The 48980-nt window shown below is 36.7% G+C and carries 40 protein-coding genes (1 of these 40 running past the window's edge); 25 read left to right on the top strand and 15 right to left on the bottom strand.

The genetic code is table 11. From position 1 onward, the window contains the following. On the top strand, nucleotides 1–645 hold the 3' portion of the coding sequence (locus tag BM141_RS02665; RefSeq protein ID WP_091539564.1) for a cytochrome-c peroxidase. The gene continues 369 nt to the left of window position 1, outside the view; 645 of the gene's 1014 nt are visible here — the last part of the coding sequence; its start codon lies beyond the left edge, outside the window; its stop codon occupies nucleotides 643–645. 95 nt (nucleotides 646–740) lie between these two features. Here the strand turns inward: BM141_RS02665 and BM141_RS02670 are convergent, their stop codons facing one another. Beyond that, nucleotides 741–1115 (bottom strand): GxxExxY protein, encoded by a 375-nt coding sequence (locus tag BM141_RS02670; protein WP_091539567.1) that lies wholly within the window; start codon nucleotides 1113–1115, stop codon nucleotides 741–743. Between the two features lie 110 nt (nucleotides 1116–1225). On the opposite strand from BM141_RS02670, the gene BM141_RS02675 reads away from it, so the two are divergent. Further along, nucleotides 1226–2134, top strand: a complete 909-nt coding sequence (locus BM141_RS02675) for a hypothetical protein (RefSeq protein ID WP_143090772.1) — start codon at nucleotides 1226–1228, stop codon at nucleotides 2132–2134. A gap of 21 nt (nucleotides 2135–2155) precedes the next feature. On the opposite strand, the gene BM141_RS02680 is transcribed toward BM141_RS02675, so the two are convergent. Continuing rightward, nucleotides 2156–4084 carry a M61 family metallopeptidase gene (locus BM141_RS02680; protein WP_091539573.1) on the bottom strand — a complete coding sequence of 643 codons (1929 nt, stop codon included), beginning with the start codon at nucleotides 4082–4084 and terminating at the stop codon, nucleotides 2156–2158. A gap of 246 nt (nucleotides 4085–4330) precedes the next feature. Between BM141_RS02680 and BM141_RS02685 the strand changes: the two genes are divergently transcribed. Then, on the top strand, nucleotides 4331–5740 hold the full coding sequence (locus tag BM141_RS02685) for a two-component regulator propeller domain-containing protein (protein ID WP_177217241.1): 1410 nt from the start codon (nucleotides 4331–4333) through the stop codon (nucleotides 5738–5740). A 29-nt stretch (nucleotides 5741–5769) separates the two neighbouring features. Here the strand turns inward: BM141_RS02685 and BM141_RS02690 are convergent, their stop codons facing one another. Beyond that, on the bottom strand, nucleotides 5770–6495 hold the full coding sequence (locus BM141_RS02690; RefSeq protein ID WP_091539581.1) for a 3'-5' exonuclease: 726 nt from the start codon (nucleotides 6493–6495) through the stop codon (nucleotides 5770–5772). A 229-nt stretch (nucleotides 6496–6724) separates the two neighbouring features. Here BM141_RS02690 and BM141_RS02695 point away from each other — a divergent pair, with 229 nt between their 5' ends. Further along, nucleotides 6725–7123, top strand: coding sequence for an Hsp20/alpha crystallin family protein (locus BM141_RS02695; protein WP_091539585.1), 399 nt, complete (start codon nucleotides 6725–6727; stop codon nucleotides 7121–7123). Nucleotides 7124–7416: 293 nt separating this feature from the next. Continuing rightward, nucleotides 7417–7896, top strand: a complete 480-nt coding sequence (locus BM141_RS02700; protein ID WP_091539587.1) for a QcrA and Rieske domain-containing protein — start codon at nucleotides 7417–7419, stop codon at nucleotides 7894–7896. Here the strand turns inward: BM141_RS02700 and BM141_RS02705 are convergent. Together BM141_RS02705 and BM141_RS02710 are read right to left on the bottom strand one after the other, a co-directional pair. Continuing rightward, nucleotides 7893–8795, bottom strand: coding sequence for a patatin-like phospholipase family protein (locus BM141_RS02705; RefSeq protein WP_091539590.1), 903 nt, complete (start codon nucleotides 8793–8795; stop codon nucleotides 7893–7895). The two genes, BM141_RS02700 and BM141_RS02705, sit on opposite strands and share 4 nt — an antisense overlap. A gap of 166 nt (nucleotides 8796–8961) precedes the next feature. After that, entirely contained in the window at nucleotides 8962–9390 is a 429-nt protein-coding gene (locus BM141_RS02710) for an Hsp20/alpha crystallin family protein (RefSeq protein ID WP_091539593.1), read from the bottom strand. Nucleotides 9391–9721: 331 nt separating this feature from the next. Here BM141_RS02710 and BM141_RS02715 point away from each other — a divergent pair, with 331 nt between their 5' ends. From BM141_RS02715 to BM141_RS02730, 4 genes are all read left to right on the top strand, one after another. Further along, nucleotides 9722–10723, top strand: coding sequence for a hypothetical protein (locus BM141_RS02715; RefSeq protein ID WP_091539597.1), 1002 nt, complete (start codon nucleotides 9722–9724; stop codon nucleotides 10721–10723). A 75-nt stretch (nucleotides 10724–10798) separates the two neighbouring features. After that, the gene (gene mltG / locus BM141_RS02720; protein ID WP_091539600.1) at nucleotides 10799–11836 is read left to right on the top strand and encodes an endolytic transglycosylase MltG; all 1038 of its coding nucleotides are present in this window, start codon (nucleotides 10799–10801) and stop codon (nucleotides 11834–11836) included. 8 nt (nucleotides 11837–11844) lie between these two features. Next, the gene (locus tag BM141_RS02725) at nucleotides 11845–12681 is read left to right on the top strand and encodes a DUF6671 family protein (protein ID WP_091539604.1); all 837 of its coding nucleotides are present in this window, start codon (nucleotides 11845–11847) and stop codon (nucleotides 12679–12681) included. 79 nt (nucleotides 12682–12760) lie between these two features. Continuing rightward, entirely contained in the window at nucleotides 12761–14077 is a 1317-nt protein-coding gene (locus BM141_RS02730) for a DASH family cryptochrome (protein WP_221407618.1), read from the top strand. 20 nt (nucleotides 14078–14097) lie between these two features. Here the strand turns inward: BM141_RS02730 and BM141_RS02735 are convergent, their stop codons facing one another. Then, nucleotides 14098–14991, bottom strand: a complete 894-nt coding sequence (locus BM141_RS02735; protein ID WP_091539609.1) for an AAA family ATPase — start codon at nucleotides 14989–14991, stop codon at nucleotides 14098–14100. A gap of 122 nt (nucleotides 14992–15113) precedes the next feature. Between BM141_RS02735 and BM141_RS02740 the strand changes: the two genes are divergently transcribed. Beyond that, on the top strand, nucleotides 15114–15437 hold the full coding sequence (locus BM141_RS02740) for a tetratricopeptide repeat protein (RefSeq protein ID WP_091539613.1): 324 nt from the start codon (nucleotides 15114–15116) through the stop codon (nucleotides 15435–15437). Nucleotides 15438–15527: 90 nt separating this feature from the next. After that, entirely contained in the window at nucleotides 15528–16628 is a 1101-nt protein-coding gene (locus BM141_RS02745; RefSeq protein WP_091539616.1) for a J domain-containing protein, read from the top strand. A 1-nt stretch (nucleotide 16629) separates the two neighbouring features. Here BM141_RS02745 and tilS read toward each other — a convergent pair whose 3' ends face one another. Together tilS and BM141_RS02755 are read right to left on the bottom strand one after the other, a co-directional pair. Next, nucleotides 16630–17973, bottom strand: coding sequence for a tRNA lysidine(34) synthetase TilS (gene tilS / locus BM141_RS02750; protein ID WP_091539620.1), 1344 nt, complete (start codon nucleotides 17971–17973; stop codon nucleotides 16630–16632). A gap of 12 nt (nucleotides 17974–17985) precedes the next feature. Beyond that, nucleotides 17986–20616 (bottom strand): leucine-rich repeat domain-containing protein, encoded by a 2631-nt coding sequence (locus tag BM141_RS02755; protein WP_143090773.1) that lies wholly within the window; start codon nucleotides 20614–20616, stop codon nucleotides 17986–17988. Nucleotides 20617–20889: 273 nt separating this feature from the next. On the opposite strand from BM141_RS02755, the gene BM141_RS02760 reads away from it, so the two are divergent. From BM141_RS02760 to BM141_RS02775, 4 genes are all read left to right on the top strand, one after another. Beyond that, nucleotides 20890–25647, top strand: coding sequence for a translocation/assembly module TamB domain-containing protein (locus tag BM141_RS02760; RefSeq protein ID WP_091539628.1), 4758 nt, complete (start codon nucleotides 20890–20892; stop codon nucleotides 25645–25647). 14 nt (nucleotides 25648–25661) lie between these two features. Then, nucleotides 25662–26996: a sensor histidine kinase gene (locus tag BM141_RS02765; RefSeq protein WP_091539631.1), complete on the top strand. Its 1335-nt coding sequence runs from the start codon at nucleotides 25662–25664 to the stop codon at nucleotides 26994–26996. Between the two features lie 78 nt (nucleotides 26997–27074). After that, nucleotides 27075–30227 (top strand): PAS domain S-box protein, encoded by a 3153-nt coding sequence (locus BM141_RS02770; RefSeq protein ID WP_177217243.1) that lies wholly within the window; start codon nucleotides 27075–27077, stop codon nucleotides 30225–30227. 49 nt (nucleotides 30228–30276) lie between these two features. Further along, on the top strand, nucleotides 30277–31527 hold the full coding sequence (locus BM141_RS02775; RefSeq protein ID WP_143090774.1) for an MATE family efflux transporter: 1251 nt from the start codon (nucleotides 30277–30279) through the stop codon (nucleotides 31525–31527). A gap of 6 nt (nucleotides 31528–31533) precedes the next feature. Here BM141_RS02775 and rimM read toward each other — a convergent pair whose 3' ends face one another. From rimM to BM141_RS02800, 5 genes are all read right to left on the bottom strand, one after another. Beyond that, the gene (rimM, locus tag BM141_RS02780; RefSeq protein WP_091539640.1) at nucleotides 31534–32061 is read right to left on the bottom strand and encodes a ribosome maturation factor RimM; all 528 of its coding nucleotides are present in this window, start codon (nucleotides 32059–32061) and stop codon (nucleotides 31534–31536) included. A 105-nt stretch (nucleotides 32062–32166) separates the two neighbouring features. After that, a complete protein-coding gene (locus tag BM141_RS02785; protein WP_091539711.1) occupies nucleotides 32167–32910 on the bottom strand; it encodes a PDDEXK family nuclease in 744 nt (247 codons plus the stop codon). Then, nucleotides 32897–33649: a DNA-methyltransferase gene (locus BM141_RS02790; RefSeq protein ID WP_221407619.1), complete on the bottom strand. Its 753-nt coding sequence runs from the start codon at nucleotides 33647–33649 to the stop codon at nucleotides 32897–32899. The genes BM141_RS02785 and BM141_RS02790 overlap by 14 nt, the downstream gene beginning before the upstream one ends. Nucleotides 33650–33837: 188 nt before the next feature. Further along, nucleotides 33838–34350 (bottom strand): 30S ribosomal protein S16, encoded by a 513-nt coding sequence (locus tag BM141_RS02795; protein WP_317039426.1) that lies wholly within the window; start codon nucleotides 34348–34350, stop codon nucleotides 33838–33840. Between the two features lie 174 nt (nucleotides 34351–34524). Further along, on the bottom strand, nucleotides 34525–35454 hold the full coding sequence (locus BM141_RS02800) for a hypothetical protein (protein ID WP_143090775.1): 930 nt from the start codon (nucleotides 35452–35454) through the stop codon (nucleotides 34525–34527). Nucleotides 35455–35818: 364 nt separating this feature from the next. Between BM141_RS02800 and BM141_RS02805 the strand changes: the two genes are divergently transcribed. The 3 genes from BM141_RS02805 to BM141_RS02815 all read left to right on the top strand — a co-directional run bounded on the left by BM141_RS02805 (nucleotide 35819) and on the right by BM141_RS02815 (nucleotide 38390). Then, entirely contained in the window at nucleotides 35819–36310 is a 492-nt protein-coding gene (locus BM141_RS02805; RefSeq protein WP_091539649.1) for a hypothetical protein, read from the top strand. 105 nt (nucleotides 36311–36415) lie between these two features. Then, nucleotides 36416–38065: a DUF2610 domain-containing protein gene (locus BM141_RS02810; protein ID WP_091539652.1), complete on the top strand. Its 1650-nt coding sequence runs from the start codon at nucleotides 36416–36418 to the stop codon at nucleotides 38063–38065. Between the two features lie 76 nt (nucleotides 38066–38141). Beyond that, complete coding sequence (locus tag BM141_RS02815; RefSeq protein WP_091539656.1) at nucleotides 38142–38390, top strand: response regulator transcription factor; 249 nt, start codon at nucleotides 38142–38144, stop codon at nucleotides 38388–38390. A gap of 43 nt (nucleotides 38391–38433) precedes the next feature. Here the strand turns inward: BM141_RS02815 and BM141_RS02820 are convergent, their stop codons facing one another. Next, nucleotides 38434–39324 carry a hypothetical protein gene (locus tag BM141_RS02820; protein WP_091539659.1) on the bottom strand — a complete coding sequence of 297 codons (891 nt, stop codon included), beginning with the start codon at nucleotides 39322–39324 and terminating at the stop codon, nucleotides 38434–38436. A 631-nt stretch (nucleotides 39325–39955) separates the two neighbouring features. Between BM141_RS02820 and BM141_RS02825 the strand changes: the two genes are divergently transcribed. The 7 genes from BM141_RS02825 (at nucleotide 39956) to BM141_RS02855 (ending at nucleotide 48716) form a co-directional block, all read left to right on the top strand. Further along, the gene (locus tag BM141_RS02825) at nucleotides 39956–40210 is read left to right on the top strand and encodes a response regulator transcription factor (RefSeq protein WP_091539662.1); all 255 of its coding nucleotides are present in this window, start codon (nucleotides 39956–39958) and stop codon (nucleotides 40208–40210) included. A 262-nt stretch (nucleotides 40211–40472) separates the two neighbouring features. Beyond that, a complete protein-coding gene (locus BM141_RS02830) occupies nucleotides 40473–40847 on the top strand; it encodes a hypothetical protein (RefSeq protein WP_091539666.1) in 375 nt (124 codons plus the stop codon). 211 nt (nucleotides 40848–41058) lie between these two features. Continuing rightward, nucleotides 41059–41316: a hypothetical protein gene (locus BM141_RS02835; RefSeq protein WP_091539669.1), complete on the top strand. Its 258-nt coding sequence runs from the start codon at nucleotides 41059–41061 to the stop codon at nucleotides 41314–41316. Nucleotides 41317–41418: 102 nt separating this feature from the next. Further along, nucleotides 41419–42246, top strand: a complete 828-nt coding sequence (locus BM141_RS02840) for a hypothetical protein (protein WP_143090776.1) — start codon at nucleotides 41419–41421, stop codon at nucleotides 42244–42246. Nucleotides 42247–42280: 34 nt separating this feature from the next. After that, entirely contained in the window at nucleotides 42281–46198 is a 3918-nt protein-coding gene (locus tag BM141_RS02845) for a CHAT domain-containing protein (RefSeq protein ID WP_091539674.1), read from the top strand. A 51-nt stretch (nucleotides 46199–46249) separates the two neighbouring features. Next, nucleotides 46250–47788 (top strand): hypothetical protein, encoded by a 1539-nt coding sequence (locus BM141_RS02850; RefSeq protein ID WP_091539677.1) that lies wholly within the window; start codon nucleotides 46250–46252, stop codon nucleotides 47786–47788. A gap of 214 nt (nucleotides 47789–48002) precedes the next feature. Next, the gene (locus BM141_RS02855; protein ID WP_091539680.1) at nucleotides 48003–48716 is read left to right on the top strand and encodes a delta-60 repeat domain-containing protein; all 714 of its coding nucleotides are present in this window, start codon (nucleotides 48003–48005) and stop codon (nucleotides 48714–48716) included. Here BM141_RS02855 and BM141_RS02860 read toward each other — a convergent pair. Next, nucleotides 48666–48980 (bottom strand): transposase (locus BM141_RS02860; RefSeq protein WP_177217245.1); only part of this gene is annotated, 315 nt, incomplete at its 5' end. The two genes, BM141_RS02855 and BM141_RS02860, sit on opposite strands and share 51 nt — an antisense overlap.

Genomic DNA, 48980 nt, shown 5'->3' on the forward strand with positions numbered 1-48980 from the left:
GATTTATTTGCCGTTTCGCCTATTGAGGCACACAACGAAATGGACGAAACTTTGCCTAATGTATTGAATAAATTGCGTAATCATGCTAAATACCCAAGTATGTTTGAAAAGGCTTTTGGAACAAAGGAAATTAGTACAGAAAGATTTTTAAAGGCTCTTTCCCAATTCCAATTGATGTGTATTTCTGCCAATTCTAATTACGATAAATATGTTCGTAATGAAGGAGTTATGCTAAGCACTGAGGAATTAACAGGCTTGCAACTTTTCAAACAAAAGTGTGCTACTTGCCATTCAGGAGAGTTATTTTCCGATTTTTCTTATCGCAATAATGGGTTGCCTGTCGGAAATCCAGAAGATACAGGGAGAGAACGTATTACGCTCAACGAGCAAGATAAGTACAAGTTTCGCGTGCCAAGTCTTCGCAATGTAGAGGCTACTCGTCCTTATATGCACGATGGGCGGTTCAGGAGTTTGGAAGCGGTGCTTGACCATTATGAAAAAGGAATCGTACAAAGTCCAACGTTGGATAGCCAACTAAAAAATGGGATAGCACTTAGTACAGATGAAAAACAAAAAATCATTGCTTTTTTGAAAACCTTGACAGATGAGGAGTTTATGAATAACAGGTTACTTTCTGAATTTTAAGCCACGAATGTTTGCCACGAATTACACGAATTAGCACTAATTAATTCGTGAAAACTCGTGTAATTCGTGGTAGAATCAAGTCATACGATTTGTGGCTACAAAACAACTCGCTTGCTTTCAAAACTGTCATTGCTAAAATTGGCGATAATACCAAGTTTGCATTTGGAAACGGCTAAGTAGTTGATAACTTGTTTATAATGTTCATCAAGAATTCCTTTTTGGCATTTGGCTTCTGAGATGATTTTATCAAATACAATAAAATCAGCAATATACGTGCGTGCTAATACAATGCTTTTATAAGAAATCTTATACTCTTTTTCTCTTTCAAAGGGAATGTTTCTTAGTTTAAATTCATGCTCTAAGGCATCTTTATACACAATTTCTAAAAAGCCTCGCCCCAAAATGCTATGAACTTCCATGCAAGCACCTATGATTTGATAAGATTCATCTTTGTAGATTAGGTCGGTCATAATTGTGAAAGGTTAAATGTGTATTACTAACTCCTGCCACGAATTACACGAATTAGCACTAATTAATTCGTGAAAGCTCGTGTAATTCGTGGCTACAAAACAACAATAATATGAAAAAATACTTTGTTCTTTTCTTAGTTCTTTTAATAAAATCAAATGTATTGGCTTGCGATATATGTGGCTGTGGGGCAGGAAGTTATTATATTGGATTGATGCCTCAGTTTCACAAAAACTTTATAGGGGTGCGTTATCGCTATTCTGTTTTTGATTCGCACTTAGGGCGTTCTTCGCAGAACAGTGTTTTCGCCACACAAGAGGTTTTCCGTACTACTGAGTTTTGGGCAAGATTTTATCCGCATCAAAAAGTACAAATCTTAGCTTTTCTGCCTTATCAGTTCAACACACAATTAGAGAAAGGCATATCCAAAAATTTACAAGGCATAGGCGATGGAATGATGATAGCTAACTATAATGTTTTCAATACTTTATATGATACTACTATCTTTAAACATAGTTTCTGGCTCGGTGGTGGGATAAAATTTGCTACAGGAAAATATCAGTATGATGTATCGAATCATCAGCAAGTAGCCAATCCTAATTTCCAGTTAGGCACAGGAAGTTATGATTTTTTACTAACGGCAAACTATACCATTCGCTACCGCAAGTTTGGAATCAATGCAGATGTTTCTTATAAAATCAATACGCAAAATAGTCAGTATTACCGTTTTGGGAATCGTCTAAGTGCTAATCTTCAGCTATTTTATATTCGCAATATAGGAAATGTTGGCTTGATGCCCAATGCGGGTTTTTACTTTGAAAGCTCTGCAAGTGATACAAGAAATAAATACTATGTGGAAAATACGGGAGGGAATTTAATAGCAACTGCTGCGGGGGTAGATATTTTCTTTAAAAGTATCTCCGCAGGGCTAAACTACCAAATTCCCACTATACAAAACTTAGCCGATGGGCAAATCAAGGCTCAGAATAGGACTTTCATACATTTGACTTTGTTGTTTTAAATCTAAGTGGGGAGAATATGGTTAAATCCCCACCTTTAACCAAGCATTTCGTAGTTTGACCTGCTCTGGCGTTGCTTTTTCGTCTATTGCCAAAGGGAAATATACTTTATCCTCGACCATGACCATCGTGCCTTTAACCTTTTTCTCTTTGCGTTTGCCATTTTCCTCTCTGACAATGACAATGGTAACTTTGTCGCCTTCTTTGTTGGTCTTTTTTACCTCCTCAAAAACATCGCGGTAGTTTTGTTGAGTAACTTTTGTTTTATTGATAGCTACTAAAAAATCGCCTTTTTGGAAGCCACTTTTTTCGTTGATTTCGTTGATGTCCTCTATAACAAAATGCCCTGTACTTTCATCAAAAGAGAGTTGCAAGCCTAAGGAAAGGCGTTTTTGGGTTTCCGTAACATCGTAGCGAAGCCCAACGGATTTAAAAATTTCTTTAAAAGGAAGTGGTTTTTCCCCTTCAACGTAATCAGCAAAAAATTTCCTTAACTCAGGGAATTTGGTAATTTCCACTATTTTATCGAATAACTCCTCGTCATCAAAAGGCTTATCTTTGCCATACTGCTTTGAGAGGTCTATTATCAAATCTTGCAAGCCGTATTTGCCATTGGAAAACTGCCTAAGTTTGATGTCCAAACACATACCTATCAATGCACCTTTGGCATAGACATTCTGGTACTGAGATTTATGCTCGTGCAGACAGCCCTTGCTCATGACCGTAAAAGGCAGACGGTCTTGGTATCCTTTCGCCTCATTGATTTTCCCTAAAATCACATTGAAATAATCCTGCTCGCTCATCAAACCATGCTTTACCTGCACATGACCCGCAAAATACTCTATACAGCCCTCATACAGCCATAAGTGCTTGGACATCTGCGGATTAATGAAATCAAAATCATGGATTTCTTTGGAATGAATACTGAGCGGAGTAACGATATGGAAAAACTCATGAGCAGCTACATCTTTAATCATTTGTGCCAAATCTTCTGGCTCTATTTCTGGTAAAAAATAAACAGAAGAATAGGAGTGTTCCAAAGCTCCATACGCGCCCGAGCGCGTAAAGCCCCTGAAAAGATAGATGATAAAAGCATAGCGATTTACGGGTAACTTACCTCCTAAGTAATCTTTTTGAGCCATGAGGATAGGTTTGATTTGCTCTGCTACAAACTTGGAAGTGAGCTTCTTAGAGGGTGAGTAAACGGAAATCAGAATATCTGCCCCTCCTACTTGCATGACTGTTGTGTCGGGTTGGCTATACATGATAGGGGCATCGGCTAACTGCACATAGTCTCCCATGAGAAATTTGTCAGAAGTGGCAGTAGTGCTAACTGCTTGCATAGAAGTTGCTCCAAAAAATCCTTCAGGTTTGGTAATATTTACCTCATAATCATTGAATTTCATACCTTCTATGTAGCCAAAGAAGCCGTAGGTATTTATCATGAAGTTCGTTTTTTCTTCTATATTCGTTCCCGCAGGCTCAAAAACTACATTTTTTTTGTTGGAATCATAAGAGTCCTCTACCCAATAAGTAATCTTGTATAAGTTTTTGGCATCATTAATCTTCCAACGATTTTCGTCTAATACACTTACAGTAAGCTGTTCCCCTTGGGCATTATAAGCCTTGAAGTCAGAGAGAAAGCGACCAAAGTCATAAATGCTGTATGTACCGGGAACTATCTTTGGCATACAATAAACTACTTCATTTTCAGTAATTTTAGGAGCTATCAACTCTACCATGAGTTTGTCATCTTGTACTTTGGTCAAATCCAAAGAAAACTGATAGTTCTCTGTTTGAGGGATAGCAGGAGATGGAGGTACAACTTCTTGTTGAACAGGCTTTCCTCCTTTTACTTTTTTCTCTTGCGTTTTTTTCTGGGCAAAAGTCAAAGGAAGTTGAGATACAGAGATGAACAAAATAAGAATAAAAGAGAACCACAATTTTTTCATTGCTTATCAGATATTTAAAGGTTAAAGTGTTACAGTAAAATACGCAACTTGGTGAAATACGAGTGAAGTACGGTGATATATTTTTTAAAATAACATTAACTTAACTGCAAAATTAAGACAAAAACAGCATTTTATCTTAAAATTCTCGTAACTTTTCTGCATCATACTTTACTGAAATGTGGAATGATTTTCGTATTTTTATCTATGAAAAATATAAACGGTATAAGTAATTTGATGAAAACTACCATGAAACCAATAAAACCTAATGCCCTATTTTTAGGCGTACTTTCTTTTTATGTTTCTATTTATCAAGTATTTGCACAAAATATTTTGATAAAAAATTTACCTTTGGACAGCATACAAGTCGTCAATGCGATTATTACAGATGCAGAAAATACAGTGTGGCTTGGAACGGCAAAAGGTTTGGTAAGTATAAATAGAAATAGTGAAGTAAAAGTTCATAAAGTAGTCGTAGATACTTTTAGAAGCAGTCCTATTAGTTGTATTTTTATGGATAGCGAGCAGAACAAGTGGATTGGAACTTATACAGGGCAGGTTTTCAAAATCAATTTTCAAGGTATAACAAGCCGTTATGATTTTTCAAAATTTGGCAATCATCTCATTACCAATATTTTATTGGACAAAAATAATAATCTTTGGCTGAGTACAGCGGGTAACGGTATCTATACGATGAACCCTACAGGCGATATGCTAAATTTTAATTCCCAAAATTCTCCCTTGCCCAACGACCAAGTATTTGCTTTGCATTTGGACAATCAAGGTGTAGCGTGGATAGGAACAGGGAAAGGGCTGATAAAACTTTCAGGCATCAATCGCTGGGACAGAGAAAAGAAGATAGAAGGCGAAATCAGTGCCTTGGCGGAGTACAATGGCGACCTATGGGTGGGCGTGATTGGCTTGCAAGAAACAGAACTTTGGAAATACGAAAGCTATCGCAAATGGGTAAAAATAGAACTGCCAAATTTCATGAGATACACCCGCTTTATGAAATTTGCCTTTGATAAAAACGGAAAATTGTGGGTCGCTACCTCGCAAGTAGCCAATTTTGACAACGGAATATGGAATCTGTATGGAGAGGAGCAGGGGCTTACGTCCAAATCAGTAACTTGCCTGCAATTTGACCAAGAAAATCATTTGTGGATTGGTTCTGATGGCAAAGGGGCTTTTACCACTGCTCCAATCCAAATCCCTGAGAAAAAAGAAGAAAAGCTACCTTTTGTATTCATAGAAGAGAAACCTTACATAGACGAGGAGGGTTTAGTGCCTGACAAGGTAGATGAGTCTATCCTGAACAAACCCATCACTTTGAAAATCCAATTCCAGCAAAGTCGCTCTGAGCTTTTACCTACTTCTATCATAGAATTAGAAAAATTAGTAGAGATTTTGAATAAAAATCCTAATTGGCTCGTAGAAATTTCAGGGCATACTGACAATGTAGGGAATCCTAAACTCAATCTGGAACTCTCCGAGCAGAGAGCGGCAGTAGTAAGAGATTATATTATGCAAAGAGGTGTAGCCATGAGCCGCATTACTACTCTGGGTTTTGGAGGTACAAGACCCATTGCCAGCAATAGTAACTCTAAAGACAGAGAAAAAAATAGGCGAGTAGAAATAGTTTTGAGGAAGAGAATGTGATAAGAGCATATAACTCTGCCTCTTTTTATTTATGATACTTCTATGATATTTTTCTGCTTGACTATGGGCAAATTTTGCAGACAAAGATAAAGTTGGGCAGTAGTAATTACATCATTACGGCAATAGGAGGCAATGCGTTCCAAATTTTTATCTTTATAGTAAATACTTGAAACCATGCTCCCGTCTATGGCATCATGGTAAGGAGGCAAACCAAAAAGATGTGCTAATAAGCGTAAGGAAGAGTAGTTTTTTCTATCGCCAAACTTCCACATCTCCATAGTATCCAAGTGAGGATTGTCCCAAGGTTTGTTTCGTAAATGTTGGAAAATAGCAGGCAGACCCAAGCCATGAATCAACATTCGCCTGCATAAAAATGGGTAATCAAACTCTTTGCCGTTGTGTGCTACTAAGCGTTTTCTTTTGCTTAACCTTTTTTCTAAAAGGTCTTTGAACTCTTGTAAAAGTTTTTTTTCATCATCGTTACTAATAGACTTTACTCGCAAACCTAATTCACTTTGTTCGTTCAAGTAAAAAAAGCCAAGTCCAATGCTGACTATTTGACAAAACTCGGCGTGAAGCGCGGCATACTTTTCAAATGCCTCAGCAGGTACTTCGTCTTGCTCTTGGTATATTTTTGCTCTCTTTTCCCAGAAATTTTGCATAGGATTGGGCAAATCTTGATAAGAAGAAGCACAGCTAACTGTTTCAATATCAATAAAAAGTAAATATTTGAGTTCTTGATGATAGATTTTCATGTTCAAAATGATTCAAGCATAAAATTAGTGTTTTTCTTCTTAAAATATATGTATTGAACTATCTTCTTTTTATCATGTCATAATGTCTGATTGCTTCCTTGCTTTTTATTCGAACAATTGACATATTGACATAGTTTATTACTTGGCTTTTTATTTGATGAAGTGCATAGTAAGATTATAATGAAATCGTAACAAATATTTTTCCTATCATATATAAACACTTGTCATTATGAGCGTTACCAATGAATTGACCAAGCAGTTAGCACATTTAGCCAATGTGAACAGTGTCATAGGGGGAGGGATTAGCTCTATGAACGAAAGAATTAGGGAATTGAAAGACGGAGTATTGTTGGAGGTATCTATGCCAAGCGTAAGTCCAGATGCTTACAGGGTACGTATCAAAGATAATATATTGATGGTAATAATGAGCTTGAGTGTAATAGAAAATATTGATAGTGAGGAGGAGAGGGTATTCTCACCTTCTTTGATTCGTGCTTTTCCGATACCTCATTTTATAGATGTGGACAACATTCAAGCACAGTACAACTACGAAGAGGGAAAGTTGCAAGTATTTGCACCATATAATAACCTTCGCAACTATGCCAAAGATGTAGATATTAGGTTTTAGGTAAGCTATTGCTTCGAAAAAAAAGCCGTTTAAAGAACCTGTAAGATTTGAAGAGTCTTACAGGTTTTTATTTTTTATACCCAAGCAAAATTAGTTTACAAACTTATTTGAGTGAAAAAGTATTATCAATCTTTTACATCTGACAAGTTTGCGAAATTTGTCAGGTGTGAATATAAAAATGATTTTTGGGGTTGTCTTTTGGGGCTTTTATCTAAACTATAAAACTCTTTATACGTACTATTAGTTATGATTTTGGAGCTTTATATTCACTAAAACCTAACCATTCCTAATTTATGACACGATTAGAATTTTTGAAAAGTCTTGATTTAAGCGGTGCCGCTTTGTTCTCAGTATTAGCCACTTGTACTTTAGAAAGCTGCTCCTCTAAGGGGAGTGATACGCCTACTCCTAACAATCCCAGTGGAGGCTCGAGTACGGCAGGTTTTACGGGGACAGCAACAGGCAACAACATAGATTTTACTATCGATTTGACTAACTCCGCCAACTCCTCTCTTGCGAGCGTAGGAGGAGCAAGAGTCTTTGGTGATGTAATTGTGGCTCGTACAGGGGCAAATACGTTTGTGGCTGTTTCTAAGGCGTGTACGCATCAGGGAACTACCGTAGAATATAGACACGCACAAGGGCATTTCTTCTGCCCTAATCACGGCTCGATTTTTGGCTTGAATGGAAGCGTTATACGCGACCCCGCTACCCAACCACTTAAAGCCTTTAGTACGACCCTTAATGGGAACAATCTAAGAGTTTTCGCTTAGTTTGATACTTCTTTTGATGCCCACTGCTCAAGGGCGGTGTGCATCATACGTCTGCCGTATTCTATCATTTCAGTAGCTTTATAAAATTCAAAAGTACCACAAGCCTGACGAGAGATATTTACAAGTATGTCGGGCTTGTGTTGCTCTAAGGTAAATTCGGCTACTCTATCCTGCATCATATCAAAAGATTTATTAAGCAGTTCAAAAAAGCCTAATGTCTTTTTAGGTGATTCTGATTTAGGAAGTAGGCTAAGCCACTTTTCCATAAAAGAGCTAATTTTCATGCGATAATTATTTTCCTCTTCTATATTTTTTTCTCTGTTCTTTATCTCTTTGTAGTAAGGAATGTTAGCATTAAGATTGACCACTACCAGTATATCCTGTTCTGTTCGTTTGACACGGCCTATTGGTATAGGATTGACTACTCCACCATCTACCAATATCTGATTTTCTTTGACAAAAGGCTTTAAAATCGTAGGAATAGCTACGGAGGCACGCATAGCATCAAAAAGGCTTCCACTTTCAAATACTACTTCGCAGTTATTGGTAACATCAGAGGCTACTGCGGTGAAGTGTATAGGCAGACTTTCTATGGCTACATCAGGAATAAACTTTTGAAGCTCTGCAAATACACGCTCCCCTTTGACAAATCCTTGTGAGCTAAAAGTAAAATCAAAGAGATTAAACACGTCTAACTTGTCTAAATTGCACATCCATTTCTTGTACGCCTCCAAGTGCCCAGCAGCATAAATCCCTCCTATAACTGCCCCAATAGAAGTACCTGAAATTGCTTGAATTTCAAACCCTTGTGATTCTAATGCTTCTATTGCTCCGATATGTGCTAAGCCTCGCGCACCGCCACTGGAAAGAACTAACGAAACTTTGTTTGTCTGTTTCATAGGATTTGCTTATTGATTCCTTGTCAATAATAAGAATTTATGATAGAATCATAAAATATTTGCTTCACAACAAAAGCCACAAGCACCAAAGGCACTTGTGGCTAACACTTTTAAACTAAACCTAAAAAACCATCGTCAATTAATCTATTTACTACTTAATGCTTGCTTAGTCTATGTTGATGTTTTTACCCGTTTTAGGCTGAGCAATTTTAGGTAAAACTACGTACAAGATTCCATCGCTATATCTGGCTGAGATATTATCGGTATCTACCTTATCAGACAGGGTAAAAGTGCGTTTGAAATTACCAAAACCAAACTCTTTGCGAGCATATTTCTTTGCATTTTCTTGCGTTTTCACTTGTGTCCAAATCGTCAATTTGTCATTCTTTACCTCGATGTTAAAGTCCTCTTTTTGCAAGCCCGGTGCGGCTACCTCCAGCGTAAAATCGCTTTCATTATCTACAATGTTTACTGCGGGATGACCAAATTGCATTACTTCTTGCAATTTCTCCTGCCAGTCTGTACCACAGGCATCAGCCCATACTCTGAAAAAAGGTGCGTAACCGTAGTTACCTTTGCGTGTGCCAAATCTCATAGTTTTATCGTTTTTGTGATGATGAAATAATTTTTAGTTTTTGGGATTCGTGTATCTTCTTTATTTGGCAATTTTACTTACACTTTAGAGCAGTTACACCAAGCCTCAAACCTTACCCTTCCTCATTCAATAAACAAACCAAAGTAAAATTTAGGAAAAATAATGACAAAATGTCTTATTTTTATTAAAATAGTAGATTAAGATAATGACAATTTGACATTTTTTAAAATTTATTAAGAAGAAGTTAATGGTAATTCGATAAATTAGATTGAATTTTTGGCATAGTTATTACGCTAAATAATTTGTTTGGCACTTAAAATCCTTAAAAATAATGAGAAAACCACATTTCATCTTTTCATTGATAGTTGCTTTTGCCTTGTTTTTATTTACTTTATCTTTTCCCATAACTCTATCGTTTGCCCAATCCAATGTAGAAAAATTTAAAAACCTTGCTGTGGGGAAGCATTGGGGAATGCGTTACTTTATTGAGAAATACCCTGTGAAAAATGAAAAAGAAAGCAGAAAAATTTTGGCTGAGGGGAAAAAAATCATACCATTAGACGGAAAACCTTTTGTCATAGATACTTTGATTAGAGTGTATGATTGCTTGCAAGAATACTTGCAGTTGAGGGCTAACAATACTTTTGCTTCCACCAATGTAGAAGAAGGCGGGACTTGGGCGACCGAAGGAACAGATAGAATTATTTTTCGCAAGAGAAATGGTGCAAAATATATTAGTGCCAATATTAGCTTTGTCAGCGAAGATAGCTTGGTTTTGATTGATGAGGAGAACCCTAATGATGTTTTTATCCAAATTTTTAAAGTCTGCAAGGATAATGATAGCACCTTTATAGACTCGCGAGAGGTCTATAAAGTATGGAATATTTGGGGGATAATAGGAGGCTACCAACGCTGGGAACAGAATGGACTCATAGAGTTAGGGCTTACCCGTTGGAAGCAATTTGAATGGAACAGAGTAATTTATGCTTTTTCTGCCAATGTAGAAATAGACCCTATCAACTCCATGCACGGTGCTTCGGTCAATCTGTGGACAGAGGACAAATTTTTTGCTTATGGCATTGCCGCTACCGCACACAGCGATTTCAAAGATTTTTTTGTAGGTATCAAGCCTATGGCAGGTTTTAGTTTCAATCGCCTTTTTAGCAACTCTGGCTATACTGTTCATGCCTTGTACGGTTATAATTTCAACTTAGGCGAAAAGTCGTCTGACTTTGTGAATAGGCACTCTATTACCGTCAGATTGAACGTTCCTTTCTTTAGGTCTTTCAAAAATGTTATTAGAAAACCTGACCAAGAAAACGATTATAATTAGAATTGTTTTTTATAATTTTGTGCCAATGTGCCAAGAATAAAAATCTTGGTAAATCGGGTAAATACCTAAAGCACAATGAACAAAAGATATAAAATCCTCGTAGGGATATTCATAGGTTTGGCAGTGTTGCTTATCACTGCCGTTTTTTATGCTTTCCAATTATTTTTTACTGCCAATGTTCTTGTCGACAAATCCGATAAGGCTGTACTTATTCCTGAAAATACCTCTTTCAAAGAGTTGTTGCAAATCATGGAAAAAGACACTATGCTTACGGATAAAATTTCCTTTGCTTTTGTGGCTAAACTTTTGGATTATCAGGGAAATATAAAAAGTGGGCGATATTTGCTTCGCAAAAATATGAGTAACTTGCAAGCAGTCAGGAAGTTGCGTTCTGGAGCGCAGGATCCTGTCAAAGTTACTTTTAACAATGCACGTCTTAAAAGCGATTTGGCGGGAAAAATCTGTAAGAACCTTGCCCTTGACTCCGCAGCGTTTTTGAAACTGTTGAATACCCCAAGTTTCACAGCTAAGTATGGCTTTGATACCACGACGATTATGTGCTTGTTTTTGCCCAATACGTATGAGTTCTACTGGACAGTTTCCGTAGAAAAACTCATGGACAACATCAAAAAAGAATATGATAAGTTTTGGACAAAAGAAAGACTGGAAAAAGCCGATAAGATTGGGCTTACACCTTTGCAAGTCAGTATTTTAGCCTCTATAGTAGAGTCAGAAACCAAGAAAAAAGACGAAGCCAAAAGAATTGCAGGTGTATATATGAATCGCCTGAATCAGAACGACTTGCTGAGGGCTGACCCTACTGTAATTTATGCGATTGGAGATTTTAGCAAGCGCAGGGTACTGCTCCGAGATTTGCAGTTTGACTCTCCTTACAATACCTACAAATACTCAGGTCTGCCTCCGGGTCCTATTTATCAGCCCTCTATTCATTCCATAGATGCCGTATTGAACTACGAAAGGCATAAGTATATGTTTTTCTGTGCCAAAGAAGACTTTTCTGGCTATCATGCCTTTGCAGTTACTTTTGAGGAGCATAAAAAGAACAGCAAAAAATTCCAAGATGCTTTGGACAGGTTAGGGATTAAAAATTAAATTTTGGTATGCACCCTTTGCAACATCAGCAAGCCCTCATTGCCACTATGCACCAAAAGGAAAAAATCATTGCTCCGCTTTTGGAAAAGGCTTTTGATTTGCGATGCTTTACTTTGCAAAACTTTGATACTGACCAATTTGGAACTTTTAGTGGGGAGATTGACCGTCCTGCCAGCCAGTTGGAAACCTTGCGAATGAAATGCTTACACGGTTTGGCACAAGCTATTGAAAATGTGCATATTGGGCTTGCAAGCGAAGGAGCTTTTGGCTCGCACCCGCTCATGCCTTTCGTCCCTGCCAATATAGAAATGGTCATGCTCATAGACACGCAAAACCAATTGGAAATAGTAGGGCAAGCCATAAGTACAGAAACAAATTTTGCCCATGCAAATCTTGCTTCTTGGGAAGAAGTAGAAAAATTTGCCTTGCAAGCAGGTTTCCCCACCCACGCCCTCATTATTAAGTCGTCTCAACAAATTTTTAAAGGAATTGATGAAAAAATAATTTTACAAGACATTGCTGATGAAGTATTAAAGAAAGAAAAAAGCCTTTACATAGAAACAGACATGAGAGCAATGCACAACCCTACTCGTCGGAAAGTCATTGCTCAGGCTACAGAAGACTTGATAAAAAAACTAAACTCTCCTTGTCCTCAGTGCGGAACGCTTGGATTTTACCAAACAGAAGTTCGCTTAGGTTTGCCCTGTGCCTATTGTAGCTTACCTACTCAAAAAATATTAGCAAGCATCTGGCAATGCGGTAAATGTAGTTTTGTTCAAGAGCATCTCTATCCCGAAGGCATACAAGAAGCCGAGCCAATGTATTGTAGTTTTTGTAATCCTTGAAAATTTTGAAAATTTCACTTTTCCTTTCTAACAAAAAAACAAACACTCTGTTTAAAAAGTAAACAAACGCAAAATCAGAGTGGAAAAAATTATTGTTTGGTTCAGAAATGACCTTAGACTACACGACAATGAGATGCTTTACAAGGCTTTGCAAAAGTCATCTCAGTTAATACCTTTGTATTGCTTTGACCCAAGACAGTTTGAAATGACTGAGTTGGGTTTTCCAAAAACAGGTAGTTTTAGAGCAAAATTCTTGATAGAATCTGTAACAGATTTAAAGTACAATTTACAAAAAATAGGTAGTAATCTGCTTATCCGTATCGGCAGACCCGAGCAAGTGATTCCAGAGTTACAGAAATTGACGGGAGCAAAAGCGGTCTATGCGAGCAAGGAAGTTACAAGCGAGGAGATAAACATAGAAAATAAATTAGAAGAACAACTTTTTAAGGTCGGTTGTAAGTTAAACCTCTATTGGCAATCAAGCCTTTATCACTTAGACGATTTGCCTTTCCCTATCAAAATGCTTCCTGATGTCTATACAGAATTTAGAAAGGAGGTAGAGAAAGTAGTAAAGATTCGCAAGCAGTTTCCTACTCCTGAGCGAATGACTTTTATAGACTTGGAGATAGAATTGGGCAAATTGCCAACTCTATGTGAATTAGGATTGGAGGAAGCGGTACAAGATGAAAGAAGCGTGCTAATTTTCAAAGGAGGAGAAAGTAGCGGCAAAAAGCGTTTAAAAGAATATTTTTGGGAAAAAGACTTGCTCAAAGTTTACAAAGAAACAAGAAATGGGCTAATTGGGGCAGATTATTCCTCGAAGTTCTCTGCTTGGCTGGCTTTGGGTTGTTTATCGCCCCGTTATATCTATGATGAGGTCAAGAAATACGAGCAGGAAAGAGTTAAGAACGACTCTACTTATTGGCTGATTTTTGAGCTGATATGGAGAGATTATTTCCGCTTTGTTGCCAAAAAATATGGCAATCGCATCTTTCAATATGGAGGGATTCGCAATCAAAACTTGCCTTTGAAAGAGGATAAGCGGCTTTTTGAAAAGTGGAAAGAAGGCAAAACAGGACTGACATTCATAGATGCCAACATGAGAGAGCTAAAAAATACAGGTTTCATGTCCAATAGAGGCAGGCAAAACGTAGCCAGCTATTTGGTAAAAGACCTCAAAGTGAACTGGCAGTGGGGAGCAAGCTGGTTTGAATCTCAACTGATTGATTATGATGTATGTAGCAACTGGGGAAATTGGAACTATGTAGCGGGTATCGGCAACGACCCAAGAGAGAACCGCTACTTCAATATTAGCAGTCAAGCCCAAAAATACGACCCCAAAGGCGAATACGTGAAACTTTGGCTGGAGGAGAATCCTAATTTGGTGCTTTTGTAGGAAGTTTATTTTTAAACTTCCTACACATCTATTTTAGAAATTACCCCCATTTTTTCAAAGAGTTCAGAAAGAGAAAGTTGTGTTTGGCGAATATCTTGCCAATCTTTAAGAATGACCCCTAAGGTTTCCTCTACAATAGACTTCTCTAAGTGGTCTATATGCAAGGAGGACAAAGCCATTGCCCAGTCCAAGGTTTCTGCTATGCCCGGTACTTTTTCTAATTTTTGCTTCCTAACTTCCTGCATAAATACGCAAATTTGTGTTCCCAACTGAGTATCTATCTGAGGGACTTTACTTTTGACTATGGCTAATTCTTTGTCAAAACTTGGATAGTCTATCCACAAATACAGGCAACGGCGACGCAGGGCTTCCGATAACTCTCTGACTCTGTTGCTGGTAACTATCACGTAAGGAATATGAGAGGCTTTGATAGTACCTAATTCGGGAATAGTAATCTGCCACTCTGCCAGTACTTCCAAGAGGAAGCTTTCAAATTCCTCATCTGCCCTATCTATTTCATCTATGAGCAAAACAGGACTTTTCTCTTGAGTAATTGCCTTCAAAAGAGGACGTTTGAGTAAAAAATTATCACTAAAGATTACTTTTTCTTTCTCCTCGATAGATTTATTTTCCTGTTCCTCTAATTTGAGATAAAGCAGCTGACGCTGATAATTCCACTCATACAAGGCATGAGTAGCATCTAAACCCTCATAACATTGTAAGCGAATAAGTTGAGTATCAAGAGCTTTTGCCATGACCTTAGCAATCTCGGTTTTGCCTACACCTGCCGGACCTTCTATGAGTAAGGGTTTGCCTAATTCCATAGAAAGAAAAATAGACATAGCAGTACTTTTTTCGCTGATATAACCTTGGCTTTCTAATATTTGCTGAACTTGCTCAAATTTATTTTGCATATAGTTAGGACAATAAAACGTAGAACATGGAGGTAGCCAAATTATCAAAAATTTGTTTATATTTTATCTTTGTTCGTGTAATTTTATGACAAAGTATCTTACATAATTGTTTAAAATTGGCAATGAATAACCAACGTATCGAGCAACTTTTGGAATGGCTTGAAAGCGAGCCTAACGATGTGTTTACCTTGTATGCCTTGGCAATGGAACACAAAGAACAGATGCCTGACAAAGCGGCGGCATATTTGGAAAAATTACGACAAATACAACCTTCTTACACAGCTACTTACTATCACTTAGCAGAAATTTATCAGAAATTAGGCAACAGAGAGCAAGCAGGCGAAGTGTACCAAATTGGGATGAATATTTGCAAAGAGCAGAAAGCCCAACATGCCTTAGCTGAGTTGCAAAATGCGTATCAAAATTTTTTATATGAAGAAGGTTAAAATTTCAAAAAGTGTAATATATTTATTTTGTGAAATTAACTAACTTATGTTAATTTTAGTATAAATAAAATTAATAGTACCTCATCTCTCTTGGAAAATTATTATCATATACTCGGTCTGCCTAATTATGCCTCAGAGGAGGAGATAAAACGTGCTTTCAAGAAGTTAGCTCTGCTCTATCACCCTGACCGAAATCCGAATAATATAGAGGCAGAGGAAAAATTCAAGTTGGTCAATCAAGCCTACCAAGTGCTTTCCAACCCTCTACAAAAACGCAGGTACGATGAGATTTTGTTATATGATAATTATAGATATGCTTTTTCTTTCAAACAACCTGAAAGACAACAAGAACCACCGCAAAGGCAATATAAGCCTCCGCGTACTGCTTACCAAACTTGGCGTATGGAAAGGGGAAAGCAAGAGAAGCAAGCCATTATCATTTCTATTGCTGTAGTAGTGTATTTTTTTGTTGTCGTTACCGCCTTTTTTCAGTTGTATGCTCGTTTGCAATACCTCTGGGCGGTAGAAGCCTATGAAAACAAGCAATATGAACAAGCATTACATCACTTGCGAGCCTGCACAGGGGCAGACCATAGCTACGCAAGAGCCTATTTCTTAAAAGGCGTTATTTACATGGAACACAAAGATTACAACGGAGAAGCCGTAGCTAACTTTACACTTGCTATCAAAAATACCTACGAAGTTCCTACAGAATACTATTACAAAAGAGCCTTAGCCTATACCAATTTGAGAGAAGAAAGTCTGGCAGAAGAAGATTTTAAAACTGTTTTAAAAGAAAAACCTCAATATGATAGCCTCATTACCAAGATGTTAGCCGATGCCTACTACGAAAGATTCCGCAGATACGACAAAGCTATACAAATGTATAAAAAGTATTTGAAATACGAGCCACATCATCAACAGACTTTCTACAACTTAGGCTTTATCTACAAAGAAAAAGAGCAGTACAAAGATGCTATCAATTACTTTTCTAAGTTTCTCGACTATCAAAAAGACAATGTAGAGGTTCGCTATGAACGCGCGCTGTGCTATCTCTACGACCAACAGTTAGTTAATAGCTGTGCTGACTGGCAGATAGTCAAGCAGTTAAACCCTGATTTTCAAGACCCAAGTTTAGATTTCTTTTGTAGTCGGGTAGATAGTACGGCAGTGCAACGAGAATCAAATTAAGTTAGCTTTGTTGCTTTATCATGTATCTGACTTCTAAAACTGTTTGAGTTTTTTCTGTAATCTTGAACCTATCGTCTATTCTATGCCCAATTACCCATGCTATCTGTTTATCTGAAAGCAGCAGAAGCACTTGATTTTTAAGATTCAAGGGGATTTTTAGGTCGTTCAAAAAATCAGTGAGTTTCTTCTTTTTACCTTTCATGCCCAAAGGACAAAACTCATCGCCGTGCTCAAAATTTCTCACAGTTAAGTTTTCGCTTAATTTGTCAAAATCCAAGTAAGCGATATTAGCATCAGTAGAAAATTGGAAATCAGGACTTTTGGAGAAAATGTAAAGTTCCAAAGTGAAATTGTGATGGGTAACGATTGGGCTTTTTTTCTCGAATTTTATAGCCTCATTTTTTGCTTGTATAGGAGCAAGGACTAAGTGCTTTCTATCTTTTACTAAGGTGTGCGTATGAGAGGTAAATAACTTGCCTGCTTCACTATCTAAAGTATTGATAATCTGTTTTATTTGACTGTAATTGAATCCAAAATCTTTGAGAATCTCATACAGCTTTATCTGATTTTCACTTTCTTTTCTAATAACTTCGATATCAAGATAGCAGATAGCATTTATCTCGTTCAAAACCCTGTTTTTGAACTCATTAACCACATTTTTGAAAATATTTTCTACTGCATGGATTTTTTCTGTATTTTCTTGGAAAGTATTTTCCAACTTAGGATTGAGTTGCTTTAAAATAGGAATGATATGATGTCGAATCAGATTTCTGCTGTATTTATCGCTTTCATTGGAACTATCCTCTCGCCAAACAAGCTGATTTGCACTTGCATATTGCAATATTTCTTCCTTGCTCACGCACAAGAGCGGTCTGACAATATTGCCATTCTTAGGCAGAATCCCATGCAAACCCGCAATGCCTGTGCCTTTGGCAAGATTGTAAATGACCGTTTCAATGTTGTCGTTTTGGTGATGAGCAGTAACAAGTAGGGGAATTTGCTGAGAAAGCAATATTTCATCAAACCAAGCATAGCGTAACTGCCTTGCCGCAACTTGGATAGAAAGTTTATTTTTGCTTGCAAACTCTTGTGTATCAAACTTTTTTACAAAAAGAGGAAGTTGGTACTCACGGGCTAAATTGGCTACAAAGGTTTCGTCTTCGTCAGATTCCTTACCACGGAGTTGAAAGTTGCAGTGGGCTATGGAAAGAGAATAAGATTGAAAACGATGTAAAATATCTACCAAAACTACAGAATCTACTCCTCCACTTACGGCAAGGAGTAGATTCTGTAGTTCCTCAAATAATTGATTTTGAGCAATATATTTTCTTACTGTATCAAGCAAAGGCTCAAATTTTTAATAAAAAATTAGTTCTACCTCTGGTCTTTTTTCTTGGAAAGATTTTGCTCTACTTTTCCAAACTTTGGTGTTATAGCATTTTACTACTTTTAGGTTAGGTAAACCTTCCAAGTGTTTCAAATTACTTACCCTTGTGCTAAAAAACTCCACTATTTTAAGATTTGTCAAGCCTTTTAGTGATTCTAAATCATCTACTTGTGTTCCAGAAAATCTCAATTCCTCTAAATTTACTAACTTTTGGAGAGAAGTAAGTTGCTTGACAGGTGTATTTTCCATGTTGATATATTTGAGTGAAATCATATCAGTCAAAGGAGCAATATCGCTAATTGGATTCTTGGAAAAATCTAATCTTTCTAATTTTTTCAAAGACATCAAAGGATAGATATTAGAAACAAGCGTATTATTAAAATACAATTCTTTTAGCCTTCGCAACTGCCTAATAGGCTCTAAATCTCTGATGCTGGTGTTGTTGTCCATTTTCAAAACCTCCAAAGTTGCTATTTGGTGCGTCTGTTCGCGGGTAGGTGGATTATCTACTTTTACGTGTTGCCCAAAAACAGTTTTCCAAGTATCTGGAAGATTTTGCCACCACAATCGCAAAGTTTCTGTCTGATGAATCACTAAGCATGAAGGTACTTGCTGGTTAAAAGCATCTACCTGGTCGTAGCTAAGCGTATTTTTATCAGCATATAATAGCTTCAAAGAATGTAATTTACCTAAACCTTCTAAACTTGTTACGGCGGCACTTTCTACATTTAATCTTTCTAAGTTAGTTAAGTTTTCTAAGGCTCGCAAGTTACTTACTTTGGTATTGTTGCACTCCAATACTTGTAAATCAATCAAATCTTTTAGCGGACTCAAATCGCTAACATTGGTATTCCCACAATACAACTTTTTCAAGTTGGTCAGCTCTTTTAAAGGTTCTAAGGTGTTGATTAATTGATTATTAGCTATATTTATTTCTGTTAGATTGGCTATTTGTTGGAGTTGGTCTTTGGTAGGTTGTCCTGAGAATTTGACATATTTATTAAAAATGAGTTTCCATTCACCGTTCATGCTATTCCACCAATTACTGAGCATTTCGGAGTCGTAGATAACTAAAACTTTAGCATTGCTTGTGTTGAATTTGCGTGCAATTTCTTTGGTAATCCCTGTTTTGTCGCAATAGATTTTTTCCAAAGAAGTCAAGCTACTCAAAGGAGATAAATCATTGATTCTACTATTGTTATTAAAAGTAATGAATTTTAACTTCTTTAAGCTTTGCAGCCCATTAAGCCTACTTACTTGTGTATTGGAAAAATCTAAACGCTCTAATTGGCTAAGGGTAGCCAAAGCACTTAAATCAGCGACGGGCGTATTAGAAATGTCTAAAAATACTAAGTTTTGAAGGTTAGCCAAAGGAGATAAGTCTTTGATTCTTGTATTTTCACAGCGTAGTTCCCTCAAAGAAGCAATGCCCGAGATAGGCGAAAGGTCACTGACGGGCGTATTGGAAATATACAACTTTTCTATTTTTTGCAAACTTCTAAGTGGCTCTAAATCTGAAATTTGTGAGTTATTACAATATATTTCTCTTACATTCAGAGAATACTTAAGTGCTTCTAAGCTATTGGCTTGGGTATTGCTACAATTTAAAATTTCCAAGTTTGACAAATTGCGCAAAGGCAATAAGTTACTTACAGAAGTATTGGAAAGATTGACCTCTTTGAGGTTAGTTAGGCGATTAAGCGGTTCTATATCATTGATTTGCTTATTAGTACTTAAATCAATTCTTTCCAAAGCAGTAATATTTTTGATATGAGCCAAAGATACCGTATCGGGCAGGTTTACATAACTTCCAAAAATGCCCTTCCAATCAGGAGAAAGGTTTGTCCACCATGCTTTTAGTTCCTCTGTTTCATCGACTTTGTTAGTATAAATACTTGCGATTTTGAGTTCTCTTTGTGCTTGGTTGAGGTTTATTTCTACATAACGTACCTGATTGTTCACCAAAGAGTCCCCATCTACGGTTTTTCCTCTAAGGTTTCTGTTCATAGTAACTTTAAAAATTACTTGATTTTCAGGAGTTAAAAAATAACTTACATCTTGTACATCAAACTTGAACACTACACCATCGAAAAAGAAATCAATGTCTTTTAAGTAAGCCTGTACCTCTTTGAAAATGATAGCATCACGCTTTTTGTCTAAGTCATCTTCTATACTTACTTGGCTGTCTTTGAATACTTTAGCATAACTTTGGGTAATGACTGTTTCCTTTTCTTCTGCCTCGCTGTCCGAAGCACCTACTAAATTGAAGGAATACTCTAAAAAAGACATCATTTCTTTGGCTTCCTTCTTGAACTGCTCTATGTCTGCTGCGGAAATAGGAGAATCAGGAGGTGTGGTAGTAGTTGTATTGGTTTGATTAGCAGGCTTATTGGTAGTATTGGTAGCAGGTTTAGTTTGGCTTGTATTGGTTTTAGCAGGCGTAGTATTCGTCTTGGCAGGGGTAGTCGTTTTAGCAGGCGTTTTTGTTTGGGTAGTTGTTTTCTTTTGCTGGGCAAGTAAATTTCCCATAAAAAAGAAAAATAATAAGGTAAAAATAGTACTTATTTGCAAGATTTTAAAATTCAAGAATTTGATTTTCATGGCTTTATCTATTTTGTGGAACGAATTATTCTCCAATGTTGATGTCAAAATTAGCAAAAAGTAAATCAAAATTGTTGGAACAGGGTCTGATTCAGTAAAAAATAAAAACTCTGCCAAATTGTTTAAGAGGGTACATTCTTTCCAAAAATAATCGTTAATTTACCCTAAAAGACATATATTTACTTGTTTTTTAGTCTTATTTTTGTACTTTGAAAAACCTAATAGCCCCTAACTAAAAACTCTAAACCAGGACAACAAACGACTTAAAGTTTAGTGAAGCCAGAAGAAGAAATAAAAAAAATAGTTCACCAAGTAGAAGAAACGGCAGAAAAAGCCATAGAAACTACCATAGAAACAGTAAAGAAAGTAGAAAGTTCTTTTGTTAAGTGGCTTAAACGACTTGGCAAAATCAAGGCTACTATCTTGTTATTATTTCTTTCTATTTTGGGCTTACTCCAACTTTCGGTCGTACAGACATATTTAGCAAGCAAAGCCACTAACTACCTCTCCGAACTAACAGGTTTTGAAACCTCTATCCAAAAAGTGTCTATTCAGTGGCTTGACAAGGCAGTACTGAAGAATGTCCTCATCAAAGACCGCTTGCAAAATATCATGATTGAGGTTGATGCCTTAGAAGTGAACTATAGCCTGCTTGGACTGTTCCAACGCAAAGACATCATCTTAGACCAAGTGGGTTTAGTAGGAGCGAAGGTCAATCTCATCAATAATGCCCAAGATTCTTCGCTCAATATTCAAGAGTGGATAGACACTGCTTTTGGCAAGGGCGACCCCAATGACACTACTATTAGCGATGCAAAGTTCATTATTAGGGAGGCTTACCTTCAGAATACACATTTTAGCTATCAAGACATTCGCAATGATTCTTTGGGTAAAACAGAGTTTGACTACTTTCATTTTCAATTAGATAGCATAGATGCAGAAATAGAAAACTTAGTAGCAAAAAATGACACTATCGAACTTCAAATCAATACGCTTTCTGCCATTAACCCAGTCATAGATTTTCCGATTAAGGAATTAAGAACTTTTTTTAGGTTTTGCCACAAAAGCATGAGTTTCAAGAAACTATACGCTCACTTAGGCAATAGCATTTTGAGAGATTCTTTAGTTTTCCGATACCAAGACCCTGCTGATTTTGCAGATTTTAATAATAAGATTTTCATTCACGCCAAACTCAAAGAAAGCCGCCTTACCTTCGAAGACCTTGCTTACTTTGCCCCAGACCTACGGCAATGGAAAGAAAAACTAATCCTGAGCGGAAACCTGAATGGGACTGTAAGTAAACTGAAAATCAAAAATTTAGACCTGAAATTTGGACAAAATAGTCGTTTGCAAGGCGATATAGCTATGAGTGGTCTGCCCAACATAGAGGAAACTTTTATTGACTACGATTTTGATAATTCCCAAATCAATCTCCCTGATTTACAGCAGTACCTCAATCCAGACCAATACAGCCGAGTGTCAAAGTTTGGCTTAGTGAAGTTCAGTAGCGAGTTGCAAGGCTTTTACTACGATTTTGTAACGCATGGAGATTTCAATACCAACTTGGGCAGGCTCGAGGCAGACAATATTCATTTGAGTCTTGGAGAAAATACGAATACTTACGAAGGCGATTTAGTTACTCAAGACTTCAATTTGGGAGAGCTACTCCTTATTCCTGACATTATCCAAAAAATAGATTTGAAAGGAAAAATCAAAGGAAAAGGATTTACACCTTCTACCGCAGAGGTAGATTTAGATGCACATATTAAAAAATTTGGAATTTACGGCTACACCTATCAACATATAGACATAGATGCCAAGTTGAGCAAAAGCCTTTTTGAAGGAAAATTAGCGGTCAATGATTCCAATTTCATCTTTAATGCTGATGCAGATATAGACCTGAAAGACAGTACGATACAGCTACAAGGAAGGATAGAAAAAGCCCTGCTCGACCAAATAGGGCTTGCCACCCAACCTACTTCGCTCAAAACCAACATCGTAATTAACGTGAAAGGCTTAGACCTCGATAACTTAGACGGCACCGCTAACGTCAATCACTTGGATTTGGTGCTAAATGGAAAAAGACTCGACTTGGATTATTTTCTCTTGGTCGACAAACTGATTAGCAAAAATAGGCGAAGAATTACTTTAGCCTCGACCATCATGAATTTTGCTGCAGATGGGGATTTCAATTTAGGTACAAGTATAGGGCATCTAACTTCTTTGATAGAAGAATATTTACTTCATTTTGAAAGAAATAGCGATAAAACACTTCAATACTATGCTAAAAAATACGGTGTAGATTTAACCCCTCCAAAGAAAAAAAATGGAGCGAATGGCAAGAATGGCAATGGAACTTATGCCATTCCTCCTTTCCCTAATTTGCAAGTTAGCCCTTATCAGATTGATTATGAACTTAGTCTGAAAAATCTTGCGCCTGTGTTTGACTTTTTGCAAATAGATGCCAAAGTTGCCCAAAATACCAAACTTAGTGGTGTATTTAAGTACGGCAATGAAAGCCAAATCACACTCAAAGGCAATATAGATACGCTTTTTTACGGCAATTTTGAAACTTACTTCAATCGGTTAAACTTTAATTTGTCTAAAAATCAAGACAGTACAGGAGTAAAAGGTGAACTAAACTTATTCTCTCGCAAGGAGTTTATTTTAAACGAAAAAAATGAGGTAGTTTTAGACATAGATAGTCTGAAAGTTAATGCTCAACTTGCTGATTTTCAGCTTAAATACAATGCCTATGCTAAGCAGTCTGAAACTACCAACTCGGTAGATGTAAAAGGGAGTGTATATTTTTTACAAAATCAAGCCTACTTGATTGATATAGAACCTTCTCAGTTTAACTTGGTCAAGGAACTTTGGCAGAATCCTGAGGACAGCGAAATCCTGATTCAAGGTAGGGAAATCAATTTTAAAAATATTATTCTAAGCAATGGACAAGATTATGTTTCCATTAACGGAGATATTTCCGAAGATGCCAACAAGAAACTTTCAGTAGATATAAAAAACTTAGATTTGAACCTGTTTAATGAAATAGTTGGATTTAAGTTAGGTGGAGAACTGAGCGGTTTTGTGCGTATGCAAGGACTGTACGATACTGAAAAATTAAAAATAGAGAATGAACTCAAAATCAAAGATATAAGCATAGATAACTTTTTAATAGGGGACATCATCAATACAGGGGTTTGGGACAATTCAAAAAAATCCATGCTCATCAATGCCAGCATAGAAAGGGAGCAAAGAAAAACGCTCATTTGCAACGGAACTTATACGCCAGAAAACAAAGAAAACCCCTTAGATTTGAAGGCAGAATTAGCAGAAATAGAGTTCCGCATCTTAGAGCCTTTCCTTGCCGATATTGCCTCTGGCTTTGAGGGAACGGCAAGTGGCGAACTGCACATTACAGGCTCGCCTGCCACCCCAATCGTAGAGGGAAGTGCTTTTATCCGCAGAGGTAAGTTCAAAATCAATTACTTAGGAGCAACTTATACTTTTAGCGACAGGGTATATTTGGAAAAAGATAGAATTGCTTTCAAAAGATTTAGGATTAGGGACGACCAAAGAAATTTAGGCTTGTTAGAAGGAAGTATTTTTCATAAAGGTTTCCAAGATTTTTCCTTAGACTTAAAAGGCAGTTTCAAGAATTTTAAACTTTTAGATACCAAGCCGACCGACGAGTCGCTTTACTACGGCACAGCCATAGGTTCAGGTAAGCTAAGCATTTGGGGCGTAGGCTCGAGTCTGAATATTGGTGTAGATGTAAAAAGCGAAAAAGGAACGAAAATGTACTTGGCATTTGACGGCTACTCTACCGTAGAGCAAAAAGACTTCATCAACTATGTGGAGTTTAGCCCGAAGCGCATCAAAGATACAACCTTACAGTTTATCAAGCCCTCGCACCCCAAAATTAATCTTTCTCATTTATTGATTGACTTGGCGGTAGAAATTACTCCAGAGGCTTATGTAGAGATTATCTTAGACAGGAAAACAGGGGACATCATCAGAGGAAATGCACGCGGAAAGGTAAGCATGGAATACGACTCCAAAGCTGATTTTCAGATGTTTGGCAATGTAGAAATTGTACAAGGGGCTTACAACTTTACCTTCCAAAACTTATTCAATAAGGAATTTGGTATTGCGGCTGGGAGTGTCATCAATTGGAACGGCGACCCGCTCAAAGGCACTATGAACATCAAGGCAACTTACTTGCAAAGAGCCTCACTTGCGCCTATTCTCCCGCTTGACAACAATAGCAACGAAAGCCCCGAAGTAAAACGCCGTTACCCTGTGCAAGTAGATTTGATACTCAAAGGAGAACTTTTTAGCCCTGAAATCAAGTTTGACATCAACTTTTTTGACTACCCCAATACCATAGTAGCAGGCGGGCAGTCTATTTCTTTGGCAAACAATATTGCTGCATTTAAAACACGCATCGCCAACGACGAGGCAGAACTCAACCGCCAAGTGTTTAGCCTCATTTTGCTAAAAAGGCTTTCTGCTCCCAATGCTTTCGAGGGGCTTGGACAGTCAGCCGCAGGAAGCGTCAGCGAGCTTCTGACCAATCAGCTCAGCTATTGGATGTCCCAAGTAGATGAGAACTTAGAAGTCGACATAGACCTCAACGGCTTAGATGCCAATGCGTTAAATACTTTCCAACTCAGACTTTCTTATAGTTTCCTCAACGGCAGGGTGCGAGTTACCAGAGATGGGAGCTTTACCAATATGCAAAATCAAGCTAATGCAAGTAGTGTGATAGGTGATTGGACGATAGAATACTTGGTTACAAGGGACGGAAAACTGCGAGCAAAAATGTACCGCCGTAACTTCTCCAATGTTTTTGATGCTACCTTAGGGACAACTTCCGCTACTACGGGGGCAAGTATTGTGTATGTCAAATCCTTTAATAAGTTTTGGGATTTCTTTGGCAATATTTTTAGTAAAAGGAAAAATAAAAAGCCAAGAGGTAATAAAAAGAATCCTACAGAAGAAAATAAAATTTCCGAAAAAAACGATTAACAAAAAAATAGTAGATGCTAAAAAGTTTATTGAGTCTTGGAATCAGCCCCTTAATTCCCGTTACAGAACAGCGGAAGATAAGACTGTTAAATTTTCTGTGCATTTTACTTGTCTTAGTGCAGCCATTTGCTATTCTTTCCTATGCAGTTCAAGGAAATATCATAGGAGAAACTACCTCTATCATAGATATTTTTGGAGGCATGATTACCTTGTATATGCAAAGCAAGCAAAGGTTTCGTGCTGCACGCTTATTGATTTTTACCTATTATCCTCTTTCCTTATTTTTTCAGATTACCATACTTCAAGCCCCTGAAATACAGCTATTTTGGAGTACAGCCTTAATAGGAATTTTTTTGCTTTTTGATGAGGTCTTTCTGCGAAAATTATTTTTTATCTACATAGGCTTATTAGCCATGATGTCGTATTACTACCTCAACTATGACTTTCAATCTCCCTTTACTTGGGAAAAATTTGCCTCGAGTACCGTTAATATCTTTGTTGTTTTAGTTGCCCTTTTAATGGCAACTTATCAGATGTTAAGTTTTTTTGAGAAAAATACTATGTATTTCCAAAGACTTATAGAGGAAAAAAACCAAGAAATACTCCAACAAAATGAGGAAATACTCCAACAGTCAGAATATCTGAACGAAATGAATCGTTTGAAAGACAGACTTTTTTCTATCATTGCCCATGACCTTCGCAATCCCGTTGCCGCACTGCGAAATACCATAGATATTTTAGACCCGCAAATTCTTAGTTCTGAGGAATTAGAATTTGTCAAAGCAGAACTAAGTCAGCAATTTAATAGTATGGATTTTACACTCAATAATCTATTGGCTTGGGCAAGAGGGCAAATAAGAGGGGAAACTATCCACCCAGAGGCGATAGATATACGAGCAATAGTAGAGAGCAGTGTCAAACATTCTCTTTCTGCCTCTGGAGCAAAAAATATTGTCATTATCAATGAAATACAAGAGCATGTACAAATTTATGCAGACCTCAATCACTTTCGTTTTATACTAAGAAATTTGCTAAATAATGCCATCAAGTTTTCTGAAAAGGAAGGTCTTATTACCATTTTTGCTATTGAAAATGAGCATTTCATCACTATTGCTGTCAAAGATAAAGGTATAGGCATTAGCCCAGAGAAGCAAAAACAATTATTTAGTATTCATTCCAACTTTAGTACAGAAGGCACGCAAGGCGAAAAAGGAACAGGCTTAGGACTAATTCTTTGCAAAGAGTTTGTAGAAAAGAATGGAGGGAAAATTTGGGTAGAAAGCGAGGTAGGCAAAGGGAGTACGTTTTATTTTACCTTGCCCACGGTTAGTAAAGAGAAAAATACATAGTTCAAATAATTGAGTACTCAAAAATTTCACAATCTAACAAATCCTTGCTAAATTGAGTTTTGGAAAATGAAATGTACTATGGAAGAGGCTAATAGCAAGGAACTTACTGCACTTAAGCAGCAGTTAGACGAAGAGAGAAGCAGAAGACTTAGGGCAGAGCAAAATTTGTATTATACCAATCTCATGCTCAATCTGTCTTGTTGTCCTATGATGACAATAGACCGCAATCAACGCATTACTTACACCAACAATGCTTTCCTTAAACTCTTTGGAGGTAATCGCACTCACTATGTAGGCAAGACTTTTAAGGAGGCTATCCGATGGGAAAGTGCAGAGGACATAGATACCATTATAGAAAGCATCTATGCGGAAAACGGTCGTAAAGTGCATCTCAAATGCTTGAACGCAGAGCAAGAAAGGCTATTAGTACAGTTAGATGCTCAGGTATTGCTTTCGCCCAAAGGCACACCTTTCCAATTAGTTATCAATTTTATAGACAAAAGTAAAGACCTCCAACCCTCTGATAGTCAATGGTTAGAGCTTATCCTCAAAGAGAGTGAAGCGCGCTTTGAGAAGGTTTTTTACCAAAGTCCTATGGGCATAGTCATCGTAGAGCAAGCCAATCCTTCCAAAGTTCGCTATGTCAATCAAACTTTTTGCAATTGGACAGGCTATACCCAAGAAGATTTTTTGGGAGAAAAACAAGTGATGCGTTATGTGAAGTTGAGTAAGGAATTAGAAAAGATAAGCGAAGCAGACTTCCCTTTGAAAAAGCAAGTCAGCAGATACAAGCATTTGTTTGATGCTTTTTTTATTCGCAAAAATGGAAGTTTACTTTACACAGACCTTAAAATCAATGAGCTGGAATACGATGGGACTGCATACCAAGTACAGTATTTTCTCAATGTAAACGAAAGAATCAAAGCGGCAGATATCATTACGCAATGCCAGAACTTGTTGAAAACTACCCAAGAAGATGCAAAAATAGGTAGCATAGATGTTGATTTTTCCAATAATCAAATGTCTTGGTCTGAGCAGACTTTTTATATTTTTGAAATTCCCTTGCACAATAAAATCACTCATTCTAAAATTTTCTTTGAACGCATTTACTCAGAAGATGTAGAGAGAGTACGAAGCGAAATAGACAAGGCAATAGCCCAAAAAACAGATTTGGATTTGACTTATCGCATTCTGACCCCTGAGCAGGAAATCAAATATATAAGATTCAATGCTAAACTTGTGCATAATATCGAAAATCAATCACTTAGATTTGAAGGTACGGTTCAGGATTTGACAGAAAAAATCAAATTAGAGCATGAGATTAAATTATTAAAGGAAAGTGTACTCATCACTAAGCAAAGTGAAAATATTAACAAAGAGTTAGAAAATAAGGCAGAATACCAGCAAATATTATTGCAGAATATTTCTGATGCCATTATTTACTTGGACAAGAATTGGGAAGTGCAGGATTGGAACGAGGGAGCAACGGATATTTATGGATGGGAGAAAAGTGAAGTGCTTGGGAAGCAAGTTGATAAACTATTCGCTACTAATTACTTAGGGAATTATACCCCCGAGATAGTTGTAAGAGACTTGCTCAGAAATGGGAAGTGGAAAGGGCAAGTCAAGCAAAAGACACGCTTTGGCAAAGAAATTACCGTTCAGGCATTTTATAGGGTAATTTTGAATGCTGAAAATGAAATTATTGGTTTTGTGCTTTGCAATAAGAATATGACAGAGTTTCTGCAAGTCCAAGAGCAAGCTCACAAGTGGGAACTGACTTTACAACTCATTTTTGACAATATACCCGGTTGGATTATCTTACAAGATAAAAACCTGAATATCATGGGTTGTAATAAAAATTTTGTCAATGCTATGGGCGAGCAGAATCAGTCTGAATTGATTGGGAAAGGATATAACGACCTGCCTGTTTCCGCAGAATTTGCCCAGCAGTCTTACCAAAGTTCTTTGACGGTATTAAAAGAAAATAAGCCGCTTTATCACATTACAGAACCACTAATCAGTAAAAATGGGAAAACTTATTGGTTAGACACCACCAAAGTTCCGCTTAGAGATACTAATGGCGAGCTGATGGGCGTATTGGTTACTGCCGAAGATGTTACAAGCAAGCGCGCTATAGAAGAGCAACTCAAAGAAAAACAAGCAAACCTCACTTCTATCATTGAGAATACTGATGATTTGATTTGGTATGTGGACAAAGACCACATTTTTAAGGCATTCAATACGGTAATGTACGAAAAAATTAAAGGAGCTTTTGGTATTAAAATTCAGTACGGAAAAAATGCAATGGAGATTTTGCCCGAGGAGTACAAGGTGCAATGGAGGCAGATTCACGAATATGTGATGAAGGGAAAAAAATTGGTCATAGAGAGGAAAATAGACTTGCCTCAAAACAAAGAAATGTGGATAGAATTTTCCTGTAATCCTGTAATCAATGACAATGAAGTTACAGGGGCTTGCTACATAGCTCGCGATATTACAGAAAGAAAAGAAAATGAAAAACTCTTGATGGAGAATCAGTTACAACAAGAAAAAATACGCTCTTTGGCGATTATTCAAGGACAAGAGGACGAAAGACGCAGGGTTGCTATGGAACTGCACGATGGCGTAGGGCAAATCCTTACCGCTTTGCAAATGCAAGTAAATTATTTGAAAATGCAAGAACACTTGCCATCTCCTGAAATCGAACTCAAGCAAACTGCCCAATTGGTCGACAGTGCCAAACAAGAGGTACGCCGTATTTCTTACAATTTGATGCCAAGTGTACTCAATGATTTTGGACTGGCTGATGCAGTGCAAAACCTATGCTCAGTGATGTCGCAAAATACACACATAGAGATAGATACAGACATAGACCTCAGTAGCAAACGATTTGCTCCACAAGTGGAAATAGGTGTATTTCGTATAGCCCAAGAGGTAATCAATAATGCCCTCAAATACAGCGAGGCTGATACCATCAAAGTCCAACTCTACGAAGAGGATAACCAAATTCACTTAGAAATCGCTGATAATGGCAAGGGCTTTGATGCCAATGAAATCACACGTGGCAACGGCTTGGCAAACCTCAGCCAGCGAGCCAACTTGCTTAACGGTACGCTTACCATAGATGCCAACGTAGGATTAGGCTGCAAAGTAACGGCAGTAATACCGTATGAGTTAGCAGAAGTAGAGATAATGGACGAGGTGGCTGATGTATCAGAGCAGTATTAAAAAGTAATTTAGCAATAGTGTTTCAAAGTCAAATCTTAAATTAGTTATATTGAAATCCTCAATTTGGACATTCCTTTCAGTTTGCGTAAGAATTTCTTTTAACTTCATTATCAATAAGTTATTTGCTGTTCATTTTGGACTCTCTGGGCTTACTCTGCTTGCTCACTTCCAAAATTTATTAGGTATGGTTACAGCTTTGGCGGGAGAAGGCTTAAATAAAGGGGTAGTAAAATTCCTTTCAGATAAAGAGATAAATACGACTGATAAGCAATGTTTTTTCTCGGCGGGAATACTCTTGCATTTGATTATTTTTTTAGTGGCTTGTTTATTAGTTGTGGTGAACTATGAAAACTTAAGACGTTTCACAGGTAATTTCTTTTTTATTTCTTGGCTGACTTGGGTGATGATTCCCTTGCTTGCCAATTTGTTAAACCTGTTTTGTATTGCCATCGTCCAATCCCAGCACCGCTTTAAGCTGTTTTCTTTTCTTAATACTCTCAATATTGTGCTAAGTGCTTTTTTTATTTACTTAGTGGCTCATAAACAGGATATTACCCTTGCTTTACTTGCCTATAATTTGGGACAGGGAATTTCTTTATTCATTACTTTACCCTTAGCATGGAACACATTGAGCGTTTTTTTACCTGAATTAAGGAAACTATCCATTCAAATATTAGAAAATAAAATCAAAAAACTCAGTGATTTTCTTGCTATAGGCTTGAGCATTGTCGTATTTAGTCGCTTTGGCTTTTATCTGATGCGAGAGTACAATATGGCAACTTTTGGCTTGGCTCAGACAGGACTTTGGGAGGCAGCAATGCGGATTTCAGAAGGTTATACTTTCACTTTTAATACTACTTTTTTAGTCATTTTTTATCCTAAAGTAGCAAGTTTGATACCTCAGCCTAAGCGATTGCAAAGGTATTGTTGGCAAACCCTCCAACTCTTGATTCCACTAATAATTGTAGGTCTATCACTTGCCTTTTTATTAAGAGAACAACTCCTGATTTTGCTTTTTGATACCTCTTTTCTTCCTGCCTCCACTTTGTTGGCTTGGGTGATAGTAGGTGATTTTTTCAAGTTTATTAACTACCTTCTTTCCAACATTTTGATTGCTAAGGGAAAGACACGCCTTTTTATTTTTTTACAAGGTGTATTTATAGGCTTGTCTTTTCTTATGGTTTATATGTTATCAGATAGATTTGGCTTGCAAGCCCTTCCCATGACTTGGGTAAGCACCTATATCCTCTCGGTGGTAGTATTAGGAGTAATTTTGAGGAAAGACTTGCTCAGCTCGTAAAGACGGCTATTTATTGAGGTATATTTCTAATAGCCCCTCGGGAAGTTGAACGTTAATTCTCCTTTCTTCTTGCTTCACCTCTACCATGATGTCCTCATGCGTAGGAATCATTACTTCTGTTCCCTGCACTTCTACTGCCAAGAGGTCTTGGGTCGGAAGGTTGTAGATAAGTTTTACGTTCCCTATGTATCCTTTAATATAGTCAAACACTTGATAACCAATTAATTCGTGTAAATAGTAGCTTCCTTCGTCTAAGTCAGGTAGTTCTTCTACGGGGAGGTACAGTTTTTTCCCTCGCAATTTTTCTGCTTTTTCTATGGAATTAATGTCCTCTAAAATCAAAGATACTTTATTTCCTTTGAATTTTACCTCTTCGACAAGATAAGGAACTAAATCTCCATTTACTTCTATAAAGATGCTTTCCAAGTCTTCGTATTCCTCTACATCATCTACATCTAAAATCACTGCAAGTTCACCATTAAGCCCTACTGGTTTGGCTATATAGCCCAATTCGTAGTAATCTTCTCTGTTCATTTTTTTATCTGATATTTTTTATTGGTTTTTTTATTCAATTTGTCTTTTGTAACAAAGAAGTAAAAAAATAATAATATTAACATTTTATGTTATAAATAGCTATTTTTATAAATCAAATAATTCTGCGGGGTTAATCTTAAATTGTAACATTTTTGCTGTTTCTCTACCTCTATCGCCTCCTTTTCGCTGCATAGTAATTCTTCCTATTTTAAAATTACCTTTACCTGTAATGCTAACCTCACCATTACCAAAAAAATTAAGACAATAATTGATTGGCTTTAGTACCCACTGAGCATTGCTTTTTATTTTTTGGGCTACTAACATCCACTCAGCGGCAAACTGTCCCCGACCTTTCAAAATATCAGAAACTATAAGTGTTTTATTCTCTAATAACCATTGTAATATTATTTTTTGCTCAATCTCGCTAAACTCATTGGCAAACATTCTCCTTTTATCCTTTGGATTGGATATATTAGGTAGTATTTCTCCTGTATACCTTTTTAAAATATTTGCTACAGATTCATGAATATTCCACATTTCTATATACTTATCTACCCATCTTTTATCTACCTGATTAAATCCTCTATGATTACTGACTAACTTAATTTGTAGATTTTGTACATCTATCAGATTTTTTAATTTAACAGTTACTTGAACTTGTACGTCCGTCTTATAACCATTTAATTTTATTGCTTTTACGTACTCGATGTCGCTAATTTGATACTTCATAATCAAAAGCCATTTCTGTGCATCTGTGTCTTTTTGCCAATTATTGAATTTATTGACAACATCATTTTCATTGCTAAAACCATTTTTAGCAGTTTCAGAGCCAATTCTAATTAAATCCATTAATAAATAAATTATTTTTAAAGGCATCTTCTAATCTTTTCTCAGCAATTAGCACATATTCTGAAGATATTTCAGAACCTATCCAAAACCTATTGTAAAGTGCAGCTACTTTTGCAGTAGTCCCACTTCCCATAAAAGGGTCATACACTAAGTCTTGTTTATTAGTCCAAGTAATAAGTTGGTCTTTTACTAATTCTTCTGGAAAAATTGCGGGGTGTTGATAAGCTATTTTATCTTTAGTAGAAATACCTCCTCCAACAGAATAGAAAAATACATTTCCTATTTTTTTTTCTGAGGTGCGGCTTATCTTTTCATATTCTAAACTGCCGTTTTGTCCTCTATTTTTCATATTGGCAATTCCCCTATATTTGGTAGGTTCAGTAATAGGATTAAAGGTTTTAGGAGAACCTTTAGAAATGGCAAACATGTATTCAAAATGCTGATGATAACGATTTCCTGTAGTAGGCATAGGATTATTTTTATAATATATCATTGTATCATGTATATTTAAGCCAATTTCTTTAAAAAATAAGGCTTGCCTAAAACTTGTACCTGTTTCACTACCATTCTCAGTTTTATCCCCCACCACCCAAATCATAACTCCTCCTTTTTTTAATATTCTTTTTATTTCCAGAGCAATTTTCTCAAACTCAAATTCATAACCATCATAGTTTCTCAAATCATCATAAGGAGGTGAGGTAATAATAAAGTCTATAAATTCATTTGGCATTTTCGCCATAGTTTCTAAACAATTTTCATTATAAATCTTGTTAATCTCCATTTTAATCTTTTATTTCTAAACTAATTTAAAAAAGTACTTTTATTGAACATGAAATTTTGTTATGAAATTTTCAAGCCCACAAAAATAAAAAAGATGTTAGAAAAAACTTCTCTAACATCTTTAATGGTAAGTATGTTTTTATACATTTATTCCTCAGAAGTGCTATTTTCGGCATTATTAGCCTCGCTTGACTCTTCGGAAGGTACTTGTGCTTTTTTCTGAATAGCGATAGCTCTTGCTTCTTTTACTTTTGCTTCTGCTTCTAATTTAGCCTTGTTGGAGCTTGCTTTTTCGTTTGCTAAGCGGTCTATCTTGGCTTGTATTTGAGCATTTTTATTGGCTTTCCACGCAGCCAACTTTGCATCAGCTTGTTCTTGGGATATAGCTCCTTTATTTACACCTACTTGCAGGTGCTTTCTCAGCAGAACACCTTTGTAAGAGAGGATTCTTTTTACAGTATCTGTGGGTTGTACACCTTTCATCAACCAATCAAATGCCTTGTCTTCATCAAATTCAATAGTGGCAGGGTTGGTATTTGGGTTGTAAATCCCCAATTTCTCGATAAATCTACCATCACGTGGTGAACTTACGTTGGCAACAACTATATCAAATATTGCCAATTTTTTTCGCCCTCTGCGGGCAAGTCTCATTTTTACCATGATTCAAAAATGGTTTGTATTGTGGAACTCGTCCAGATTTTATTTAAAAACTTCAAATTTTTATTTCGGACTGCAAAGGTAGAGAGTTTGATGAAAAAAAACAAGGAATGAAATTTTTTTCTTACGATAATCTGTAATTTTTTTTATGCTATGATAGTAAACTACACAAAAGGCTTACTCTAAGTCCCGCCAGTCGTAGTGATTGATATGGACAGGGTTAGTAATCATGTAGCACTTATCAAAATCATGGAATACATTTTTTAATGCTGTAGGCAATATTTCCCATGTCTTTTCGCTTTTTTCTCCTTTGAGAGAAAACGCCTGAGGAACTTCTATATTGGGGAGCAGGACAGGGCGCACCAACAGTTCTCTACCTGCTATGGGAAATCCCTTTGAACTAATGCCTGAAAAAGTACCTTGTAAGACCATAGGATTTTCCGTTAGGCTTACATAAAAAGACAGTAAGAGTATTTTTTTGTTATTATCAAAAATCATTTGCAAGCAAGTGCCTCTGTAGGTGGCTGTACCTACAAAACTATTCCTTCCTCGCATCTCTACTTCATAGTCATTGGCTTGATTGGCTACCTTATTGATTTCTATTTCAGAAAGATAGAGTTCTTCGCCGTTATGACTTCGTACTATGGCTACCCATTCTCCTTCTAAACCGCTCGGAGGAATGCTTTTTTTGCGATAATATTCATCAAAACTCTCTGAATTGCCATACACAATAGCAATAAAGTTTTTAAACCTATTACGAGCATTATCTGCTTTGCCTGTAAAATTTGCTTCTATGGTGTCTATTTCCACAGGTAAGTAGTCATAAATATCTTCTTTAATCGTTTTTATTAAATCTACATCTGATACTTTGCTTAGTTTTGACCTTTTACGCTCATCTATTTGGAGTAAGTTTATTTTTTTGCGTATAGCATCATATCTCTTGTACTCATAATCTTTTTCTAATACGCTGAATAATCTTACTTTAAGCATTTCCTTACTTGGGAAAGGTATATTGCTTGCTCCTTCTTCTATTCTTCTGGCTACTTTCATTAGTTTAGTCCAGCACTCCTGAGGACTAATCGCTATAACTCGCTTAGATGGCATCATAAAAGGCAATTTTTTTAAGGATTCTTTCCAAATCTAATAGCAAAGATTCTTTTTTCAAGTATTTTCTTCAGATTTTTTTAGCATACTATGTGTAAAAAATTGATTATCAAGTACTTTATAAAGATTATCAATATTGATAATCAGCTAAAATATATTAATCTTACTTAGTTAATAAGCATATCTACGATTTGCTAATAGATTGATAATTAAAAACTTAATTTACATTTTCTCATTTCTTCATTTCACTTAAATCTTTTCTTAGCAAGGATATTCCTATAAAATTCGGCGTACCCTCTCAAAAGCAAGACGTTATTATTTTCAGAAAGTAAAAACAAATCAATCGAGAGAGTTTAGCACATAAAAAATGGGGAAGTCGAAAACCATAGTTAGAGTAGGCAATTTATTAAATAAATCAGAAAAAATCATGTTAAAGAAAATGGTATTTGTGTTTTTGGTTTGCTTAATCGCTATTAGCACATCAGACATTCATGCTCAAAGCTGTGCTTATAAAGAATATTTAAGGATTATTCAGAATAAGGGCTTGGCTATAGGAGACCAAATGAAAGTAAACTTGTCGCAAGGAAGAACAGGCTATGATTATAGAACATTTTATGCAGGGCTGAAGTACATCATTGTCGCTTCCAGCGATGATGAATCAGTAACAGATGTAGATTTATACTTGTATGAGGCAGATGGAGTAACCTTAGTCAGGAGAGATACAGAAACATCAGCTCTTGCTATCATAGAGTTTACTCCTTCTACTACGAGGCGTTTGCAAATAGTGATAAAGAACCATGCTTCCGTAACTCCAAATTTTGAATCTACGCACCGTTTCATTGTGGCTTATGTGCAGTAAAAATGTTTTCTACCAAAATCTTTTCCCTTTCCGTGATGAAAGGGAAAAGATTAGTAAAACTATCATGTAAAAAACTTTCAAGAAATTTTAAAACTAAAAACGATTATGAAAACAAAATTGATTATTGGCACTGCGATATTCTTCGCGATTCTTTTGGGTATTGGAGGATATTGGGGATGGCGTACTTATACGCTTCGTACTTACTTAGAGAATGGAGAGAAACATCTTTTAGATTGGAAAAACAAAGAGGCTTTGGCTTGGTACGAGAAAGCCTCCGCGATGGGGTCTGCAAAAGCATTGGCGATGATTGGCTTTATCCATTACAGAGAAACAGATGAATCGCTTAAAAATCCTGCGAAAGGCTATGAATATAGCAAAAAAGCTGCGGATATGGGTTATGAACTTGCTAATGTAGAAATAGGCTGGGATTATTTGGAAGGAAAAGGAAAAGCAGTAGACTCTATCAAAGCGAAGGAATACTTCCAAAAAGCAATGCCAAGCATAGAGAAATTAGCCAAAGAGGGAGATTTTATAGCACAGACTCAACTTGGACGTTTTTATTTTTATGGCTATGGTGGCGTGAAACCTGACACAGTCAAAGCATTACGGTTGTTTGAAGATGCAGCTGAGCAAGGTTACGTTCCTGCTATACGAAATGTAGGAATACACTATTTTTATGGAGATGGAGTTACCAAAGATGAGGCAGAAGCTATAAAGTGGTATGAGAAAGCAGCAGCAAAAGGATATGATATGGCATACTTAAATTTAGGTGAGGCATATCAATTTGGGCAGCAAAAAGATTTTGATAAGGCTTTTGAGAACTACAAGAAAGCAGCAGAACTTGGCAATCTTACCGCACATTTCCAACTTGCCAATATGTACTTCTATGGTACTGGCAGACCTCAAGACAGTAACGAAGCAGTATATTGGTATAGAAAAGCAGCAGAAAAAGGAAATGTAGATGCTCAGAATAGCTTAGGGACAATGTACCACAATGGAAATGGGGTTAGTAAAAACTTCAAAGAGGCAAAGAAATGGTACGAGCTTGCCGCAAATAAAAGAGATGCGTATGCCTTGTGCAATTTGGGTATCTTATACGAAGTAGGTGGGGACGGAATAGAAAAAGACCTTTCAGAAGCAGCTAATATGTATAAGCAAGCAGCTAAACTTGGTAATAAAACCGCTCAACTGCGTTTAGCAGAGTTTTATGCCAATGCTCTTGGAGGGCTTCAAAGAAATGACCCAGAGGCAGTACAATGGTACAAAATAGCCGCCGAGTCCAGCAGCCTTGATGCTAAATATGCTTTAGCGGAGTTTTATGAAAATGGTAATGCTCAAATAAAAGCAGACCCTGCCTTAGCAGCAAAGTGGTACTACCAAGCTGCTATCAGAGGAAAAGTAGAGGCAATGAGAAAACTTATTAGAATCTACAAAGACGGTATAGGCGTAAACCAAGACAGCTACGAGGCAAATAGATGGCAAAAAAATGCAGAGATGCGTCCTTTGTTCCTCAATATCAAATGTAATGTACGTAATGAAAAAGGTAACATAGAAGAAAAGCAAATCAGAGTTGCTTTTTTTGAAAAGCCAGCAAGGGGTATGGGAATTACTGATGAGGTAGAAGAAACCTTAAGCAAAGACCACAATGCTAAGATGAATCAAAGTGCAATTGATGCTATCCAAAAGTTATATCAGATTGCTCAAAAAAATAATGTTTCTTTCATTAAATTATTGGAGTACGCCTTAAAGAAGTGATAAAGAGAGAAGCATCGTGCAACCAGCTATGAAATTATTTAAAATAATTACTTTTCATCATTAAAAGCTAAGCCAAATGAGTCATCACAGATTAACAGAAAGAGAACGAAACGTATTCAAGATTTTAGTGGAGAACCAAACTAAAACTAATGAGGAAATAGGGAAGCTATTAAATCTTTCGCCTCATACTGTTGCCGCTTATATTCGTAGTATTTTAGTCAAATTACACTTAGGAAGTAGGTATGAAATACTCACTTATGCACTCAAGAATGGACTCTGTACACTCAGCCCTAATGATAAAAGCATTATTTTCCGATGGAGTTAAATAGACTGACTAATCCTACTTTCAAAAGTAGGCTTATGATTTACTAATCCAAATCCGTCCAATTACAACCGTTAATCTTATCAATGTTGGTTTTGATATAACACTTATCAAAATCTCTGAATACCTCTTGTAGTTTCTCTGGTAGCCCTTTCCAGTCCGTAGTGCAATTATTAATTGGCAACTTGATAGGTACTTCAATTTCGTAAGGTAGCTCATGAGGTCTGACGAGCCACTCCACTCCTGCGATAGGCGCCCCACTGCTTGATATGCCACTAAAAGTTCCCTGTAGAAGTTTAGGCGATTTGATACCCCCTATTCGGAAAGAAAGCAGGAGTTGTTTCTTGTCATTCCCAAAGAATAGTTGTAAGCATCCGTTGGCTTCAAAGACTGTTCCTTTGAAAGTATTTTGTGTACTACGCATCTCTGCGTTATACTTATCGTCTTCTTTTGAGATAAAAATAGGGGTGAGAAGTAGATGCTGCCTATCATTACTACGTACTATGGACACCCACTCACCTAAAATCCCTTCTGGGATGAGGTTATTTTTTTCACAAAAATCTTCAAAATCTAAGGCTTTGCCATAAACTATCGCCATCAAGTCCATGAACCTGCGCTTAGGTTTGTGTCCTTGCTTAGTAAAATTGTAATTGAGTGTATGCCCATCTACTATAAACTTATCAAGTTCATTTTTAATATCATTGAATTGCTTTTGAGTAGTAATTTTTTTAAAAGAAACGGCATTTACCATATCTCTGTAAAGCAGATTAACTTTTAACGTAAGTACTTCATATTCACTATTCTCAAAGTGAGTCTTAAAAATGTTATATAGCTTGTCTTTTACTTTTTTGGGAGTTGGATACTCCTCTTTGCTTATGTTCTCGGCTTTTCTGGCTATATTCATGAGTTTCTGCCAGCACTGTTCCTTTGTAAACATAGATGAATGACAACTTTAAGTACAAATATAGATTCAAATGCGAAAAAAGCAATAATAAGCAGGTATTTTTTAGGAATTTATAATAAATATCTTGATAATCAGCACAATACTAAACATATCTTTAATATAATTATTTGCTTAGATAACACTTTTTTATAACATAATAAAAAATATAAGATGGAGATAATCAGTAATTTAATTTTTGTAATTTCTATTCTCTACACCCTTTCGTCTTAAATATTCTTACCTTATACCTCCTCCTTAAAAAAACTTATTGCGTTCATAATCTCAGAACTTAGATAGAATCAATACTAAGGTAAGAAAAAGAAAAAATTTTAGAAAAGTTCGGAAAAGTATCTTGAACTACGGAATTAGCGGGAATTAATTGGGAATTAAGATTTCAACTTTTTAATAACCAATAACTTATATGCCTAATATACAACTTTTGCAAGAGGTTTAAAATACCGTAAATGCGGGCATTTTATGCCTAAAATTACAGGCTTGTGTATCACTTATCAACTTTCTACTTAGGTAAAACAGTCAAAGTTCCCTCGAAATTCCGTAGTTATTCTTGACTACGATTAGTTACTTTGTTACATAATTATATAAAAAATAGAAAAACATAACAACTATGAAATACCTTGAATTGACTCGCGAAGAAATACACATTTTTAAAATTTTGGTAGAAAATCCTACAAAGACAAATGAGGAAATAGGAGCAGAGCTGATTCGCTCACCGCATACTATCGCCGCTCATGTAAGGAGTATTCTGAGCAAACTTGATTTAAAAAGCAGATATGAGCTACTCTCTTATGCCCTAAAAAACGGATTGTATGCTGTCAAAGGCAAAAGTGGAGAGGCAAGCGGCGAGTGGAGTGGAATATGAAATATTGGTGAAGGAAAGCAAAATAGTCAATGCTGACGATTTTTTTCATCAATATATTACATAAGTTTGTTACAATGACTTTAACATACTTCTACGGGAGATAAATAGTTAAATCATTGAAAACACTTTTAAGTAAGTAGTTTTTTCATTCTGCTAAGTAAAAATAGAAAGGGCATTGAGTGCTTTATTAGGTAGTCATGCCCTACTATCTCTAAAAAGTAACTTTTAAACTTTCTTTTAATATTCTAAAACTAAAAAAACTATGAAAACGATTATTCGCGGATTATCTGTTCTGTTGATTTTTCTTTTAGTGATTTCTTGCTCAAAAAACAAAGAAGTAAAACCGACATCAACAGTATTATTTTATGCTAAATCTACGGCAAGCATTGGTTCTTATGTAGAGATAGAGTTTAACGGGACGGTCATTGGTCGGCTAACAAGTCGTTTTGCGGCAAGCGCAAGTCCTACCTGTGCAGACTCACCAAGTAGCAGACTTATCAAAGTAGCTAATGTAGAAGTAGGAGTAGAACAAAGAGCTACATTTAGACGTAACGACGGGGCTGTTTTAGCACAAGGAACTTTTACTATTGACCCTTCTATCAAAAGCGATGAGTGTTGGACTGTATGGGTAGATTAGGTAGGTATTATATTACTTTTAAACTTCTAATCATCTCTATTTGCGATTCTTATGCCTGAAAACTAAATAGAAAAGAGGTAACAGCGTAGGCACAGACTTATCCGTTTGTGCCTCACTTTGACCCTTCCAATAGTCAAAGCAAATTAATTTTCTTAGATAGTTTTTTCTTAAACCTATACTTTCAAACTATTTATCTTTAACCATTATTGTCATGAATCCATCAGTTATTCTGTTCCTTTCCGTCATCACTTTTCTGTTTTTTATAGCTTTTCTTTCAGGCTTTAATGCTATCAAAATAGCTTGGCAGGAATGTATTAAAGCGGGAAATTCCAAACAATTTTTTAAAATCCTGAATAAAAATATGTTCGGACTGAAGTATGTACTCCTATTGGTAAGTATCGTTAGTGTGTTTGTATGGATAGTTTTAGAAATTAAGTTAGCTAAGGCTTCCAAGAAAAATAATCATTAACCTTTTATAAATCAAATATTTATGAAAACCTGTAAATTAATTATCCTAGTATCATTTTTAATCTTTTCTCATTTGACTTTTTCACAAACAATTTTCAAAGTGTTGGCGAGCAGAGGTCAAGTAATGCTTGGGAGCGAAAAGCTAAAGGTAGGAACACAACTTTCTGCCAATCAAAATATAGAGATAGGAAGCGATGCTTACCTCTGTTTAGCGACCTTGCCCGAACACAAAATCGTAGAATTGACGGCTAAGGACAAAGGAAAGCATAATACTAAGGATATTCTTGCTAAAGTTCCTGCCAACCAGAATTGGCAAAAAACTTATGTGGGCTTTGTCGTAAATGAACTTACTAAACAAGATAATAGTGGGATTACAGCCAAAAATCGCTTCCAGCACATGAATAAAACAGGTGCAGTAAAGAGGGGAGGAGTTGCCAAGAGTTTTATTGAGGATATTAGGAGAGATATGGGCAATAAAGTACCACAAGTTTATGGAGATAAAATATTGTTAATATGGTACTTAGGTGATAAGCCGAATGAGGTTGAGTTGGCTAAGTCTGTGAGAAAATACAAAATAGAAATCATGTCATCATCTGATGAAACTGTATTCTTTGAGCAGATAGTAGAAGGGAAAGAAAGTAGCGAACTGCTCATAGATTTGGCTAAGGTGAAAAATAACGGCGATAACGATCTTGTCTATAAAATCACTGCCTTAGATGAAAAAGGGAAAAAGGTAGATACAACAAATATAGATACCTTTCCAATAAAACTAATGAGTGAGAGTGAGAAGAAAACTTATGCCAAAGACCTTGCAAAGTTTTCCAATCAAAGTGTACTAAGTCTATTAGAAAAAGCGCAGTACTTTGAAAACAAAGGACTTTATATAGATGCTATGGTAGCTTACAAAGAAGCGGAGGAACTCATGAAGTAGAATTTCATTTTCACTTAAAACTTTTCAAAGTAATATGAAAACACTGATTTTGATTGGATTACACATCTTGCTTTTTTCCATTTTAGCACCATCTCTTTGGGCGCAGTACGATGGGAAAGAAGTACAAGAAACTGAAACAAATGACGAACGCAGAGAAAGGGAGAAAAAAGAAGCCCGCAAGTTGGCGAAAAAGTTGGAAAGTGCAGAAGCAAAACGCATACAAACGAATAGGAGGCTCTACAAAACAAGGGCAGATGCTTTTAGTGCTATTGGCAATGAGATAGGTGCTTTACAGTATTACGATAGTGCAATTACCTACATTCTTTTGGACGAGAAAGAAGATATAGAAGAAGCAAAGGCACAAAGTAGGGGCTGGAAATATCCGAAGGACTACTTAGACATCATACGCAGACTTGGTTTTATTCATGCCAATAATGCAAGCTACCAACTTGCAGATAGCCTGCTTTCTTGGCATACAGAAATCATCAAAAGGCAAGAAGGAGAAAAGGACAGTGAATATGCAGATGCTTTGGCTGATTTGGCTGAGCTGTATAGACAACAAGGGAAGGTCAGAAAAGCGGACAGCATATTAACTATTGCCGAGCCAATCGTAAGAAGGGCAAGGTGGAGGGTAGGTGTAACTAACTTTCTCAAGGACTACTTAAACGCAGTATTAGCAGAAACTTTGACCAAAGATGCCTACAACTTTTATGTGTCTGCCTTGCCCAATGCCAAACAAATTATGAGCATGGTAACACAGATAACTACTAAATATCCTGCCAACTCATATACCAAGTCCTTAGAGTTTCGCCAAGATACAAGAGCAAGGTATATTTATAACTTACAGGAAATCAACCAAGTGAAATTGGATTTGAATGATTTTAAGAATGCAGAAACCAAAATTATGCTTGCGCTTAAAGAAACTGAAAAGCGATTCCCTGAAAGAGAAGTTTATGAAAAACAAAATGAAAAAACGTCGATAGACAAAGAAACGGAAAAGCGACTTAAGCGAGAATATGAAGAAAACCGAGATAGATTCATGCGTGAGCGTGCTTTGGTTCTCTCAAGTGCGGCAGATCTATACATTCGTCAAGGGAACTTTACCAAAGCGGATTCTCTCTTACAGGAGTCTATGTACACCGTGCAGGGGAATTTAAGGGTTTTGCACGAAGACGATGCCACTGTGCTTGCTGGTTACGAAAGTTACCTACACAGAGAGGAGTATGAAAAAGCTAAGGAATGGTTGGAATATGCCCTGAAAGTATATCGTAAAAACTTAGGGACAGACCATGTTGCTTATTTGAAGGCAGTCATTAAGTTGGGGCAGCTCTACCAGCTCGAGGAGAAGGAAATAGAAGCAGAGCGTGTTTATAAAGAAATAAGTAGTGTCTTATCAAGTTCAGAAGCTGAACTCAAAACAAAAATAGATGCTCTTGCCGCTTTGGAGGCTAAAAAAGATGGTTTTTGGCGAAAGTCTGCAAAGAAAGCCTCGCAAGTCTTGAAACTTTTGGGTAGAATTCCTGACTGGATACATGATTTTATCAATGGAGATGAGATAGCAAAGCAACAATTAGGAGAGGAAATCGTGCATCTTTCTGCTAAAACTGCCCTGCGTATCACTTTATTAAGTCAAATGGCGGACATGTATATTGCAAGAGCAGATTACAAAAAAGCAGAAAAAAACCTCAACGAGGTGATTAAATACTATGAAGCTAACTCTTTGGACAAGAGTATTCCTTGCGCCCAAGCACTTGCACAACTTATCAAGACTTATGAGGGACTGGGGGATAAAAAAGCAGACGAAACTCGCATTCGCAGAAGAGAAATACTCAAAGCTATTTTAGGAGAAAGCAATGTAAACTATTCCTTTGATGTACTGCGTGAAACGCCCATTAGAAGCGAAGGGGATAAAAAAATACTGCTTGCTGCGCTTGAAAACATTAAAAATCAAAAAGGAGCAAACAGTCTGTCTTATGCTGATGGCTTGTATTTGCTGGGGGAAGCCCTTGCTAATGCCAATAACATGGACGAAGCAAGCGAATATTATGAAAATTACTTAGCTACTATCAAGAGTTTCGCAGGACAAAGCAGTAGAGCGTATGCTGAGGCTCTTTACAAGTTTGGATTGCATCAAAAAAGACGCAAGCAGTACAGCCAAGCATTAGCTTCTTTCAATCAATCCAAACAAATTTACTTAGCAAAATTTGATGCTCACTACCCAAGCGTAATTGATATTATAGGCTCTACGGCGGACTTGTATGTAGAGTGGAACAAATTAGATAGTGCAGAGGCAAACTACAAGGTGGAGGTAGAACGCATTTTGCATCGTGTAGGGAATGTTTTTCCTTCTTTGGACGAGGCAAGCCGAGAAAAATTCATTTCCAAAATGAATACTCGTTTAGGAATATATCAAGATTTCATTTTGAAGCAACTTCAAAAAAATCCTAATAAAAAGTATTTGACAGCCTTGTTATACAATGAAGTGTTGGCGACAAAAGCATTGCTTTTCAATACCAACAACAAAATTCGCTATGCTATTTTGAGTAGCAATGACACCTCAGCCATCAATAAATACAAGAGAGTAAGAGAAAAAAAAGACTTCTTGATGAAGGCGCAACTTAAAACTGCTGAGGAGCAGAAAGTAGAAGGCATAGACATCAATAAGTTGGAGAGTGAAATCAAAGATATAGAAACAGCACTTACCGCCAAATTCCCGATTTATGCAGAGAGTTTGCAGGAGAAAAAATACTCATGGAAGCAAGTCAAAGAAAAACTCAAAGGAAATACGGCGGCAGTAGAAATCGTAAGGATAGGCACAAACGAAAACCCTACGTATGTAGCTTTGATAGTTAAACCTACTACAAAGGACTATCCTGAGTTAGTAATTTTCCCTAATGGTTTAGGTATGGAAAATAACTTACTCAAAGCCGCTAAAAACCAAACACAAAAAGGCTCGGACGTAAAAACCAATCCATACAACGATTTTTGGCAGCCGCTGGGAAGTAAACTGATTTCGCCTGCCGCTGGTGTCAAGCCCAAAGTCTATCTTTCCCTTGATGGTATTTACAACCAGCTTAGCATCAATGCATTAAAAGACACTCAGACCAAAAAGTATGTGATAGATGGTTTTGACTTGTGGTTTATTGCCAGCACACGCAACTTGATAGAAGAAAATGCTTATACCCAAGCCAAAAAAGACAATTTTGCGGCATGGACAGTAGCTATGTTTGGCTTCCCTAAATACGATTATGCTCCTCCAAGTATCAAGAAGAAACCTAAAGAAAGGAGATTTGCTTTGGCTTACGGAGATTTGGAAGGGACTAAGGCAGAGGTAGAGGAGATAGAGAAAATTATCTCTCAGAAAAGTACAAGATGCCTAAAGCTAATGAATGAGCAGGCTACAGAAGACACAGTAAAGAGATTAAAGGTCAACCCTCATATTCTACATATCGCTACACATGGCTTTTTTATCGAAACGATAGACGAAGACGAGGAGAATTCAGGTACAAACGTACTCCCTGAGAAAATCCTCAAAGAAAATGCACTTTCCTTGACGGGTTTGCTCTTAGCAGGTGCAAAGTATGACTTTGGCTATGCCGATGATAGAGAAGACGGCATTTTTACTGCTTACGAAGCTATGAACCTAAACTTGAATAACACTGAGTTAGTAGCCCTATCAGCTTGTGAAACGGGCTTAGGGGAAGTCAAAAATGGAGAAGGGGTATATGGTATGCAGCGAGCCTTCCAAAGCGCAGGGGCAAAGACCGTACTGATGAGCCTTTGGAAAGTAGATGACCAAGCTACTAAGTTGCTCATGACCACCTTTTATGAAAACTGGCTCAAGTCAGGCAATCGTAGAGATGCTTTCCAGAAGGCACAGTTAGCTCTAAAGAATAGCAAGGACTTCAATTCGCCGCAGTTTTGGGGGGCATTTGTAATGGTAGGACAATAAAAAGAGTTAATAAAAATAAGTATTCACCATCACTTTTAAACGAAAAATAACATGAAAAAAATCAAAACATTGATAAAGTATAGCTTTATTGCATATTTTATCCCTACATTTCTTTTTAGTGGCTGTGTAACCCAAAGAGCAGTTTCCTCTTATGAAGCAGCTATACCAGGAGGCAATGGGGCAGTTCTTGTACAGCCACGTTGGGAGTATGAGGAAAGAGGATCCAGCAAGGCTATGCCTTATATTTTGGGAGCCGCAGGTGGAGCCGCAGGCTACTTGCTAACTCCAGAACCACCTCCACAGCCAACAGTAGTAACGAATAATAGAAATCAACAGCAACAGGAAGAAATGTCTCCAAGAATGACCAATGCAATTTTAGGTGCAGTTGCAGGTTATCTACTACCCTTAGGAATAAAGGCATTGGTGGTAAGCAGTAAAAAGAAAAAATATGTTCCTACAGAAACTGAAGCTAAAAAGTGGATTGGCAAATACAATGATTATAATGGCCATAAAGCAGGGAATGCTTATCAATTATACAGAAATGATCCTTCTACTTCCTCTTTGATAATGTTCCCTAAAGATTTGATGCCAAAGGATAGCAAAGATTCTCCTATACCTAATGATAATCCAGTCAAACATATTGAAATGAAGCCTTGGGTTTTTTTTTATAACGAAGTATTCCCTTCTTTTATATATTCAACGGCTACTACACAATATAAAAGTATGTCGGGAGCATTAGGAATGTTTATTAAGTCTAAGTACAAAGGACTTACTTTCAAGTATGAAATAGAATGTCAAAACAAAAAGTTCTTTGATAAAATACAAGGAGAATACACCACAGAGAAAGGTAATGATATATCAGAACTCTTTCTGCCAAAAATTCCTTGGAATTATGAAGCACTTATTCGTAATACTGAAAAAATCCCTGTATCTGTATTTTTTAGGATATATGATACAAACGGTAATAAAAAGGAAAAATTGGAAACCGTTTCTATTCACCCTATTAACGAATGCTTATTATGGTGTAAGTTTGGGGATGAAGATTTTGATATGAATTTTTCTTTTGCCGCTTATGTCAATGAAAATCACCCAATGATTCCTGAAATTTTGCAAGAGGCTCTTAAAAAAGGATATGTTGATGCAATAGGTAGTTCAGCTGGTAATATAGATAAACAAGTAGAAGCTGTATGGAAAGTACTAAGAAGCAAAGGTATAAAGTATAGCAGTATTACCACTACTACGCAGTCTAATGAGAATATCTTCAGCCAATATGTACGAAGATTTGGGGAAGCTATCAAGACCCAACAAGCTAATTGTGTAGATGGTACGGTTGTATTTACCTCCATATTAAGGCGAATGGAGCTAAATCCTGTAATTGTATTAGTTCCCGGTCATGCTTTCCTTGGTTATTACAATGATGACCCAAAGGAAATGAAATTTTTAGAAACTACTATGCTGGGGTCAAAAGCCTCTTTTAAAGAAGCACAGGAAGTAGGTATGCAACAGTTTCTTAAATGGGCTAATAATAGGAGAGCAAGATTAGTGGATATCAAGAAATCAAGAACCTCAGTTTCGCCTCTTAATGACTAAGAAACTTAAACAATAAAAATACAAGGAGTTTATTTTCACTTTTAAACTTTTAAAATTTATGTATGCTAAAATATTGAAAATCTTTCACTTGGTAGTTTTATACTTATTTATATTAAGTGGACTGACTTCGCCGTACACGTGTTCTTTTATGATAATGAATGTGAGTAAGGCAAATTAAACACCCTAAATTCTCTACAAAATCTAAAAATAATCCATGAAAAAACATTTGCCATATTCCCATAAAATTTGGCTCTTAGGCACAATTATCTGCCTATTAAGCATAAAGACCCACGCCCAGCAGCCAGGGAGCGATTTTGGACTACAGCCAAGCCTACCTGCCGAAGCAGTTTCAAACAATGTCTTTCAAAAAGCCTATGCTTTACAAACAGACAATAGGTTAGTGGTTGGTGGTGCATTTTCACAAGTATTTTCGGTAGTCAATAATGCCGCTTGTAATAACATTGCTCGCTTTGGTGCGCTTGAAGGGGTAAATATCGGGTTTAATGTTGGGTCAGGGTTTAATAATCATGTGTATGCACTTGGCTTGCAGGCAGATGGAAAAATAGTAGTAGGAGGAATTTTTACAAAGTTTAATGGTATAAATGCTAATAGAATAGCACGTTTGAATACAGACGGGGGCATAGATGCAAGTTTTAATGTAGGCTTGGGTTTTAGCAGTAATGTCAATGCAATCGCTATTCAGGCTGATGGGAAAATAATTGTTGGGGGGAGCTTTGCAGGTTTTGGGGCAAGTACGGTCAATGGCATTGTTCGCCTCAATGCCGATGGAAGTTTGGACGCAAGTTTTAATACAGGGACAGCCTTTAATGACGCTGTGAATACCATAGCCCTCCAAACTGATGGTAAAATAATATACTCAATAAAAATTGGTTTTGGTTTTAGGGATATGAAAATTCCAAGAAATTAAGGTTTCTAATTCCTGCTTATATTGGGCAATATGGGTAAAAAACTCACAGACCTTTTCCTTGAAATCTTGAAACTTCCTATAAAAACAAGTATCAATGACCTTTTTACGCATAAATTTCCATAATCTTTCAATTAGATTAAGATTAGGCGAGTAAGCAGGCAAGAAAAGCTGTTTTATCCTGCTACTTGCCAATTTTTCTTGTAAGTGCTTATTTTTGTAATATCGTGCATTATCACAAATCACATAAATCTTTTCCTTGTCAGG

The organism is Thermoflexibacter ruber (genome assembly GCF_900113045.1).
GTDB classification, from domain to species: Bacteria; Bacteroidota; Bacteroidia; order Cytophagales; family Thermoflexibacteraceae; genus Thermoflexibacter; species Thermoflexibacter ruber.

Bases quoted from the DNA above. Each gene is read 5' to 3' on its own strand.
- BM141_RS02670 (WP_091539567.1), bottom strand. From the start codon at position 1,115: ATGACCGACCTAATCTACAAAGATGAATCTTATCAAATCATAGGTGCT.
- BM141_RS02675 (WP_143090772.1), top strand. From the start codon at position 1,226: ATGAAAAAATACTTTGTTCTTTTCTTAGTTCTTTTAATAAAATCAAAT.
- BM141_RS02680 (WP_091539573.1), bottom strand. From the start codon at position 4,084: ATGAAAAAATTGTGGTTCTCTTTTATTCTTATTTTGTTCATCTCTGTA.
- BM141_RS02685 (WP_177217241.1), top strand. From the start codon at position 4,331: ATGAAACCAATAAAACCTAATGCCCTATTTTTAGGCGTACTTTCTTTT.
- BM141_RS02690 (WP_091539581.1), bottom strand. From the start codon at position 6,495: ATGAAAATCTATCATCAAGAACTCAAATATTTACTTTTTATTGATATT.
- BM141_RS02695 (WP_091539585.1), top strand. From the start codon at position 6,725: ATGAGCGTTACCAATGAATTGACCAAGCAGTTAGCACATTTAGCCAAT.
- BM141_RS02700 (WP_091539587.1), top strand. From the start codon at position 7,417: ATGACACGATTAGAATTTTTGAAAAGTCTTGATTTAAGCGGTGCCGCT.
- BM141_RS02705 (WP_091539590.1), bottom strand. From the start codon at position 8,795: ATGAAACAGACAAACAAAGTTTCGTTAGTTCTTTCCAGTGGCGGTGCG.
- BM141_RS02710 (WP_091539593.1), bottom strand. From the start codon at position 9,390: ATGAGATTTGGCACACGCAAAGGTAACTACGGTTACGCACCTTTTTTC.
- BM141_RS02715 (WP_091539597.1), top strand. From the start codon at position 9,722: ATGAGAAAACCACATTTCATCTTTTCATTGATAGTTGCTTTTGCCTTG.
- mltG (WP_091539600.1), top strand. From the start codon at position 10,799: ATGAACAAAAGATATAAAATCCTCGTAGGGATATTCATAGGTTTGGCA.
- BM141_RS02725 (WP_091539604.1), top strand. From the start codon at position 11,845: ATGCACCCTTTGCAACATCAGCAAGCCCTCATTGCCACTATGCACCAA.
- BM141_RS02735 (WP_091539609.1), bottom strand. From the start codon at position 14,991: ATGCAAAATAAATTTGAGCAAGTTCAGCAAATATTAGAAAGCCAAGGT.
- BM141_RS02740 (WP_091539613.1), top strand. From the start codon at position 15,114: ATGAATAACCAACGTATCGAGCAACTTTTGGAATGGCTTGAAAGCGAG.
- BM141_RS02755 (WP_143090773.1), bottom strand. From the start codon at position 20,616: ATGAAAATCAAATTCTTGAATTTTAAAATCTTGCAAATAAGTACTATT.
- BM141_RS02765 (WP_091539631.1), top strand. From the start codon at position 25,662: ATGCTAAAAAGTTTATTGAGTCTTGGAATCAGCCCCTTAATTCCCGTT.
- BM141_RS02770 (WP_177217243.1), top strand. From the start codon at position 27,075: ATGGAAGAGGCTAATAGCAAGGAACTTACTGCACTTAAGCAGCAGTTA.
- rimM (WP_091539640.1), bottom strand. From the start codon at position 32,061: ATGAACAGAGAAGATTACTACGAATTGGGCTATATAGCCAAACCAGTA.
- BM141_RS02785 (WP_091539711.1), bottom strand. From the start codon at position 32,910: ATGGATTTAATTAGAATTGGCTCTGAAACTGCTAAAAATGGTTTTAGC.
- BM141_RS02790 (WP_221407619.1), bottom strand. From the start codon at position 33,649: ATGGCGAAAATGCCAAATGAATTTATAGACTTTATTATTACCTCACCT.
- BM141_RS02795 (WP_317039426.1), bottom strand. From the start codon at position 34,350: ATGGTAAAAATGAGACTTGCCCGCAGAGGGCGAAAAAAATTGGCAATA.
- BM141_RS02800 (WP_143090775.1), bottom strand. From the start codon at position 35,454: ATGATGCCATCTAAGCGAGTTATAGCGATTAGTCCTCAGGAGTGCTGG.
- BM141_RS02805 (WP_091539649.1), top strand. From the start codon at position 35,819: ATGGGGAAGTCGAAAACCATAGTTAGAGTAGGCAATTTATTAAATAAA.
- BM141_RS02810 (WP_091539652.1), top strand. From the start codon at position 36,416: ATGAAAACAAAATTGATTATTGGCACTGCGATATTCTTCGCGATTCTT.
- BM141_RS02815 (WP_091539656.1), top strand. From the start codon at position 38,142: ATGAGTCATCACAGATTAACAGAAAGAGAACGAAACGTATTCAAGATT.
- BM141_RS02820 (WP_091539659.1), bottom strand. From the start codon at position 39,324: ATGTTTACAAAGGAACAGTGCTGGCAGAAACTCATGAATATAGCCAGA.
- BM141_RS02825 (WP_091539662.1), top strand. From the start codon at position 39,956: ATGAAATACCTTGAATTGACTCGCGAAGAAATACACATTTTTAAAATT.
- BM141_RS02830 (WP_091539666.1), top strand. From the start codon at position 40,473: ATGAAAACGATTATTCGCGGATTATCTGTTCTGTTGATTTTTCTTTTA.
- BM141_RS02835 (WP_091539669.1), top strand. From the start codon at position 41,059: ATGAATCCATCAGTTATTCTGTTCCTTTCCGTCATCACTTTTCTGTTT.
- BM141_RS02845 (WP_091539674.1), top strand. From the start codon at position 42,281: ATGAAAACACTGATTTTGATTGGATTACACATCTTGCTTTTTTCCATT.
- BM141_RS02850 (WP_091539677.1), top strand. From the start codon at position 46,250: ATGAAAAAAATCAAAACATTGATAAAGTATAGCTTTATTGCATATTTT.
- BM141_RS02855 (WP_091539680.1), top strand. From the start codon at position 48,003: ATGAAAAAACATTTGCCATATTCCCATAAAATTTGGCTCTTAGGCACA.